The sequence below is a fragment of the Streptomyces sp. WAC07094 genome (assembly GCF_036320405.1).
In the GTDB taxonomy this organism is placed as follows: domain Bacteria; phylum Actinomycetota; class Actinomycetes; order Streptomycetales; family Streptomycetaceae; genus Streptomyces; species Streptomyces lannensis.
On record NZ_JAVMJZ010000003.1, the window covers coordinates 112,018 to 169,688 of the forward strand.

The window sequence follows — 57,671 nt, forward strand, 5'->3', positions numbered from 1 at the left end:
GGCTGCCGCCACGGCATCGGGCGCGGTCATTCGACCGCTGCTCGGACAGGAAGCCCTGCTCGGCGCACAGACTCCGGTGTTCGACGACGCCCGGCTGGTCCGCGACCCCGGGAGGGCAGCCGCCCTCGCCGCCGCGCTGGGGGACGCTGACAGCCTCGTCATGCGGGGCAACCGGTCACCGTCGCACGCAGTGTGAGCGAGGTAATGGCCCGCATGTGGAATCTGGACGAGTCGGCGCGGCCGGCGATCGTCTTCGCGGCAGCGGGCCGTCGCACGGACGCGGGCCGAGTGGGCCCGCGAGGGCCGGCGTCTGCCGCTGGAGCCGCAGGACGACCAGACGCAACAGCGGTGACGGCGACCGGGTCTGCGGCACGGCGCACCGGCACCGGCATGCGGTGGAGGAGCACCCAGGTTCTGAGCGCGCCGCCGGCGCATGCCGGTGACCGAAGGGGCCCGCCTGGCCCGGAGGTGACTCAGGACGTGCCGGGCACGGGACGTCCTTCCGGGCTCGGCGGGACCGCCTGCGACGCACCGGCCGAGGGTTCGGGCCATGCCGCGTAGCGCCGGAACCCGTACAACAGCGGTTCGATGGCGCTGAGTTCGCTGATCCGGAGCACCTCTCCGAAGACGATCTGCTGTCCGCCGACCAGTACGGTCTGCACGATTCGGCAGTCGGCCACCGTGTGCGCCGCGTCGACGAGGTGCGGTCCCCCTCCGCTCTCGGAGCGCCTCCAGGAGACGGCGCCGAAGCGATGGGGGTCGCCCGAGGCGAACAGTTCGGCGCACTCACGGCCCTGGGCGTGCAGGAGGTTGACCGCGAAGTGGCCGCTGTCCACGGCGGCCGCGAGCGTGGGACTCGCGGCACGGATGCCCACCAGCAGGGTCGGCGGATCCACGCTGACGCTGCACACGGCCGAGCAGGTCATCCCCCAGGGCTTCTGGTCCCGCCCCATGGCGGTGACCACGCCGACACCGCTGGGGAAACTGGACATGAGGGAGCGGAAGTCCGCCGGGGAACTCAGGTGACGCGGTGACTGAGCGGTTTCCAATGGAATCACTTCACCTCGGTGGGAACACGACCGGCTGTGCGATCAGTGCATCTGCGCCAGGTACTCGTACTGGCTGGGCAGACTCTGCACCAGCGCGCGCGCCTGGTCCTGGACGGTCTGGAGTTCCTTCGCGGCCAGGCTGCCGTCCATGAGGGACAGGGCCGGCGCGGGCTTCAGCGGGATGCCTCCGAGGCCGAGCAGCATGGCGTGGTAGGAGTACGCCTCGAACCCGTGGTAGCGCGGGTAGATCGTCTGCTCCGTCGGCAGCTTCGAGCGCCACTGCTCGACGCGTTCGGCGAGACCGTCGGGCAGGGGCCGGGTCTTGGCATCGCGCCAGTAGTCGTTGTCGGCCCGTGCCGCCGCGAGGTAGTGCACGACGAGGAACTCGCGGACACCGTCCATGGCATGGGCGATGGCCTTGTTGTACGAGTCGCGCAGACCGGGGTCCCAGTCGCCGTCCGGGAAGTGCTTCACCAACTGCTCGACGGCGTTCTGGATGAAGAAGATGCCGGTGGATTCGAGGGGTTCGACGAAGCCGCTCGAAAGGCCCACGGCCACACAGTTGTTGACCCACGAGTTGCGGCTGCGGCCGATCCGCATGCGGATGTGGTTCGCCTCCAGGTCCTCCGCCTCCGGACCGACGAACTCCCGCAGGGTGCGCTCGGCCTCCTCGGGCGAGATGTAGTCCCCCGCGTAGACGTATCCCGTGCCGATCCGGCCGAAGAGGGGGATGGTCCAGATCCAGCCGGCGTCCTGCGCCGTCGCCGTGGTGCAGGGGCGCATCAGGCGCTTCTCCATGTCCACGGGCACCCGCAGGGCGACCGCGCTGTCGTTCGGCAGGGTGTCCTGGTACGAGATGAACGGCTCGCCGAGCTTCTGGTTCAGCAGCAGGCCCCGGAAACCGGTGCAGTCGATGAAGAGGTCACCGGCGATCTCGCCGTGCTCCTTGGTGACGAGGTGGCGGATCCAGCCCCGCTCGTCGAGTGCGACGTCCACGACGTCGTCCTCGATCTGCCGGGCGCCCCGGTCCGTGGCGTACTTGGTGAGGAACCGGGCGAGCAGCGCGGCGTCGAAGTGATACGCGTACGGGAACTGCGTCTTCTGCTCCGAGAGCGTGGACCGCTCCGTCACGCCGGCGGGCGCTTCGACGAAGTCCTGCTCGAAGAGCGTGCCGTCCATGTGGCGCGGGGAGCGCTGCGCGTCACACATCGTGGCCATGAGGAAGACGTCGTGGTCGAAGCGCTCCCCCGGCTGCTGCTTGAGCCACCAGTCGGTGAGCGGGAACCCGTCCACGATCCGCAGCCGCTCAAAGGGGTGGTAGAAGGCGTGGCCCTGGTGTCGCCAGTTCTCGAACCGGATCCCGAGCTTGTAGGTGGCGTTGCAGGCGGGCATCCACTCGTGCTCGGAGAGTCCGAGGTACTCGAAGAAGTGGCGGACCGTGGAGAAGGTGGCCTCTCCGACGCCGATGGTCTGGATGCGCTTCGACTCGACGACGGTGACGTTGACGTTGGCGCCGAGCGCGGCTTGGAGATAGGCGGCCGACATCCAGCCGGACGTGCCGCCTCCCACCACGACGATGTTCTTGATCACAGCGTTCCTCTCCTCATTCTTCGGTCCGGGTCAAGGGGGTCAGGTGCGAGTGGTGCGGTCGGTGCCGTCCTGGCGTTCCGGGGTGTGCCGGTCGGTGGCACCCCCGGCTCGGCGGGGGCCGAGGAGGGCGACCACGGCCAGGCAGCCGATGATCATGACGGCGACCATCTGCCGGAAGCTGAGGACCGCGACGAGGGCCGATCCGACGCCGAGCGAGATGGCCTGGGGGACGGTCAGGATCAGGTTCACCACGGCCTGGGTGCGTCCCATGAGATGGCCGGGGGTGGCGGCCTGCGCGGCCGTGGCGAGCCCGATGACGGCGGCTGGGGTGCCGGCCCCGGCGAGCACCAGACCGGGCAGGACGGTCGAGGGTGCGGGAACGGTCAGCAGCGCGGCTCCCGTGCCGAAGAGGACTGCCCCCGCCCTCATCAGGCGCCGGGATCCGAGCCGTGCGATGAGGAATCCGCCGGCGACGGATCCGGCCAGGCTGCCGACTGCGAGCGTGGTCTCCAGGACGCCCATGAAGCGGGGCGGTCGGTGCAGTCCGTGTTCGAGGAGGGCGTACAACATGGGCTGGAGCAGTCCGACGGCGAGCAGGAGGGTCGTCAGGGACACGAGCAGGCGGTGGATGCCCCGGGTGGCGCGCAGGTGCCGCAGGCCCGCCAGCACGCCGGACGCCGTCTGCGCCTCCTCCTGGGGCGCTCTCCGCTCGCCCGGCAGGAGGACGAAGAGGAGTGCCGCGGCTAGCAGCAGGGCGATGTTGACCAGGGTGAAGACGCGTCCGCCGGCCCAGCCGAGCAGGCTCGCCCCGAGCAGGGGGGCCAGCAGGACGGTTCCGGAGCGCATGCTCTGGCTCAGGCCGATGGCCGCGCCGAGTTCCGCCTCGCCGGAGAGCATCCCCCGCAGCACAGCGCTCTGCGCGGGGCCGAGGACGACCGCCGCGAGGCCGTAGAGCACGGCGACGACGTGGATGATCCAGGTGCCGGACGGTCCGGTGACCAGCAGGAGGGGCAGTGACAGTGCGGCGAGCGCCAGGTTCGTCGTGACGAGCAGGGGGCCGCGGGGAAAGCGGTCGGCGGCGTATCCGCCGATCGGCAGCAGGAGCATCGGGACCGTGTAGGAGAGCAGGACCAGCCCTGCCGCGGAGCTGCTGCCCGTCAGTTCCTTGGCCCAGACGCCGAGCGCCACGAAGACGGCGTTGTCGGCGAGCGTGGACAGTGTCTGCCCGGTGATGAAGAGCCTGAAGTCCCGACGGGCGAGCAGTCCTGGCACGGCCGGCCCCTCAGACCTCGGAGAGGGCGGCGAGCACCGCGTCGTTGTCCTGTTTGCGTCCGACTGTCAGCCGGATGCCGCGACCGGGGTACGGACGCACCGCGACGCCCGCCCTCGTCAGAGCGGCGACGGCCGGTTCGACCCGTTCCGCGTCCGCCAGCCAGAGGAAGTTGGCCCGGCTGTCCGGCACGGTCCAGCCCAGGCGCAGCAGTCCCGTCCGCACGCGGTCGCGCTGGTTGACGAGGTCGGCGATGCGCTCGCGGGTCTCGTGCTCGGCACCGAGCGCGGCACGGACCGCGTCGAGCTGGAACTGGTTCATGCCGAAGGGCAGTTGGTGGCGCCGGATCCTCTCCACGAGTGCTGCGGACGCGAGGGCGTAGCCGACGCGCAGGGCGGCTAGGGCGTGGGACTTGGAGAAGGTCCGCAGGATCACCAGGTTGGGCCAGGCGGCCAGGCGGTCGCGTGCGCTCGGGCCGTCGAAGTCGGGGGCGAAGTCGATGTACGCCTCGTCGAGGAGGATCGTCACGTGCACCGGGACGCGTTCGAAGAAGGCGGTCAGGCGGGCCCAGTCCGCGAGGGTGCCGGTCGGGTTGTGCGGGTTGCACACGATGACGAGCCGGGTGCGGTCGTCGATGCTCTCGGCCAGGGCGGTCAGGTCGTTATGCCCGCCAGCGTCCATCGGGACTGTGACCGCGTTCGTGTCCGTCATCGCGCACAGCATCGGATAGAGGTCGAATCCGGGCGCGGTGGAGACCACGTTGTCGCCGGGTCGCAGCAGTGCCCGGAACAGGTCGTGCGCGACTCCGCCCGCGCCCTGGCCCACCGCGACGGAGGCCGGGGGCACGTCCTGCCACTCGGCCAGGAGTCCGGTGAGCCGCTCCGGCCGGAACTCCGGATAGCGGTTGACTTCGGTGATCGTGGCGTGGAGGGCCGCGGCGACCTCTTCGGCCGGTGCATGGGGGTTCTCGTTGTGCGCGAGGCGGTACTCCGGACGGTCGCCCATCAGTCGGCCTTCAGGACGTACAGCCAGGTGTGCGGCGTCGCCATCGGTTCCCTGCGCGCGATGCGCAGGCCCGCGCAGCGGAAGAGTTCCTCGTAGGTCTCGCGGGGGTGCAGCGGGACCCCCATCATCGCGTGGGCCAGTTCGAACCCGGCCGAGAAGATGGGCAGTTTGTCGTCGAGGCCGGTGACCGGGCGGAGCATCGTGTCCGCGAAGACGAAGCTCCGCGCGCGGGGGAAGGCTTCGCGCATCCGCGGAAAGATGTCCGCCCGGGTGCTCGGGTCCGCGAGGAGGTCGTGGAGGAGCAGGAAGCTCATGACCGCGTCCGCGTCGGCGGCGCCCCCGATGCCGCCGTTCGGCGCCAGCAGGTCCAGCGCGTCGGCGCACACGGCCTCGACCCGTCCTTCGAGTCCGGCTTCGGCGATGTTCCGCCGTGCGATGGCGGTGGCGGGTTCGCTGATGTCGATGCCGAATCCCCGCGTGCCGGGGTGCTCGGAGACGACGCGCCGCACGCGCGCCGACGTACCGCTGCCGAGGTCGGCGAGGGTCTCGAAGTCGACGCCCTCGAAGGCTTGTTGGACCTGGCGCGCGAACATCGACTGGTCGGCCTGTCCGGAACCGAGGGCGACCATCGCTTCGTCCCGGTGGACGTCCTCGTCGTAGCGGGCGGTGCCGGTGCTCAGGGCACCGGCGTGCGCGAAGACCTCGTTGTAGCCGCCCACCGCCCACGTGAAGTAGCCGCGGGACCGGGCGATGTCCCGTCCGGTCTCGGTGGGCAGGAACACGCCCTCCTCCGCCTTGAGGTAGCCGCAGCCGACGGCCGCGCGCAGGACGGCCGCACGGCGGTCGGTGTCCATGGTGGTGAGGGTGTCGACGTCGTCCTGGTACAGGGCCTCCCCCCGCTCCATGCGATCGAGCAGGCCGATCCGGTCCAGCGCGAAGACGACGTTGGCGGCGATGTAGCCGTTGTAGGCGTCCGCGGGCGAGATGGGCGTGGGCGATTGCCCGTGCCACTGGTCGGGGGTCTGTGAGGTGCTCATCGGAGGGTCCTAACTCGTGAGAGGTGCGGGCCTTCGGGACCGCGCGTCGTCGGCGGAGGTCCGTTCAGCGGGTCAGCACGTATCCGTCGTCCGGGCGGTGGTCGCGGGAGGAGCGCAGATCCACCTGGACGAAGGTGCGTTGGAGCCACCGGTCGCCGCCGTCGTAGCGGGGCCGGAAGGAGGTCCGGCCGTGCAGGCAGACACGGTTGTCGACGACGGCGAGGTCGCCGGGGAGCATGCGGAGGGTGCGGTGGACCGAGGCGAGAGCGGCGGACAGCGCGGTGAGCGCGGCCCCGGCCTGTGCCGTGCGTCCGGTGGTGGCGGCGAAGTCGACCCGGATGTCGCAGTCGAGCGGATCGCCGTGCAGCACGGGGTGGTCGGGCGCGGCCTCCTCGCCGGCACCGAAGGAGGGCGGAGCCTGCGTGGTGTACTCCGGTTGGGCCAGCCGGGCGCGGACGTCCTCGGGCAGCAGGTGCAGTGCTTCGCGGATGGACGCGGTACTCAGTCCCGCCACGCGTTCGTGGTCCGCGCGCAGGCACATCAGGAGTACGTAGTCGGGCCGGTGGCGGTGGAAGGCGTTCTCGTTGTGCATCATCAGCTCGACCGAGCCGACGTTGCCCTGGACCTGCTCCTGCCCCGGCACGGGCACGACGTCCTGGACCAGGGCGCCGCTCTTCTCGGCCCGGAAGGCCATGGGCTCACCGAGGCCGCAGGCGAAGGCCATCAACTGGGCCGCGGGGCCGCTGGTGGTCCGCTGCACCGAGTCGGCGACCATCGGGGTGGGCGGCAGCCCGCTCTCGTCGACGGGCAGTCCGCGCACGACCAGGACGCCGGTGGGGCCGGATGCCCTGCGGAACTCCCGCACGCGCACCCGGACGGACGCCGGCATCATCTCCCAGGCGGTGCGGGCGGCTGCCACCCAGGCGTCGTCGTCGATCTCGGACGACACGGATCTCAGGTCCTCGCTGACTCGGCAGATCTCCGCCGACTCGGACGCTGTGAGGTCGAGGACTCCCTCGTCGAGCGGCGTCTGGACGGTTCTGGGCACGGGTGCTCCCGGTGAGGTGGTTCGAAGTGACGGGGATCGGAGGCCGCGGCGGGCTAGCGCAGGCGCTCGGTGAGCACGGCGGCGATCTGTGCCGCGTGCCGTGGGTGGAGCATGTCGCCGTGCCGGCAGGGCACGTGGTGTCGTTCGAGGCGGCCGGTGAGTCGGGTCCGCCAGACATCGGCAGCCGTGGGCTGGGAGGTGTGGGTCGCCGTGAAGAACACGACGTCTCCGTCGAAGACGCCGGGGGTGTGGGCGCCGGCGAGTCGTACGTGGCCGACGAAGGTCCGGCCGAGTCTGCGGACCATGTCGTCGGGCAGCCCGGCCAGGGGGCCGTCCTCCGTCGCGGCCAGACGCACGAACTCGTCCATGGACATGGGAGTTTGGGGGTCTAGGTCGGTGGTCTGGCCGAGAGACACCAGGAGTTGGGCGAGACTGCCGGCCGGGGTGAGTTCGTCGTCGGCGCCCTCGTCGGCCGGATAGCCGTCGAGCAGGGCAAGCAGGGCCACTTCCTCGCCGCGCGCCTGAAGGTGGACGGCCATGGCGTGGGCGACGACGGCGCCGAACGACCAGCCGAGCAGATGGTAGGGGCCGACGGGCTGTACGGTCCGAATCCGGTCGACGTAGTCCGCGGCCATCTCCTCGACGCTGAGGGGGGTGCGCGCGTCGTCGATGAGGCTGCGGGCCTGGAGGGCGTGGACGGGGTGGCCGGGGTCGATGCCGGTGAGCAGGCTGGAGTACACCGAGCCGATGCCGGCACCGGGGTGGACGCAGAACAGCGGGGCGCCGGAGCCGGATGCACGCAGCGGGAGCAGGTCCGCCGGTGTGCCGTCCCCGACGGGGCCGGTGAGCCTGGCGACGAGCGCGGAGACGGTGGGAGCGGCGAAGAGGTCCTGGAGGGACAGCCGCAGCCCGTGGTCGCTCTCGGCCCGCGCGACGAGGCGTGCCGCGAGCAGGGAGTGGCCTCCGAGTTCGAAGAAGTCGTCGTCGACACCGACGGAGGGCACCTGCAGGAACTCGGCGAAGAGCGCGCAGAGCGCCTCTTCCTCCGGTGTCCGGGGAGCGCCGCCGGAGCCTCGGGCGCGGTCGGGTTCGGGGAGGGCCCTGCGGTCCAGTTTTCCGTTCTTGGTGAGCGGCAGCCGGTCCAGGACGACGTAGGCGGACGGCAGCATGTACGGCGGGAGCAGGCGGGTCAGCCGGGTGCGCAGGCCGGTCAGGTCGAGGTCGTCCGTGGTGGGTACGACGTATCCGGTCAGCCGGTCACCGGAGTGGACGGTGGCGGCGGCCGCTCCGATGCCGGGCTGTGCCGCCAGGACGGCCTCGATCTCGCCGAGTTCGACGCGGAAGCCGCGGACCTTGACCTGGTCGTCGGCGCGTCCGACGAAGTCGAGGAGGCCGTCGGGGCGTCGGCGGACCAGGTCTCCGGTGCGGTACATCCGTTCGCCGGGTACGCCGAAGGGGTTGGCGACGAAGCGGGTGGAAGTGGTGCCGGGCCGGCCCAGGTAGCCGCGGGCCAGCAGGCCGCCGCCGATGTGCAGTTCGCCGGTGACGCCCACCGGCACCGGATTGAGATGGTCGTCGAGGACGTACCACTGGGTGTTCCAGATCGGGCGGCCGATGGTGACCCCGCCCTCGCTGACCGTGTCGCCCGGCTCGATGCGGAACTCGGCGCAGCCGACCGTGGTCTCGGTCGGGCCGTACTCGTTGACGACCGTGACCCCGGGGTTGCGCTGCCGCCACGCGTCCAGCGCTCCGCCCAGCAACAGCTCCCCGCCCAGGACCAGTTGGCCACTGGGAGCGCACTCGTCGGGAAGCAGGGCGAACAGCCCGAGGTGGGTGGGGGTGGCTTTGACGAAGGTGGGCTTGCGTACCTCGGCGGCGATGTCGCGGGCGGCTCCGGTGAGGGCGTCCAGATCGACGAGGTGCACCTCGCCGCCCGCGGTGAGCGGGCCCCACAGTCCGGTCACGGTGAGGTCGAAGGCGATCGGCGAGTGGACGAGGGCGCTCCCCGCGAGTGCCGGGTAGGCCTCGCGGGCCCAGGCGAGGTAGAGGCTCAGGGACCGGTGTTCGACCACCACGCCCTTGGGTTCCCCGGTGGATCCGGAGGTGTGGATCACGTAGGCCGGGTCCGAGGGCCGGGCCCGCTCGGCGGGCAGGCCGGTGTCGTCCCACGGGCCGGAGTCCTGCGGGAGTTCGTCGAGCAGCAGCCAGTCGGCGTCCGGCAGTCGATCCACCAGATCGGAGGTGGTCAGGGAGACGTGCGGCGCGGCGGACCGCATCATCTGCGCAAGGCGTTCGCGCGGTTGGGCGGGATCGAGGGGGACGTAGGCGGCACCGGCCTTGAGGACCGCTAGCAGGGTGACCACCGTGGAGGCGGTGCGGGGCAGGGCGACGGCGACGTACCGTTCCGGGCCGGCACCGTGCGCCAGGAGACGGCGGGCGAGGCGGTCGGCACGGACGTCGAGGTCACGGTAGGTCAGCCGGGTGGGGCCGTCGACCACGGCGACGGCCTGCGGGGTTCGTCGGGCCCACGCCTCGAACAGTGCGGGCACGCTCTCCTCGGGAGCCGTCACCGCCGTGTCGTTCCAGCCGGCCAGCAGCTGGTGGCGTTCCGGTTCGTCGAGGAGGTCCACCGTTCCCGCTCGCTGGAGTGGATCGGACACCATGGCCTCCAGGACCCGGACGAGGCGCCGCACCATGCTCTGCGCCGTGCGACGGTCGAAGAGGTCGGCCGAGTACTCCAGCACTCCCTCCAGCCCGGCCGGTTCCCCGCCGTCGGTGGTGCGTTCGTGGAGGGCGAAGGAGAGGTCGAACTTGGCGATGCCCATCTCCAGCGGTTCTTCCCGGACGGTGAGTCCGGGCAGGTCCAGGCCGCCCTCGGTGGTGTTGTGGAAGGTCAGCATCACCTGGAACAGCGGGTGACTGTTCGTCGACCGGGACGGGTTGAGGACCTCCACCAACCGCTCGAAGGGGATGTCCTGGTTGTCGTAGGCGGCCAGGTCCATCTGCCGGACCCGTTCCAGGAGTTCACGGAAGGTGGGTGAGCCCGACAGGTCGGTGCGCAGGACGAGGGTGTTGACGAAGAAGCCGACCAGGTCCTCCAGCGCCTCGTCGGTCCGGCCCGCGATCGCCGTCCCGATGGGGATGTCGGTACCCGCCCCGAGCCGGCCGAGCAGGACGGCGATCGCGGTCTGGACGACCATGAAGACGCTGGACCGGGCGGAGCGCGCCAGATCGCTCAGCCGGGCGTGGAGTTCGGCGGGCACCCCGAGCGGAACGGTGCCGCCCCGGTGGCCGGCGACCGTCGGGCGCGGACGGTCGTAGGGCAGGTCCAGCTGTTCCGGCAGGTTCGCCAACGCCTGCATCCAGAAAGAGAGTTGCCTCGCAGCCAGGCTGTCGGGCACGGCCTCGTCCCCGAGCATCTCGCGCTGCCACAGCGCGTAGTCGGCGTACTGGACGGGCAGCGGACGCTGTTCGGGCCGTCGGCCGACGAGGCGTGCACGATAGGCGGTGCCGAGGTCGTCCAGGAGAGGGGCGACGGACCAGCCGTCGGCGGCGATGTGATGGAGGGTCAGCACCAGCACATGCTCGTCTTCGTGCTCACCCTCGTCCTCGTCCTTGGCGACGGTGAACAGGCGTGCCCGCAGGGGCGGTTCGGTGGCGATGTCGAAGCGGTGGCGGGCGGCCCGCCGGACGGCGTCGTCGAGGTCCTGGGGGGTCGTGGTGACGCGGGTCTCCAGGACGACCGGGACGTCCGCGGGGTCCAGGACGCGCTGGCGGAGCATGCCCTCGTCCCAACCGAAGACCGTCCGCAGGCTCTCGTGGCGCTCGACGACGTCACGGAGGGCGGCCTCCAGGGCGTTGCGGTCCACCCGGCCCCGCAGGCGCAGGGCCAGGGGGGTGTTGTAGGTAGCGCTGGGGCCCTCCATGGCCGTCAGGAACCACAGGCGCTGCTGGGCGAAGGACAGGGGCAGCCGGTCCGGGCGGAGGGTCGCACGCAGGGCCGGACGCGTGCTGTTCGTGTCGCCGGTGTCCAGGGCGCGGTCCAGCGCGGCGACGCTCGGGTGCTGGAAGAGGGTCCGTACGGAGACCTCGGCGCCCAGGGCCGAGCGGATCCGGCTGACCAGCCGGGTGGCGAGCAGCGAGTGGCCGCCCCGCGCGAAGAAGTCGTCGTCGATCGTGACGCGTTCCAGGCCCAGGGTGTCCGCGAAGAGGCCGCTGAGGATCTCCTCTCTCGGCGTGCGCGGAGCCCGTCCGGTGCCGTCGGAGGTGAAGTCGGGGGCGGGCAGCGCGGCGTGGTCGACCTTCCCGTTGGCGGTGACGGGAAGTCGCTCCAGTTGGACGACGGCCGCGGGGATCATGTACTCGGGCAGCCGTCGTCCTGTGAACCGGCGCAGTTGGTCGGCGGTCACGGACCCGTCCGTCGCGACGTGGGCGACGAGCCGTTTGTCGCCCGCACTGTCCCGGTGGACGGAGACGGCGACCTGGCGGACGTCCGGGTGCTCGGCAAACGCGGCCTCGATCTCACCGAGTTCGACGCGGAAGCCACGGATCTTGACCTGCCCGTCGGCGCGGCCGACGAACTCCAGCAGTCCGTCGGCCGTCCAGCGCACGAGGTCACCGGTGCGGTACATGCGCTCGCCGCGCTCCGCGAACGGGGTGGCCACGAACCGCTCAGCCGTAAGGGCGTGCCGGCCCAGGTACCCGCGGGCGAGGCCCGGACCGCCGATGTACAGCTCTCCGGCCACTCCGGCGGGAACGGGCTGCAGGAACTCGTCGAGCACCATCAGTCGGGCGTTGTCGAGGGCGTGTCCGAGCGGCACGGTGGCCGGCACCTCGTCGGCCGCGTGCATGACGTGCCAGGTCTTGATGGCCGTCGTCTCGGTCGGTCCGTACACCGCGACCACGGCGGTGCCCGGGCACGCGGCGAGCAGGGCACGGGCCGCGGCGGGTGAGACGATGTCGCCGCCCGCCCAGACCTCGCGGACGCCCCGGAACACCTCGGGTGCCTCGGAGGCGAGGATCTGGAACAGCCCGGAGGGTGCCTGGACCACGGTCGGCCGCTGCTCGGCGACGGTCGCGACCAGCGCGGCCACGTCGAGGTGTCCTGCCGGTGCCAGCACGATGCGGCCGCCGGTGACCAGGGGCGCCCAGATCTCCGTCGTGGAGGCGTCGAAGGCGCTCGGCGCATGCAGCAGGACCCGCTCGTGGCTGCCCTTCCAGAAGTGCCGGTTGGCCAGCATGTCGACGACGTTGCGGTGGGTGGTTCCCACACCCTTGGGGGTTCCGGAGGATCCCGAGGTGAACATCACGTACATCAACTGGTCGGGGTGCACGGTGACATCGGGGTCGGGGGCGGCCGGATGCTCGGAGCCCGCCTCGTCGAGGTCGATCGTCGCGCAGGAGCCGATCCCGGTGACCGGGTGGTCGCGGTGGGCGGCGTCCACGAGGAGGAGGGCTGCGGCGGTGTCCTGGAGGATGCCCTCCAGCCGGGCGAGCGGGTACCGGTCGTCCAGGGGAACGTAGGCTCCGCCGGCTTTCGCCACCGCCACGGTCGCCACGATCTGGCCGACCCCTCGGTCCATGAGGATGGCCACCGGCTCCTCGGGGGCGATCCCCCGGGCGATCAGATGATGGGCCAACTCGTTGGCACGGGCGTTCAGTTCGGCATACGTCAGGCTCGTGCCGTGGCCGGTGACGGCGATGAGTTCGGGGCTCGATGCGGCCCGCGCCTCGAAGAGGCGGTGCGCGCGGTTCTCGACCGCGGGTCCGGTGCGCGCCCCGCTCCACTGCACGAGCAGCCGGTCCCGCTCGGCCTCCTCCAGGATGTCGAGCTCCCCGAGCCGTGCGCCGGGTCGAACGGCGACGGTCTCCAGGACGCGCCGGAGCCGGTCGGCGAGGGCCCGGGCCGTGTCCTCGTCGAAGAGGTCGGCGGCGTAGATGACCGTCGCGGCGACACCGGCCGGGAGTCCGTCGGCCGAACGGCGCTCCTGGAAGGTGAGGTTGAGGTCGTACTGCGCGCGGAACTCGCCCCCGGACTCCAGTTCGCCGTCCAGCCCGGCCGACCGCACGTCGTCCTGACCGCCACTGAAGGTGATCATGGTCTGTACGAAGGGATGGCGGGCCGGCACCCGGGGCGGGTTCAGGTGCTCCACCAGGCTCTCGAACGGCGCTTCCTGATGCGAGAACGCCTGGAGATCCACCGACCGCACCCGATCCAGCAGCTCGGTGAAGGACGGATTGCCCGAGGTGTCGGTCCGTAGCACCAGTGTGTTCACGAAGAACCCGACCAGGTTCTCCAGGGCCTCGTCGTCTCGCCCGGAGGCCGGCGAGCCGAGGGGGATGTCGATGCCCGCGCCCAGGCGCGTGTACAGCGCGGCCACGGCCGCCTGGACCACCATGAACAGGCTCGCTCCGCGCTCCCCGGCCAGTCGGAGCAGGGCCGCGTGGGTCGTCGCGTCCAGCTCGAACGGGATGCGCCCGCCTCGGTAGGAGGGCACCGCGGCGCGCGGCCGGTCGTACGGGAGGGCCAGCTCCTCCGGGACGTCCGCCAGGGCCTCGCTCCAGTAGGCGAGCAGGCGGCCGAGCAGGCTGTCCCGGTCGGTGGCCGAGCCCAGCAACTCCCGTTGCCACAGGGCGTAGTCCGCGTACTGCACCGCGAGAGCCGCCCACTGGGGGTCCGCACCTCTGAGCCGGGCCGCATAGGCGGTTCCCAGGTCGCCGATCAAGGGGTCGAGCGAGGCTCCGTCGCTCGCGATGTGGTGGAGCAACAGGACCAGCACCCGCGTCCCGCCGGGCTCCGACAGCAGCCACGCGCGCACCGGGATGTCGACGGAGAGGTCGAACACCCAGCCCTCGGCCTCGCGCACGGCGGCGCGCAGCCCGGACTCGTCGGGAAACTCCCGCACGTCGAGGACCGGGCGTGCCTCGTCCACGTCCAGCACCTGCTGGCGGGGCCGCCCCTCCACCGCGGGGAAGACGGTGCGCAGGCTCTCGTGACGGGCGACGAGGTCAGCGAGCGCGTGGTCGAGCGCCCGGGCGTCGACCGGTCCGTTCAGTCGCAGCACCACGGGGGTGTTGTAGAGCGCGCTGGCTCCTTCGAACTGCTCGACGAACCAGAGGCGTTGCTGTGCGAAGGACAGCGGCACCTCCTCGGGTCGCGGGCCGGCAGTCAGTGCGGGGCGGGTCCCGGGCGAACGGTCCAGGCGGCCGGCGAGCCCGGTCACCGTCGGCGACTCGAAGACGGCCCGGATGGGCAGGTCGGCGCCGAGCGCGGACCGGATGCGGCTGACGAGGCGGGTGGCCAGCAGTGAGTGTCCGCCGAGCGCGAAGAAGTCGTCGTCCACTCCCACCGCGGGGACGCCGAGCACGTCCGCGAAGATCCCGCACAGGGCCTCTTCCGCACCGGTCCTCGGTGCGCCGCCCGAGCCGGCCGCCGTCCCGTACTCCGGGCGGGGCAGCCCTGCGGTGTCGAGCTTGCCGTTCACGGTCAGGGGCAGCGCGTCCACGACGGTGACAGCGGCCGGCACCATGTAGTCCGGCAGCCGCCGGGCGACGAACGCGCGGACGGCAGCGGGGTCGAGGGCGTGGTCCGCTGCGGGGAGTACGTAGCCGACCAGGCGCTTGTCTCCCGGGACGTCCTCGCGGACGACCACGACGGCCTGTGCGACGCCGTCGTGGGAGCGGAGCGCCGCTTCGATCTCGCCGGGCTCGATCCGGAATCCGCGGATCTTCACCTGCTGGTCGGCCCGGCCCACGAACGCCAGCTCGCCGTCCCTGGTCCAGCGGACCACGTCACCGGTCCGATAGAGACGGCCGCCGCCGTGGCCGAAGGGGTTCGCGACGAAGCGTTCCGCCGTCGTGGCCGGTCGTCCCAGATAGCCGCGCGCGAGCTGCGCACCGGCGACGTACAGCTCTCCTGCCACACCCGCGGGCACCGGGGCCAGGGAATCGTCCAGCACGTACACGCCGAGTCCCGGGAGCGGCCGTCCGATGCCGCTGCCCGTCATGCCTCCGCGCAGGGGCAGGTGCGTGCCGTGCACGGTGATCTCCGTGATCCCGTACATGTTGACCAGCACCGGGCCGTGCTCTCCCCGACGTGCGTACCACTCCCCCAGCCTGCCGGTGTCCAGTGCTTCGCCGCCGAACACCACCCACCGCAGCGCCAGGTGGGCGGCGGGAGCTTCCGCGTCGGCGCGCATCAACTGGTAGAAGGCGGAGGGCGTCTGGTTGAGGACCGTCACCCGCTCCCGGGCCAGGAGCCCGAGGAAGTCCATCGGCGAGCGCGACACCTCGAACGGCACGACCACCAGGCGTCCGCCGTGCAGCAGCGCACCCCATATCTCCCACACCGAGAAGTCGAACGCGAAGGAGTGGAACCAGGACCACACGTCCGACCCGTCGAATGCGAACAGCCTGCGAGCGGCTTCGAAGAGCCGGACCACGTTGCCGTGCGGTACCACCACGCCTTTGGGAGTGCCTGTCGATCCCGATGTGTAGATCACATACGCGGCCCGGTCTCCCCCGCGCACACCCGGCCCGAGCCGTCCGCCGTCCATCCGCGCGATCCGTGGGTCGTGCACGGACATCCAGCCCGGCTCGTCCGGCAGCTCCCCGTCGGTGAGGACGACCACCGGCCGGGCGTCCGCCAGCACCGTCCGGATGCGGTCCGCCGGATACTCCGGATCCACCGGCACGTAGGCGCCGCCGGCCTTCAGTACGGCGAGCATCGCGACCACGAGTTCGGCGGACCGGCCCATCACGACGCCGACCAGCGACTCGGGACCGACTCCGGCGTCGAGCAGGAGTCGCGCCAGCCGGTTCGACCGGCCGTCCAGTTCTCCGTAGGAGAGTGCTGTTTCGCCGTCCACCACAGCCACCGCGTCAGGGGTCCGCTCCGCCTGTGCCGCGAACAGCTCCACCAGCGACACGTCCGAGCCGGTCTGCGGGTCGGCGACGCCCCTCCGCAGCAGCTCGGCGCGTTCGGCGGGGGCGAGGATGTCGATGGAGCTCAGTCCTCTGTCCGGCTGCTCGGCAACCGTGTCGAGGACGCGGGTCAGCCGCCGGGCCAGGTCCGAGACGGTCGGTTCGTCGAACAGGTCCGTGGCGAACTCGATGGAGCAGGCGATGCCGTCAGGCTCCCCGGTGGCCGACCGCTTCTCGTCGAAGTCGAAGAGCAGGTCGAACTTCGCCACGTTCAGTTCGGCGAGTTCCAGGTGGCAGGGGAGATCGCCGAGGTGGTCGGGAACGGCCTGCATGCCGTTGAACGTGATCACGGTCTGCACGAAGGGGTGCCGCCCCGGCACCCGGGGCGGGTTCAGGTGCTCCACCAGGCTGTCGAACGGGAGCTCCTGGTGCGAGAACGCCTCCAGATCCGCCTTCCGCACCCGGTGCAGCAGTTCGCCGAAGGTCGGATCGCCCGAGGTGTCCGTGCGCAGCACCAGCGTGTTCACGAAGAACCCGACCAGGTCCTCCAGCGCCTCCTCACCGCGTCCCGCGACGACCGTGCCCAGCGGAAGGTCGTCGCCCGCGCCCAACCGCGTGTAGAGGGTCGCGACAGCGGCCTGCATCAGCATGAACATGCTGACCCGGTGTTCGGCGGCCAGGCGCAGCAGGTCCGTGTGCAGCTTCGGGCCGAGGGCGAACTCCGTCCGCGCGCCCCGGTGCGACGGAACGACGTCGCGCGGACGGTCCTGGGGCAGCGCCAGTTCGTCCGGCACGCCCGCCAACGTCTCGCGCCAGTAGCCCAGTTGGCGTTCGAGCAGGCCGTCGCCGTCGCCGGCCGCGCCGAGCAGATCCCGTTGCCACAGGGTGTAGTCCGCGTACTGGACCGGCAGGGGCGCCCAGTCCGGCGCGGCGCCCCGCGCGCGTGCCGCGTAGGCGTGGTCGAGGTCGCGCAGCAAGGGGGTGACGGACCAGCCGTCGCTGGCGATGTGGTGCAGGAGGAGAACCAGGGTGTCCGTCCCGTCGGGCCCCGAGAAGAGCCACGTCCGGACGGGGATGTCGACGGCGAGGTCGAAGACGGACGCGGACACCTCGCGGACCCGCCGGCCCAGCTCGGCCAGGTCGGCGCAGTCCCGCCGCCGGAGCAGCCGTCCGATCTCCGTCGCGTCCAGGATCCGCTGGTGGGGCTGCCCGTCGACCTCGGGGAACACGGTGCGCAGGCTCTCGTGCCGGGTCACCACGTCGTGCAGGGCACGCTCCAGCGCCGCCGCGTCCACGGAGCCGTCCAGCCGCAGGAGCACGGGCGTGTTGTAGAGCGCGCTCGGACCCTCGAACTGGTCGATAAACCACAACCGTTGCTGGGCAAAGGACAGCGGGATCATCTGGTGCCTCCGGCGGGCGAAATCTGAGGGGCGGGGGACGCGGGGGCTAGGAGCCGGTGTCGGTCTCCACGGCGCAGACCGCGATCAGGCGGTCGGTCGCCTTCTCGCGCAGGGCCATGTCCACCGCCTCGGACCCCGGACGGTCCGGGTGGAGCCATCGGCGGAGGGTGATGGTGAACACCGCGCCCGGATCCGCGTTGCCGACGTAGGCGATCCGCTGGTCGGTCACCCTGCGGCGCAGGAACTGGGCGTCGGTGCGGCCCAGCGAGTGCCACAGGCGCAGCAGCGCCGTGTCGAAGATGGAGAAGTAGGACGCGAAGTACATGAGGCCCGCGCCGTTGAGATCCCGTACGACGTCGAGCGTGTACTCGACGGTGTGGCTCCCGCCGGCCTCGGTGAAGCCAGGGGGGCCCGCCGGGTGGAAGGCGCCGGCCGCGCGGGCCGCCCCGACGAGGGCACGCGGTGAGTAGCGGTTCGGCAGGCGTGGCAGGTCGGCGTCGTCGAACCCGGTGGGCAGCACCTGGGCGAGGCCCGTGTTGCCCGTCTCCGTCCTGGCGACCCAGCGGTTGAAGTTCTGGGCGTAGAGGCAGTCCGGGTACGGGTCCTCGTACACCTCGGCGGGGTCGAGGGGGGCGTCGGGGAGGGACAGGTCCGCGGGGGCCAGCCGGTGCAGGGTGATCACCGAGCTGCCGCCGAGCCGGAAGACCCGTGAGGTGACGCGGAGTTCGTCGCCGAAGGTGAGGCCGTGCGGGTGGACGGTCCGACCGCCGCGCACGTGGAAGTAGTAGAAGGCGAGGTAGGCGGGTTTGCCCGCCGGTGTGCGCGCCGCGTGCACGTTCATCCCGCACGCGTCCGCCACGGCGTCCCAGGTCCAGTCGCCGATGCGGCCGAACAGGAGCGAACCGCCGCTGCACATCCCGGGCGTGACCACCACATGGCGTGACGGCGACAGCGTCACGGCCGTGTCCGAGGTTCTCATTCGTCCTCCGTCCCGCAGCCTGTGCGGTCACCTGGGGCCATCGCCCACGGGCGGGTGGTGCGCCAGGTCTCGGCGGCTGCGAGAAAGACGTCGTTGTCCTCCCGGGAGCCGATGGTCACGCGGACGCCCTCGCCCGGGAACACCCGGACGGCGATGCCCTGATGGGTGCACCAGCGGCCGAACGCCGGGGCGTCCTCGCCCAGCGGCAGCCACAGGAAGTTGGCCTCGCTGGCGGGAACAGACCATCCGTCGCGTCGCAGCGCGTGGTGGACCCGCCCGCGATCGGCGACGGTCGTCTCGACCCTGTCCATCAGCCGGTCCCGGAGCGCGAGGGCTTCCATCGCGGCGTGCTGGGCGACCGTGTTGACGGCGTAGGCCAGGCACGCCTTGCGTAATTTCCGCACCACCCGGGGGTCGCCGACGAGATAGCCGACCCGCAGTCCCGCCAGGCCGTAGGCCTTGGAGAAGGTCCGCAGGACCACCATGTTCGGAAAGGCGGCGCCGTAGCCGAGAGCGCTCGCCGCCTCCGGCGCACGGACGTACTCGTAGTACGCCTCGTCCATCGCCAGCAGGCAGGTGGGCGGTACGCGGGCCACGAAGCGCGCGATCTCGTCGGGTTCGGCGATCGTCCCGGTCGGGTTGTTGGGGTTGCAGACCACCACCAGTCTGGTGCGCGGGGTGATCCGGTCCGCCATGGTGCGCAGATCGTGGGTCGCGTCCAGGAGCGGAACGGCGACGGAGTTCACGCCGGCGAGTTCGGCGAGCACCGGGTAGAGCTCGAACGACGGCCACGCGTGCACGACTTCGGCTCCGGGTTCGGCGATCGCCTGGAGGAGCATCTGGAGCAGGGAGACGGATCCGGCGCCGACGACTATGCGGTCCTCGTCGATACCGTGCGCTCGGGCCAGGGCGCGGGTGAGGTCCTCGCAGCCCGGGTCGGGGTAGCGGTTGACCGTGCCGCCGGCGCGGGCGATGGCGTCGGTGATGCCGGGCAGGGGGCTGTCGGGCGACTCGTTCGCGGACAGTGGGCGGGGGCGGTGCTCCGCCGCGTACACGCCTTCGGTCGGCTGGTACGAAGGCATGGTGTCGAGCACGGCGCGCAGCCGAGGGAGGGACATGGAGCTCCAGACGAGTGGGGGGTCGCGCGGAACGGACGGCTCAGGCCCGTTCCTTCCGTTCGGCCACGAGGTGCGCCATCTCGGCGAGGGTGGTGGTGTCCAGCAGTTCGTAGTCCTGGATCCGGATGCCGAGGCGGGCGTTCAGCACCTCCGCGAGTTCGAGGGCGGCGAGCGAGTCGAGCCCGACCTCCTCGCGGGTGGCGGTCGGCAGGATGTCCTCCTCCCGCACCTGGAGGTCGTCCACCAAGATGCCCTTGAGCACTTCGTACACGGTCTGCCTTTCTGGGGGTGGCGGCCGGGGGCGCGCACTCAGTCGAGGCGGCCCTGGCGCAGGCCGAGGGCGACGTCCACGATCAGGTCCTCCTGTCCGGCCACCGCCTGACGCCTGCCGAGTTCGAAGAAGACGTCTCGGGGGTCGACGCCCTCACGCCGGGAGATGTCCAGGACGCGGGTCTTGAAGCCGGAGAAGACGCCGGCGAGTCCGCTGACGACGGCCACCGAGTCGATGGTGGGCGGCGCCGGCATCAGGTGGCGTTCGGCGATGTCCGCCGCGTCGAGCAGCCCGTACAGGTCGATGCCCGTGCGGTATCCCATGCGTTCCAGCACCGGTACGAGGACTTCCAGCTGCGTGTTGCCTGCGCCCGCGCCGAAGCCCCGGGCGCAGGCGTCGAGGGTGGTCGCGCCGGCGGCGACAGCCGCGACGGAGTTGGCGACCGCCATGCCGAGGTTGTTGTGGCCGTGGAAGGCCACCGGCACGTCGACGGCGGTTCGGATGGCGGTGATGCGTTCGGTCACGTCGTCGGGCAGGTAGTGGCCGGCCGAGTCGAAGATGCCGACCGCGCTCGCCCCGTAGCTGACGAGCTGCGCGCACTCCTTGGCCAGCCGCTCAGGGGGCGCCATGTGGCTCATGAGGAGCACGCCCTGTGCCTCGACGCCGGCTTCGAGCAGGAAGCCGAGGTGGCGTTCGGCCAGGTCGCTCTCGGTGCAGTGGGTGCCGATACGAACGACGTCCACGCCGTGCGCGATGGCCTTGCGCAGGTCCGCGGTGGTGCCCCAGCCGGGCAGCATGAACACGCCCATGCGGCTCCGGGTGAGCGCCTCGCGTACGACGGCCAGCATCTCGTCGTCGCTGAGACGGGCCTGTCCCGCCTGGAGGGAGGAGGCGCCGAGGCCGTTTCCATGTCCGACCTCCACCACCGGGACTCCGGCGGCGTCGGCGGCCTCCGCGTAGGCCCGCAGCTGCTCGGCGCCGAGTTGGTGGCGCACCGCGTGGTGGCCGTCGCGCAGGGAGGGGTCGTGGACGAGGACGTCGCCGCGGCCGTCCGCGGACGGTTCGGCCGGTGTCGATGGGTTCATGCCGTCTTCTCCTCGGCGAGGGTGAACGCCTGGGCCGCGTGCCGCTCGGCGACCTTGATCGCGGCGGAGTTGATGATGTCGAGGTTGCCCGCGTAGGCGGGGAGGCGGTCGCCGCGGGAGTTGACCTCCACGGCCACGAAGGCCCTGCCGTCGGCCACCACGCAGGCCGACACGGCGAAGCCCGCGGCGAAGGCCTGTACGTCCGCGGCTGCCTCGTCGACGGCGTCCCGCACCGAGCCGGCGTCCAGACCGTCCCCGATCAGGGTCATCGCGACGCGGAAGGTGGCCGGGGGGCGGGCCGGGCTGACGTTGAGGATCGCCTTGACGCCCTTGACGCCGGTGAAGGTCCGCACCGCCTCCTGAGTGGTGTCGACGTACTCGTCGAGGTTGAGCCGGGTGGACCGCCCGACGCTCAGCCCGGCGGCGGTGGTCACGACCTCCACGTGGTCGACCCGGTGGAGCCGGGTGATCGCGTGCAGGATCGGTACGGCCGCCTGGCCGCCGCAGCTGACCATGTTCACGTCTCCGTGCTCCGGCACGTCCGTGCCGTTGACGCTGGGCACGATCATCCGGCCGACCCTGCTCGGCGTGAGGTCGACGAGGAGGATCCGGGACCGGCCGAGCAGTTCCGCGTGTTCGGCGTGGGCCATGGCGTTGGTCGCGTCGAAGACGATGTCGAAGGGGGTCTCGGCCTCCAGGACGGACCGGACGCCGTCCGCGGAGGTGGCGATGCCGAGGTCGGCGGCCTGCCGGAGGCCGGGGGTGCGCTGGTCTCGGCCCGCGACGAGCCCGCAGTCGAGCAGGTCCGAGCGCATGATCTTGGCGGCGAGGTCGACACCGATCAGTCCGGCGCCGAGTACCGCCACGGTCGGTCGTCCCTGTCGCTTCATCGCTTCATCGACCTTCCGGGTGGGGAGGTTGTCCCGCGTCGTCGCTGTCGTCGACGTGCAGGGTGACGGTGCCGAGCCGGTCGAACTCCGCGACGAACGTGTCGCCGCTCCGCATCGGCACGGCGGCGTGCAGAGCGCCGGTCATGATCAGGTGGCCCGCTTCCAGGGTCACGCCCTGCGCGCCGAGCGTGTTGGCGAGCCAGGCGACGACCGCCACCGGGTCGCCCAGCGCGGCGGCCCCTGCACCGGTGGCCACCGGTTCGCCGTTGCGCGTGAAGACCATCCCGGTGAGCCGGTGGTCCGGGTCCGGGCCGGCGGGCTGGGGTTCGGCGAGTACGACGGCGCCGTTCGACGCGAGGTCGGCGATGGTGTCCGCGAGCCGGATGCGCCAATCCTGGATGCGGGAGTCCACGATCTCCAGTCCGGCCATGACCTCGCGGACGGCCGCCCGGGCCTCCTCGACGGTGACGCCGGGGCCGCGCAGCGGCCGTCCTAGCCGGAAGACGATCTCCGCCTCCACCTTGGGCGCGATGAACGCCGAGACCGGAAGGCGTGCGCCGGAGGCGTGCACGGTCGACGCCAGCACCGGGCCGTAGTCGGGCGTACAGGTGTCGAACATCTCCTGCATCGGTATGGAGGTGAGCCCCGCCTTGTAGCCGACGATCCGGTCGCCGTCGGTGAGCAGGAGCGCGACCAGCTCGCGCTGGACGGCGTATCCGTCCTCGGCCGCGAGGGCGGGGTGGGTGTCGGTGAAGGGCGCGATGGGCACGCCCGTGGCCCGCGCCTCGTACAGGGCGCGCGCCCTCATGGTGCTCTCGTCGGTGGCCTTGTCCACACTCGCTCCTGTCCCGAGCCGTCGGGGCACCCGAACGCCACTACCTGTGCGCCGAGTTGAGATCTGTCCGATCGCACGGGGCGTCGCCCGCCGGCCGGGGTGGGTCGGTCGGGCCTCAGGCCTTGGCCACAAAGACGCGGCTGCCGGGCATGGGCAGCCGGGTGCACCGCACGTCGGAGAAGCCGGCCCGGCGGAACGCCTCGGTCCATTCGTCCTCGGCGGGAAGCCGGACGTCCATCGAGCCGGCGTGGAGGTAGGTGAACAGCGCGCTGAAGGAGCGCTCACCCTCTCCGGAGGCGTAGGGCACCGCGTCGGTGACGACAAGACAGCCGCCGTCGGCGAGAGAGGTGCGGCAGGCGCGCAGGACGCCGTCGAGGACGTCGGGGGTGCTCGACACGTCGTGCATGACGAATCCGGCGTGGACGACATCCGCTCCGCGCACGGGTGAGGCGTCGTCGACGAGGGACTCGACGGAGCGGTGGGCGATCTCCAGGCGGTCGCCCACGCCCGCCTCCTCCGCCGCCCGCCGGGCCTCGTCGCAGGCCGCCGCGCTGAGGTCGAGCGCGAGCGCGGTGCTGTCCGGCAGGGAGCCGAGCAGATGGATGAGCAGGCCGCCGGCGCCCGCGCCGAGGTCCACGATACGGCGGGGCTTGCGGCTGACGATCTCCTCGATGACACCGGGGTAGAAGCCCTGGGAGCCGATCCACCGGGAGGAGACGGCGACACGACGGCCGTCTCGCCGGTACTGCCCGCGGGCGGTGTCGGGATCGCGCAGGATCTCGGGAGCGTGGTCGATGTAGGGGCGGTTCGCATCGAGCGACCAGGACAGATAGCCGGCCGCGTAGCGCTTGGCCGCCATGTCCGCACAGGGCGCGAACTGCCGCTCCTCCGCGCCCTCTTGGACCAGTCCGGCCGCGACGAGCGCCTTCAGGAACTCGGCGGCCGCCGGCTCGGCGAGCCGCGCCGCGGACATCACCTCGTCGAGGGTGAAGGCCTCGTCCCGGTCCAGCAGGGAGGACAGCCCGAGCCCCTCGGCGATCTCCAGGAAGGCCGCGTACGCGGCCAGGTCTGCGGCCGTGTCTCTGTGTTCGGTCCAGCTCATGTGACGCTCCCGACGGTGGAGATGAGGGGGTCATAGGGGGCACGTTCGGCCAGGACCCGTACGCGGTGGCCGGGCGCGATGCCTCCCGGCCCGTCCCGCGGCTTCCTGCGTACCCGTGTCCTTCCGCTACTCATGTTCGATCGCGCAGGTCGCACGGGCATCGGCGTTCGCCGCCGTTACGTGTCGTCCAGCGGGAGCGGTGATGCGGTGGACCGCAAACCGGTCGGGGCCGTGTGGTGCGGCGGACCGTTTCGGCCGTGCCCGGGGCATGCAGAAGGTCCGCGCCCCGCTCGTGTCACGACGAGGGAACGCGGACCGCATCGGTGCGAAGAGCGCAGGGATCAGGACACGTGCGGGACCCTCGGCCGCGGCCTCAGCGCCGGCCGGGCCGCCTTCACGGTGAAGAGCCGGTCGACGAGACGGGCGATGGTGGGGGCGTCGAACACGGCCCGCAGGTCGCATTCGGCGCCGAGTTCCGTGCGGATACGGCTCACCAGCCGGGTCGCGAGCAGAGAGTGCCCTCCCAGCTCGAAGAAGTCGTCGTCGACGCTGACCCTGGGCACACCCAGGATCTCGGCGAAGAGGGCGCAGAGGACCTTCTCGCGGTCGTTCCGCGGCTCGCGCCCACCGGAGACGGTCACGAGGGCGGGGGCCGGCAGGGCGCCGCGGTCGAGCTTGCCGTTGCCGGTCAGCGGAAGCCGGTCCAGCGGGACGACGGCGGCGGGGAGCATGTAGTCGGGCAGGGTCTCGGCCAGCGCGGCGCGCACCGCGTCGGGCGCGGGCATCGGTGCCCCGTCCTCGGGCACGACGTAGGCCACCAGGTGGGTCCGGCCGGTCTCCTCGCGCACCATGACGGTGGCCTGGCCGACGTCGGGCAGGTCCAGCAGCGCCGCCGTCACCTCGGCGGGCTCGACCCTGAATCCGCGCACCTTGACCTGGTCGTCGGCGCGGCCCACGAACTCCAGGTTCCCGTCGTGGCGCCAGCGGCCCAGATCTCCGGTCCGGTACATGCGTTCGCCCGCGGGGCCCGCCACGAAGCGTTCCGCGGTCAGGTCGGGGCGGCCCAGATAGCCTCGGGCGAGGCCGGATCCGGCGACGTAGATCTCCCCCGGCACCCCGACTGGCACCGGCTGGAGCCGGCGGTCGAGCACGTGGACCTGTGTGCCGTCCATCGGCACTCCGACCGGCACGGTGCCGGTGACCGGGTCTCCGGGCCGCATCGGGTACCACGTGGAGATGACCGTGGTCTCCGTCGCGCCGTAGGCGTTGCCGACCACGACGTCCGGTCCGGTGGCGAGGAGTCTGCGCACACCGGCCGGGGAGATCACGTCGCCGCCGGACCAGACGAGCCCCAGCCGGCCCATCGCGGTGGTCGCCTCCTCCGCCAGCACGTTGAACAGGGCCGCCGCGAACACCGCCGACGACACCCGGCCGGCGGCCGCGCCCATCGCGTCCGCGTCCAGCATGCCGGTCGGCGCCACCTCGACCCGCCCGCCGGACAGCAGCGGCAGCCACAGCTCGTACGTCGACGGATCGAACGCGTGCGGCGAGTGCATCAGCGTCGCCTCGCGGTCGCGGGGACGCCATTGCCGGTCGGCGGCGAAGGCGGCCACGTTGCGGTGGCTGACTCCCACTCCCTTGGGCGCTCCGGTGGAACCCGACGTGTACATCACGTACAGCAACTGGTCGGGGTGGACCGGGACGCCGGGGCGGTGCTCCGGCGCCTCCGCCAGGTCCCGCGGGTCGTCGGCCCTCACCACGGGAACGTCGCTCCCGGTCACCAGCGGATGGTCCAGGTGCGCACGGTCCGTCAGGAGCACCGGTGCGCGCGTGTCGTTGAGGACCCACCGCATGCGGGCCACCGGGAACGCCGTGGGCAGGGGCACGTAGTAGCCCCCGGCCTTCAGGACCGCCAGGATCGACACCACCACGGCCGCCGACCGCTCCTGCAGCATCACGACGGGCCGCTCGGGGCCCACCCCGCGCTCTCTGAGCGCATGGGCGAGCCGGTTCGCGCGGGCGTCCAGTTCGGCGTAGGTGAGGGAGTCGTCCCCGTCCACCACCGCCGGCGCGTGCGGTGTGCGGTCCGCCTGCTCCTCGAAGAGCCGCGCCACAGACGCCGAAGGGAGGCTCGTGCGCGGCCCGTTCGCGAAGAGCCGCAGCTGTTCCCGCTCGGCGTCCGACATCAGGTCGAGGCGTTCCACGGGCGCGTGCGGATCGTTCGCCGCGGCCGCCAGCAGACGCAGCAGGCGTGCCCCCAGGTCCGCCGCGGTGCTCCGGTCGTACAGGTCGGTCGCGAAGATGATGCGTCCGTCCAGGCCGTCCGGGCGCCCGCCCGGACCGACCCGCTCGGTGAACTCGAAGTTCAGGTCGAACTGGGCCGGCGCGAACCCCATCGGGTGGCGGTCCGTCTGGAGACCCGGGAACTCGGGGTCGGCGCGGTCGGCGTTCTGCACGGTCAGCACCACCTGGCAGAGCGGATGCCTGGCCAGCGAGCGGGTCGGGGCGAGGTCCTCGACCAGCCGCTCGAACGGCGCGTCCTGGTGCTCGAACGCGGCGAGGCCGGTCTCCCTGACGCGTCCGAGCAGCTCCGCGAAGGTCGGGTCGCCGGAGACATCGGTGCGCAGGACCAGCGTGTTGACGAAGAACCCGACGAGGTCGTCCAGGGACTCGTCGGTACGACCCGCGATCGGGCTGCCGATGGGGATGTCGTCGCCCCCGCCGAGCCTGGAGACGAGGACCGCCAGTCCGGCCTGCAGCAGCATGAACAGGGTCACTCCGTGCTCGGCCGCCACCTTCGTCAGCCGGGCGTACAGCTCGGGCGGGACCGACACGTCTGCCACCGCGCCCCGGTGGGTCGCCAGCGCCGGCCGCGGGCGGTCCGAAGGCAGGGTCAACTCGTCGGGGAGGTCCGCCAGCTGCTGGGTCCAGTAGGAGAGTTGCCGACTCAGCACACTGTCCGGATCGTCCGCCTCGCCGAGCAGGTCCCGTTGCCAGAGCACGTAGTCCACGTACCGCACGGGCAGGGGCGTCCACGCGGGCTCCCGGCCCGCGGACCGGTGCCCGTAGGCGAGCGACAGGTCGCGCCACAGCGGCTTCAGGGACCAGCCGTCGAAGGCGATGTGGTGCATCAGCAGGACGAGGACGTGGTCGGCGGGGCCCACCCTGAGCAGGGTCATCCGCACGGGCAGGTCCACGGTCAGGTCGAAGACGTACGACGCGGCCCGCAGGACGGCCTCCTCCACCTCCTCCGGGGCGACGTCAACGATGTCCGGCCGCGGATCCGCCGTCTCCGCGTCGAGGACGTGCTGCCGTGGCAGCCCGTCGACGGTCCGGTACAGCGTGCGCAGGCTCTCGTGCCGGGCGACGACGTCGCCGAGCGCTGCCGACAGGGCCGCGATGTCCAGTTCGCCCTTGAGCCGCAGTGCCACGGGCACGTTGTACGTCGTGTTCGGGCCCTCCAGCTCGCCCAGGAACCACAGCCGCTGCTGGGCGTAGGACAGCGGCATGTCCTGCGAGTGGTCACGCGCCATCACCTCCGGACGTGCGACGCCCGCCCGCGCGAGCCAGGCGGCGATGCCAGCGGCCGTCTGCCTGTCGAACACGGTCCGTATGGGCACCTCCACGCCCAGGGCGCTGCGGATCCGGCTGACCAGACGCGTGGCCAGCAACGAGTGGCCTCCCAGGTCGAAGAACCCGTCGTCCACGCCGACCTCGGGCACCCCCAGGATGTCCGCGAACATGGCGCACAGGATCTCCTCGTGCGGGGTCCGCGCCGTCCGTCCCCGGCCCGTGGACGCGTCGAACCGGGGTGCGGGGAGCGCCGCCCGGTCGAGCTTGCCGTTCCTGGTGAGCGGCAGTCGGTCCAGCGCCACGAACGCGACGGGCACCATGTACGCCGGCAGTCGCTCGCCGGCGAAGTCCCGCAGAGTCGACGGCAGGGTGCTCGCGGCCGAGGCCTTGCGCGGATCGGACGTCCATGCCGACAGCGGGGTGGTGGCACTGTCCGTGCGGGTGGGCAGGTGCGCGCCGACGGGCGCCGCGGTGGCCGTCCGGTCCGCGCGTACGAAGGTGACGTCGACGGCGTCGGGAGTGCCGGACCAGGCGACACCCACCCAGTAGCCCAGCCTGCCTCCGAGGTCGTGGAACGCTTCGAGGTCGTCGGGCGTGCCGGTGCCGTCCCGCGTGTCGTCGTCGAGGGTGTGACCGCTCCGGATCGCCTCGGCGAGCGCCACCTCCCGCAGCACACGGGTGTTGGGGACGTCGGTGACCCGCAGTGCGGGCGGTGCCGCGGCGGTGAGCCGGTCCTCAAGGGCGGGGAGGGTGCCGAGCTCCGACCAGTCCACCCGCGGCACGTCGGCGATCGGCAGGAGGTTCCCTCCCCGTTTGTGCAGCGCCACGTCGTACCGGTATCTGGTCAGCTCGTTGTGGTGGGCGCCCCGCTTGACACGCAGATCCACACCGGCGAGATCTGACTCCCGCCGGGCGAGTGCGTGGAAGAAGTCGGGATCGACGAGCAGTTCCTTCTCCGTCATCAGGGCGTGCTCGACCTGACGCCTCAGTGCGGGCACGTCGCTCGTGTCCTGCGCCCGGCCCACGTGGACGGCGGTGGTCAGCGCGCGCAGCAGGCGCGGGTTGCGGACGTCGCCCACGAACACCGCTCCTCCCGGAGCCAGCGTTCCCACCGCCCAGCGCAGGACCTGGTGGAGGTAGTCGGCGCTGGGGAAGTACTGCACGACGGAGTTGAGGATCACCGCGTCGAAGTAGCCCTCGGGGATTCCCCCGGTCTCGTGCGCTGCCTGGGTCCGCAGTTCGACCTTGGACGCGAGCGCCGGATCCCCTGCCACCCAGTGCCGTACCTCCTCGACCACGGACTCGGAGATGTCCGTACCCCAGTAGGCCTCGCAGTGCGGAGCGATGCGCGACAGGAGGAGTCCTGTGCCGACGCCTATCTCCAGGACGCGGCGGGGGCGCAGTTCGAGGACGCGCGCCACGGTGGCGTCACGCCATTCGCGAATCTCGGGGAGGGGGATGGGGCGTCCGTCATAGGTGCTGTTCCAGCCCGTGAAGTTGTCGCCGACGGGCGCTTGGGCGGCATCGCTGTACACCGAGTCGTACAGCAGCCGCCAGTCGTGCACGTGGTCCTGTTCGGCCTGCTCGTCCAGGTGGCCCGGAGCGGATTCCGGGACGACGTAGGCGACCAGCCGTTTGTCGCCGGGGCGGTCCTCGCGGGCCACGACGACGGCCCGTGCCACGCCCGGGTGGCCGTGGAGGACTGCTTCGATCTCCCCGGGTTCGATGCGGAACCCGCGGATCTTCACCTGTTGGTCGGCCCGGCCCAGGTACTCCAGCAGCCCGTCCGCGGTCCACCGGACGACATCGCCCGTCCGGTACAGGCGCCCGCCCCCGGATCCGTACGGATCGGCGACGAACCGCTGCGCCGTCAGCGCCGGCCGCCCGAGGTAGCCCCGCGCCAACTGACCACCGGACACGTAGAGTTCACCGACGACTCCCGGCGGCACCGGCCGCAGCGCCCCGTCGAGCACGTAGGTGCGCAGCCCCGGCAAACCGCGGCCGATCAGGCTCGCGCCGTCGGCGCCGCGCCCACCGAACCCAGTCTCGTCCAGCGCATGGCAGCTGCCGTGGACGGTGAACTCCGTGGGTCCGTACATGTTCACCATCGCCGGGCCGGTCCCGCGGTGCCGGGCGTGCCACGGCTCCAGCCGGCTCTCGTCCAGCGCCTCCCCGCCGAACACGATCCAGCGCAGCGCCAGCCGTGCCCCCAGCTCCGGGTCCTCGGCCTCCGCCTGCATCAGCTGGTAGAACGCCGAGGGCGTCTGGCTGAGCACGGTGACCTCTTCGCGTGCCAGCAGCGCGAAGAACTCCCGGGGCGACCGTGACACCTCCAGCGGCACCACCACCAGCCGTGCGCCGGACAGCAGGGCTCCCCAGAACTCCCAGACGGAGAAGTCGAACGCGAAGGAGTGGAACCACGTCCAAGCATCCCCGGGTCGGGGCTGCAACCAATCGGACACGGCCGCGAACAACCGGCCCACGTTCGCCTGCGGGACGACGACACCCTTCGGCTTGCCGGTCGACCCTGACGTGTAGATGACGTAGGCCGCATGCTCGGCCCGCAACGGCGACAACCGCTCCGCGTCGGTGACGGCTCGGCCGTCCGGGCCCGCCGTCGCGTCCCGTGCTCCCGCTTCCGCGTCCGCTTCCACCGGCAGGATCCACTCCGGCACGGAGCCGTCAACGCCGTCCGGGTCGGACAGTGCGAAGCGGTCCCTCGCCTCTCTGTCCGCCAGGACCGTGACCGGCCGAGCGTCCGCCAGGATGTCCCGGACGCGTTCGTCGGGATACCCGGGGTCCACCGCGACATAGGCTCCGCCCGCCTTCAGCACCGCCAGCAGGGCGACCACGAGGTCGACGGACCGCTCCATCATCACCGCGACGAGCGACTCGGGCCGGACGCCGGAACGGATCAGCAACCGTGCCAGCCGATTTGCGCGGGCGTCCAGTTCCGCGTACGAGACCGTGACGTCTCCGCAGACCACCGCCACGGCGTCCGGCGTGCGCGCCACCTGTGCCGCGAAGAGGTCGGGCAGCGTCGCGTTGCTCTCCTGTTCGCCGCTGCCGCTCCACTTCCCCAGCACGAGGTCCCGTTCGGCCGCCGTCAGGACGTCCACGAGACCGAGTGACCGGTCGGGATCGTCGACGGCGGCGTCCAGCAGGAGAATCCACCGTTCGACCAGCGCCCGCACGCTGTCCGGGTCGAACAGGTCGGTGGCGAACTCGACGCTGCCGGTGACACCGGCGTGCCCGTCCGCTCCCTGCCCCTCGTCGACGAGGTCGAAGTGCAGGTCGAACCGCGTCACGGTGCTCGGGGCGTCTGCCACGTCCATCCGCAGGCCGGCGGCCACATGGCGGCGATCCGCCACGGGCTCCAGGGACATCATGATCTGGAACAGCGGACGGTGAGCGAGGGATCCGGCGGGTCCGACCAGGTCCGCGAGGTACTCGAACGGCACGTCCTGGTGCGCACGGGCGGCCAGCGTCGTGTCCCGTACACGCTGCACGAGCCCGGACAGCGACGGGTCGCCGGAGGTGTCGGTCCGCACCACCAGCGCGTTGCCGCGCCCTCCGGCCGACAGGTCCGGTGCGTGGACGGATCCCGGCGTCGGTTGACCCATCACTATGTCGTCGCCCGCCCCCATACGGGACAGCAGGGCCGCAAGCCCGGCATGCAGCACCATGAGCAGGCTCGCGTCGGAGGCCTCCGCCAACTCCGCCAGCCGGGCGTGCGACCGCGCGCCGATACGCACGGGTATCCGGTCGGCGCGGTACGAGGGCTCAGCCGGGCGTGGCCGGTCGGCCGGAAGGCTCAGCTGCTCGGGCACTCCGTTCAACTGGGTCTTCCAGTAAGCGAGATGATCCGCCGTCCCGTGTTCGCCCTCGGGTTCCCCGTAGGACTGCCGGGGTTCCGTCTCGTCGATCGCGGACCAGTCGGGGGACGAGCCGGCGGTGCGCGCCTCGTAGGCGTGGGCGAGGTCCCGCCACAGCAGCCTCAGGGAGCGTTCGTCCGCCAGTGTGCGGTGGGCCACGAGTACGAGCATGTGCTGCTCCGGACCCGCGGCGAACAGGTGCGCGCGCACGGGCGGGCCGATGGCGAGGTCGATGGGTTCGGCCAGGGCGTCCCGTATCGCCGAGTCGAAATCTCCAAGCGCTTCGTTCGTCCGAAGAACGGGCGGATCCGCCCAGCCCTTCTCGTGTCGTTCGACCGCTTCGGCGAAGGCCTGATCGAGCGCTGCCACATCCAAGGGGCCTGCGCAGCGAAGGGCCAATGACACGTTCTGAGCGCGGCGTGCTCCGTCGTGGCCCGCCCTTACGTCGTGCTTGGAATCAGACATGAGTACCTCTCCAGATCCTTGCTCCGGGCCCGGCGGCAGTGTCACGAGGCTCGACGTCGTAGGGGCTGCGCGGACGGTCCGACCGTGCCGGCGGCGGGTGGAGCAGGCCTGCCGGCCGAGCCGAGACGGGCGCCCTGCGGCCTCTGGGGCAGCACCACAGGGAAGCGCAACTCTGGGTTCGGTGCCCTGCTTCCTCTGGTTCCTCCGGGACAGAATCCGTCCCGAGGTCCGTGGGCGACATCGGTGATCGCCACAGTTACGCGCTACGCCGCCGGGCTGTCGCGGTACCCGGCCCGGTGCACCAGGTCGGGGGCCTCAAGGCCCCGGCTCCCGCAGCCTGCGGGCGAGCATGTCGCCGATCACTGCCGCGTGCCGCGTGCTCATCATGTCCCCGTGCTCGCAGTCGACTTCGAGGCGCTCCAACTCACCGGTCAGGTAGGGTCGCCAAGCCTCCGCCGCTTCTGGCTCATGGCTCAATCGTGCGGTGAAGAACACGGCGTCCCCCCGGTAGACCTTCGGGGTGTGTGCGCCCGCCAGTGCCACGTGGTGGGCCAGCGTCCTCGCGAGGTCGCGGACGGACTCCTCTTCGAGACCCGCCAGCGGCCCGTCACCGAGGTCGGTGACGGGCGCCGAACCGCTCTTCGCCGACGCCTCGTTGCGCACAGACGGCCTCGAGTACCCCAGGGAGACGAGGAGTTGGGCCACCTCGTCCCCGGGGCCGATCTCCTCGCGCGTGTCTCCGAGGGGCGGGTAGCCGTCCAACAGAGCCAGCAGTGTGACCTGTTGACCGAGGTTCTGAAGGCGCACCGCCATGGAGTGGGCGACGACCGCCCCGAACGACCAGCCGAGGAGTCGGTAGGGGCCGGTGGGCAGCACGGCGCGGACCAGGTCGACGTATGCGGCGGCCATCTCCTCGACACTCTTCACCGCACTGTCCCCGGTCCCGAAGACGGGGGCCTGGAGCGCGTAGACGGGCTGCTGGGCCCTCAGCGGATCCAGGAGCGCGGTGTACACCCGCCCGATGCCCGCACCCGGATGCACGCAGAAGAGGGGGGTGTGTGCGCCCTCGGATCGGAGGGGTATCAGCAGGGCCGTTCGCGAGGACTCCGTGGCGGTCAGGTGATGCGTCAGGGCAGCGACGTTCGCGTTCTGGAAGAGAGCTCGGACCGACAGCTCGATGCCCAGTGCGGACCGGATACGGCTGACCAGTCTTGTGGCCAGCAAGGAGTGTCCGCCGAGGTGGAAGAAGTCGTCGTCGATGCTGACCTTCTCCAGCGCCAGCGTCTCGGCGAAGAGGCGGCACATGGCCTCCTCCGTGGGCGTGCGCGGGGCGCGACCGCCCTTCGCGAAAGAGGGTTCGGGGTCGGGCAGCGACGTGCGGTCGACCTTCCCGTTGGCGGTGAGCGGCATTCTGTCCAACGGGATCACCACGGACGGGACCATGTACTCGGGCAGGTGGCGAGCGGCGTACGCGCGCAGTTCGTCGGCGTCCGGCCGCGGGGCGCCGGTCACGTAGGCGACGAGGTGTCTGTCGCCGGAGGCTGCGGTGTGCACGACGACCACGGCATGGCTCACCGCGCGGTGCTCGGCCAGGACGGATTCGATCTCACCCGGTTCCACGCGGAATCCGCGGAGCTTCACCTGGTCGTCCGCCCGGCCGGCGAACTCCAGGACGCCGTCGGGCTTGCGGCGGGCCCGGTCGCCGGTCCGGTACATGCGGGCGCCGGGTCCGCCGAACGGGCAGGCGACGAAACGGTCGGCCGTCGATGCCGGGCGGCCCAGGTAGCCACGGGCCAGGCCGGGCCCGGCGATGTACAACTCGCCGGTCACACCAGCCGGGAGAGGCTGGAGGTGCTCGTCCAGAACCAGGACCGTGGCGTTGTCCAGCGGTCGTCCGAGGGGGACGACGGCGGGGACCTCGTCCGCGTCCGTCATGACGTGCCACGTCTTCATGGCCGTCGTCTCGGTGGGGCCGTAGACGGCGACGACGTCCGTCTGTGGGCAGGCTCGCAGCAGGCGGCGCGTGGCGGCCGGGGAGACGACGTCACCGCCGGTCCACACCTCGCGCACGCCCCGGAGGCTCTTCGGGTCCTCGGACACGAGGAGTTGGAACAGCCCGGAGGGAGCCTGGACGACCGTGGGCCGCAGGGCGGCGACCGTGGAGACGAAGGTCGCGACGTCGAGGGGGCCCGGCGGGTGGACGACGATCGCGCCGCCCGTCACCAGGGGACCCCAGAATTCCGTCGTCGAGGCGTCGAACGCACTCGGCGAGTGGAGGAGCACTCTCTCGTGGCTGCCCTTCCAGAACCTTCCGTTGCCGAGCAGGTCCACGACATTGCGATGGGTGATGCCGACGCCCTTGGGCGTGCCGCTGGAACCCGAGGTGTACATCACGTGGACGAGCTGATCGGGGTGGACGGCGACCACCGGATTCCGGTCGCTCCCGCCGAACGCGGCCAATTCATCCCCGATGTCACCGGTGTCGACGGCTTCGCACCGGCCGGTCCCGGTGACGGGGTGACCCCGGTGAGTGGGGTCGACGAGGAGCAGTGACGCCTGCGCGTCCTCGATCACGGTCTCCAGGCGGGAGAGCGGCGAGCGGCCGTCCAACGGCACGAGTGTGGCGCCCAGCTTGGCGATGGCCAGCGTCGCGACGACCTGCCGGATGCCCCGGTCCATCAGGACCGCCACCGTGTCCTCGGAGGCGATCCCTCTGGCGATCAGCCGGTGGGCCAGCCGGTTCGCTCGGGTGTTGAGCCCCGCATAGGTGAGGGTCTCCTCGCCGGTGGTCACGGCGACGGCGTCAGGCCTCGCTTCCACCTGGTCTTCGAAGAGTCGGTGCACCCCCTGCTCGGTCAGCGGGTCCGACGCCGGACCCTTGCCGTCCGCCAGCAGGTGCTCCCGTTCGTCGGGCTCGAGGAAGTCGATCGCGCCGAGGGACAGGCCGGGCCGGGCCGCGACGGCCGAGAGGACACGGAGGAGCCGGCGTGCGAGCGTGTCCACGGTCTGCTCTTCGAAGAGGTCCGCCGCGAACTCGATCAATCCACTGATGCCCTGCACGTCACCGTCGGCGGACCGCCTCTCGGTGAAGCCGAACAAGAGATCGAACTTGGCGACGTTCAGGTCGACTTCCTCCAGACGGCAGGCCAGATCTCCGATACGGATCGGTTCCGACGCCCGGGTGTTGAGGGTGACCACGGTTTGCACCAGGGGATGACGTGCTGCCAGGCGGGTGGGATTCAGGTGCTCGACGATGCTTTCGAAAGGTGCTTCCTGGTGCGCGTACGCCTCAAGGTCGACCGCCCGCACCCGCTTGAGCAGTTCCACGAACGACGGATCGCCGGACGTGTCCGCGCGCAGCACCAGTGTGTTGACGAAGAATCCCACGAGGTCGTCGAGTGCCTCCTCGCCCCGGCCCGCCACCGGCGTTCCCAGCGGAATGTCGTGCCCCGCGCCCAGTCGCGTGTACAGCACCGCCACGGCGGCCTGGACGACCATGAACAGGCTCACCCGGCACTCGGCGGCCAACCGGACCAGTTGCGCGTGCACTTCGCGGTCCACGTCGAAGTGCACGGAGCCACCGCGCCGCGAGGGCACCGCGGGCCGTGGGCGGTCGTACGGCAGGGCCAGCTCCTCCGGCAGTCCCTCCAGGACGCCGCGCCAATGGCTCAACTGCCGTCCCAGCTCACCGGTCGGGTCCTCGGCGGAGCCCAGCACCGTCCGCTGCCAGACCGCGTAGTCGGCGTACTGAACCGGCAGCGGTGCCCAGTCGGGCGCCGCCTGCCTCGTGCGTGCCGCATAGGCGGTCGAGAGATCTCCGAACAGGGGGCCCAACGACCATCCGTCGGCGGCGATGTGATGCAGCAACAGCACCAGGACGCAGACTCCGCCCGGTTCGCGGAGCAGCCAGGTCCGTATCGGGATGTCCGACGCCAGGTCGAAGGCATGGGCGGCGGTCTCCCGGACGGCCGCTCTCAGCTCCGCCTCGTCGCCGCACTCCCGCACCTCAAGGGCGAGCGAGACCTCGTCGATGTCCAGCACCCGCTGGACGGGACCCCCGTGCGACTCGGGAAGGACCGTTCGCAGGCTCTCGTGCCGGACCACCACATCGCGCAGCGCGGCTTCCAGAGCGGCCACGTCCGGCGCGCTCTCGAAGCGAAGCGGCAACGGCATGTTGTAGAGCGCGCCGACGCCTTCGAACTGCGCGATGAACCACAGGCGTTGCTGAGCGAACGACAACGGGATCAATCTCTTCCTCCGGCTCAAGACCATCGACCGCGACCGGCTCCGACGAACGCGGGAATCGGAGGCGCCGCCGGGCGGCCGGGGAGGCAGGGGCCTCCCCGAGGAGAGACCGCTGGGCCCCCGAGGCCGCCCCGGGCAACTCCGTCCTCCGCGCCGCTCGCGGCACTACTCCATGTTCATCCCGCGCTCCGCGGCCCACGCGGCGATGTGGGCACGAGACCGAAGCCCGTGGCTGGTACGGATGTTGCGGATGTGCGTCTCCACGGTCCGTACCGACACATGCAGCCGCGCCGCGATCTGACGATTGGTCAGGCCATCCATGACGAGCGCGACCACTTCCCGCTCCCTCGCGCTCAGCAGGAGGTCGGCGGCGGACGGAGCGGACGTACCCTGCCTGCGCGGGTCCACGGTGATCTCCACGATCGGGTTCCGCCTGGACTCCTTGCCCGCGCGGAGAGCGGCCGCCGCACGGCCGGCCGGCAGCGCCTGGAGGGCGTCCGCGTAGGCCGCCTGCACCCGGGTGCGCCACCACGCTCCGCCCCACAGGCGTTCCTGCCCGATCTCCGTGACCGCGCCGATCAGCCGGAGCCCCACCTCGTGATGGGAGGTGCGTGCAGCCACCAGGGCGAGCCCTTCCAGCGCGCCCGCGAATTCCCGGGACTGGTCGGCGCTCTCCTCCATGACCTCGGTGAAGAACCCCTCCGCGACGGACAGGTCTCCCTTCTCCAGCGCGAGCATGCCGGCGGTGATCAGCGCGGGGCGCAGCACCCGCGGCGACCTGGCGGCGCGCAGGACGGGCAATGCCTCACCCAACCCCCGCTCGGCGTCACCGAGCGCGCCCTCCCTGAGATCCGCACGGGCCAGTCCGCTCCGGCACTGCGCCACGACAACGATGTCTTCGGGGCGGCGGGCGAGGCCGAGGGCTTCCTGGAGATCCTCTGACGCGCTGTCGACCTCGTCGACGAGTTCATAGAAGGTTCCGCGCAGGAGCAACAGTCTGCACAGCAAGGGGTCGTTGGCCAGGCTCCGTTCCCGTTCGATCGCCTGGGTGACGTGGTGGAGAGCCGTGACGAAGTCACCTTGCCCCGCTGCCCCCATGGCGGCGCCCTCCAGCACGATGCCGCGGTAGAGGGAGGAATCGGATGTACGGCCCACGGCGTCCGTAATCAGGTCTATGACATCAAACGATGAATAGGCACCGTCCTGCTCGGACAACACCGCTGTGGCCAGCGCGCCGGCCAGCAGGGCGTGGCGATCGTCGTCGTGGTGCAGTCGCCCCAGCAGGTGGGCGATGTTCTCGCCTTCCGTCGCGATGCGGCGCAGTGTCGCCGGCGGCACGTAGGTCTTCTCGTGGAGCGGAGCACATAACCCCGTGAGCCAGGAGAGCAGTAGGCCGTACGTCTCCGCCTCCTCCCCCTCGGCCGCGAGCTGTTCGTGCCCGTGCCGGCGTACGGGCTCCAGCATCCGGAACCAGGCGGCGCCCCCCTGCCCGGCGCAAGGCATGATGAGCGACTTCGCCTCCAGGGCGATGAGGAGTTCCGCCGTCTCGGCCGCGCTGTCCCGGCTCGGGCGGAAGACCGCCGCCGCGGCACCGGCCCCGAATCCTCCGGGCAGCACCGACAGACGCCGGTACAACAGCCGCTCCTCCTGGCTCAGCAGGTCATAGCTCCATTGGAGCGAGGCGCGCAGACTCTGGTGACGGCTGTCCGCCAGACGCCACCCGCTGGTGAGCAACCCCAGGACGTCGTCGAGCCGTTCGACGACCTCGGCGAGCGGAAACACCCGGACCAGCCTGGCCGCCATCTCGATCGCCAGTGGCAGGCCTTCGAGCCGTCGGCATATCTCACCTATGAACGGCGCGTTGTCCTGGGTGAGCTGGAAGTCCGAGGCGATGGTGCGCGCCCGGTCCAGGAAGAGCAGGACGGCATGCGAGCGCAGGCATTCGGTGAGGGGGGTGCCCCTGTCCGGCCGGGGCATCGTCAGTCCGCCCAGCGAGAAGACCGTTTCGCCCGGCAGCCGCAGGGGCTCACGGCTGGTCACCAGGACCCGCAGATGAGGTCGGGCCGGGAGCAGTCTGCTGAGCTGGTCGCCGCAGTCGTCGAGCAGGTGCTCGCATCCGTCCAGGACCAACAGGCGCTCGGCGTCGTACTGTTGGGCACCCGTGCTGCCGCCGGTGACGCCCGCCCCGCCCACCGCCTCGGCCAGGTGCCGCCGCAGTTCCGCCACGTCCGTCACCTGTTCGAGTGTGACCATGGCCGACGCACACCGTCTGGCGCGTTGCGCCCGGCTCGCGAGTTCCAGTGCCATACGGGTCTTCCCGACTCCGCCCGGTCCCGTGAGCGTCAGCACGCGTGCGTTCTGCAGCAGGCGCCCGGCTTCGATCATCTCGTCGGTGCGGCCCACGAAGCTGCTCAGGTGCATCAGCGGCGAGCCGATCGGCACCGCGTCGTGAGTGACCCGCTGCCGACGCCGGTAGGAGCGCTGACGGCAGGCATTCGAGCAGTAGCGGGAACGAGGGGTCACTCCGTCGGACGAAGGCGCACACCGAATGGGCATTTCACACATCTCGCATACGACTACAGTATGTGACGACACCATGTACCTGCCTTTCGCACTTCTCCGCGCTTGGACGGCCTCGCATGATCCGGACGCGGTGTGCCCGTACCGTGACTTCGCCCTGCTCACCGCAGCCTTCAGCGTCAATCCGTCCACCATTGGCACCCCGTATGACCAGCGGCAGAACAAACTCCTTGGACCACGGTGCCGCCAGGACGCGATCCAGTCGCCGTCACCGGATCAGCCGGTCGGATCGTGGACCGGCGCGGCGCCGAGCCGGCGCACTCCCGGGCCGGTCATCAGGGTGGTGACCAGAGTGACGATCGTGAGGATGCCGAACATCTGGTCGTTGACGAGTCCGGAGTCATGTCCGATGCCCAGGACGACCAGTTCCGTCAGCCCGCGCGCGTTCATCAGGAGACCGAGCGTCGCCGAGTCCCGGCGGTCCATCCCGGACAACAGGCCGGCCAGGGTGACACCGAGCACCTTCGTGACCACCGCGACGGCCAGCAGCAGAAGCAGGGTGCCGAGCGTTCCCCAGGAGAGGGGCAGGTCGCCGAGGTCCACGGAGAGACCGAACCCGACGAAGAAGCAGGGCAGCAGAAGTCGGGACATGACACCGAGGGGGCGATTCACGTTCGACTCGGACGGCAGGTCCGGCGGCCAGGCGAGGCCGAACAGGAAGGCGCCGATCAACTGGTGGATGCCGAGGAGCGCGGTGATGCCCGAGGAGGCTGCGATGCCGACGACCGCGATGGTGAGGACCAGCAGGGTTCCCGGCCGCACGTGCCGGCGCAACACCTTGGCCAGCAACAGCCGTATGGGCCACAGAATGACGACCGCCACCCCGGTGCTGAGCAGCAGGGACCGCCAGAGGCTGACCATGCCGTGTCCCTGCGCCAGCAGCAGGATGACGGTCAGCAGCACCCAGCACAGGGCGTCTCCGAAGGCCGCGGCGAAGAGGCTGAGCCGTCCGACGCGCCCGCCCTCCATGCGCAGGTCCATGAGGATGCGGGCCAGCACGGGGAAAGCGGTGATGCTGAGGGCGCAGCCGAGGAACAACGGGAAGGTCAGGCTGTCGCCCGCGGTGCCCGCGAAGCGGGCGGTCAGCGGGAGCCCGACGGCCAGGCCGGCCACGAACGGCACCAGGAGCGAGGTGAGGGCGATGAGCACCCCCTCACGGCCCGTCTGGTCCCGGTTGCTGCGTACCGCCTCCTGTCCGGTGCTGAACATGAAGAAGATCAGACCGAGTTGAGCCAGGGCGTTGATGCCGCCGATGACATTCGGCGGGAAGAGCCACTCGACGGTGCCGGGCACCAGGCGCTCCAGGAGCGTCGGGCCGAGAGCCACTCCCATGACGATCTCGCCGATCACCTGTGGCTGGCCCAGCACCACGGCGAGCCGTCCCGCCAGGTGTGCCGCTCCCACGACCACCGCGATGGCGAGCAGGAGTGCGGCCGCACCGTGGTTGTCCAACGTCAGGGCGCTGTCGGTGGCGGGATGTCGCCCACCGACGCCCTGGACGAGGAGAAGGACGCCGACCAGCAGGGGCACGGCGACCAGCAGTCCGTAGCCGATCGTTCGACGCCCAACTGGCCACCGTTCGGAGCCGGTTGACGTCGACAGCGCCGTGTCCGTCTCATGTGCGCGTTGCACCACATCCACCTCTGATTCAGGGTCGGCCATCCGGCACACCGCTCTGCGGCACCGGAATGTGGGGGAGGTCGATCCAGACACTGCCTTGTGGCTTCGCCACGGGCCGGGCTCAGGCCGGAGCAGGGCCGAGAGTGAGACCGGGAGGGATGCGCCCCGGGACCTGTGGCCCGTTGGCAGGTCGATGGTTGTTCAGGTGGGCAGCAGCCGCGCGAACGGCCCAACGGAGCGCTCTGCGGGCTGCCGCTGCGCCTGCGCCTCCGCCTGACGAGCCCTGCAGTTCCGGCCCCAGCCGATCGCGTACATCGGGGCTGCTCCTCTCGCTGAACCTGCTCCGCTCGCGTAGTGGCGTTTTCAACATATGGACGTTCGCCCGCGATCACCAGCCCATTCCCTGATCAGTCTCTGTTCAATGAGTGCTCATCACCGGTGGTCAGTTGAGGTCGCGGTCCACGGGTGTGCACACCCCGCACATCAGGACAGGACCAGGCATCTCCAGCCGAGTCGGCAGAGCGCGCGTCGCGCCCTGCCGCCTCATCGCCCTGGCGGCGTGGTACCCAGGGACGCGCGGTGCCGGCGAGCCCCTTCATCTCGCCGCACCGCCCGATGAGAGCCGGTCGTGCCACAGCCAGTCCGACACTTCCTCGATTCCTTTGGTCAGGTGTCTTCTGTAGGTACTGAAAGGCAATCCGAGCCGCGCGGCGGAGGCTTCCTGGTTGGGTGTGTCGACGAAATATGTGGCATACAGGGCGTCGAAATGCTTGCGGTTTCTCGGGTTCCTGGAAAGTGTCGTCACCGCCTCACTCAAGATCCTCTTCAGCTCGGCCCCGCTCGCTGCGACCTGTGCGGTGCACAGTTGATTTCTCTCCAGACTGTCCTCACGTTCCAGGTTCTTCAGCGCGTCTCGGACCGCCGCACGGAAGTCGGCCCGTGACATCCCGGCGCTCCGCCGTCCCCCTTGGTCGCCCCGCGACGATTTGCCACTCAATTTTCCGAAGATGCTGCGATCGGCCCAGTCTCCGAGAGGTTCTTCGGTCCAGTCATGCCCATGGATCGCGAGTGGTGCGCCGTCCAGATTCGGGAATTCCTCGATCAACGGATGCCCGATCGACGCTATCCGCCGCGACCAGACCCGCGGGTTCCGAATCGCTATGAACGACCAGATCATCCGCTCGGAGCGGATCCACTCGACGATCGTGCGGACCTGCATCGTGTCCACCACTCCGGGCGGAGCGACACGGGATCCCAGATCGACCTGGAAACGGGAAACGAGGATCTGGCCGTCGTCTCGCATTCCGCCACGCCTGTCGACATAGTCATATATCGCGGCGACGACGGGATCATTCGCCACGGCGTCCGGATCGGATTCCTCCAGGTGCAGCAACCCGTAAAAGGCGACCAGTTCGCCACTGTCGACCGCTCGGTAGACGTGGAAGTCCGACGGCTGCCGATCGAGCCAGTAGGCAACCGCAGCGGCCGATTCCGGCCCTTCACGTTGCGCCACAAGTCCAACTATTCTGTCACGATCCTCGGGTTCGTAATCGGTCTCCAGGAACCGGCTCGCCTCCTGACAGACAGGGGCACTTGCCCTGGTTCTCGTCTCACGGCACGAATGGACGAGGTTTCTGGCCGCATCCATGGCGCCCGGATCGTCCGCTGCTCTGACCTTCATCAACAGATAGCTGTGGATCTTCTGGTGCAACAAGGTGAATCTGTCGGGGTCCCGCCACCTCAGGTCCTCGGACACGACCTCTCGGATGAGGCTGTGCACACGAATACCCTTTTCACCCGCCTCCACATAGGGAAGCCTGCGCAGCCAGGAGAACACCTCGTCGACTTCACCGTCGATCACATAACACAGCAGTTCTTCGTTGGCGCTTTCAGCAATGGCGCATACTTCGAGTGCCTGCCGGTGGAGGCGCGAAGGAAGATCTCCTACAACCTTGTCGAGCACGGCACCATTGAAGGCGGCGTCCGGCTTCACGGGACCGCTGCCGAATTTCCTCCGCCGGGTCATCTCCGCTGCGAGCACCAGGGCGAGCGGGTGACCGGAGGCGAGATCGAGCAGCCCGCGGATCTCGGCGTGATGAAAGCCGTTCTCCTTGATCAGGGTACGGGCTTCACCGTCGGCCATCTCCTTGAGTTCGATGACCTTGAGCGTGCCGCTGAGTTCCGGATCGGTCCGCCAGTTCACGTCCGGCGGCACGCGGCTCGCGACAACCACCAAGGCGTTGCCGAGTCTCGCCGGCCGGAGCACGAAGCGCAGCCAGCTCTCCCATTGCTGCGCGCGATCGAAACTGTCTATGAGAAGGATGGCGTCCTCGACGGCCAGTGCCTCCAGGACCTCCGCCTGAAAATCGGAGAAATCGAACATCTCTATCGCAAGGTCGATCTCCGTCACCTTTCCCCGTCGAACCATGGCATCACCTGCCAGCTTCCGGAGAAGAGTGGACTTCCCAATGCCGCCCATCCCGTGCAGATAGACAACGGTTAAGTCGTCACTGTTCCGGGTCGCACACTTCAGGAGAAAGTCCTGTTCCGCTATTCTCCCCACAAAAACGCCGTTGCGGGCATCTGCATGGTGAATCACCTGTTACCTCCGAGGGTGAAGCAGAAACCACTGACCGAGCGGGGGAGGCCACGCTCCGACGGGAACCGCATGATCGTTTGGGCGAGCTTAGCGCAGCACGCGATTGCCTCTCGGTGGTGTCAACGAGGCGGCGTACCCCTCTCCACCTCGTCGATCAGGTCACCGAGCGGGTCCGCCTCGGCGTCCGCCGCGATCCGTCGCAGCAACTCGCTCAGCGGGACGTCCTCCAGGAACCGGGTGATCGGGACGTCGATGCCGAACCGGTCGCCCATCCGTATCAGCAGATCCACCGCGTGCAGGGAGTCGCCGCCGGCGAGGATGTACGACTGATGGAGTGCCTCGGGACCGCTGAGACCGAGCGTGTCGATGACCAGAGCGGACAGGGCGTGCTCCAGCGAAACGTCCTTCTCCTGCCCCTGCCTCTCGCCGTCCTGCGCCCCGTCGTTGCCCGTCCCGTCCGCCGCGTCCGCTGTCCGTCCCGGCAGTCTCAGCGCGCCCATGGCTTCGCCGGTGAAGACATGGGCCGTCCGGGGCCTGGTGGCGCGGTGGGGCGGTGGGGCCTCTTCCAGGACCACGTGGACGTTCGTACCGCCGATCCCCAGCGAGGTCACGCCTGCGCGCAGTGGTACGCCGTCCGCGGGGACCTGCCATTCGGATGTCCGCAGCACCAGACGGAACGGAGAGCGCGCCAGATCCGGGTGAGGACGGGTCACGCCGGGGCTCGGCACGAGCAGCCGGTTCTCCAGCATGAGAACCGTCTTGGCCAACTGCGCGATGCCCGCCGCCGCGTCCAGGTGTCCGATGTTCGCCTTCACGGAGCCCAACGCGATCCCACCTCTTTCGGCCGCGTGGAACGCCGCCGCGGCTGCGGCGATCTCCACCTGGTCGCCCAGTTCGGTGCCCGTGCCGTGCGCCTCCAGGTACTGCGCCTGCGCCGGTTCCAGGCCCGCCGCGGCCCACGCTTCGGTGATGGCCCTCGTCTGGCCCTGCACCCCGGGCGCCGTGAAACCGACCTTGCCCGCGCCGTCGTTGGTCACGGCCGAGGCACGGATCACGGCACGGACCGGGTCTCCGTCCGCCAGGGCGTCCTCCAACCGGCGCAGCACGACGAGCCCGACGCCATTGCCGGGAACGGTGCCCGAGGCCCCTTCGTCGAACGGTCGGCAACGCCCGTCCGCCGCGTAGATGCCGCCCTTCTGACAGTGGTAGCCGCGCGGCTCCACGGCGTCCACGGCCACCCCGCCCGCCAACGCGGTGTCGCACTCCCCCAGCATCAGGGCCTGCACCGCCAGGTGAACGGCGGTGAGCGAGGTGGAACAGGCGGTCTGCACCCCGATGCTGGGACCGTCCAGACCCAGCCGGTACGAGATCCAGGGGGCCAGGAACTCCCGATCGGTGAGGATGCGCGTCTGCAAGTCCCCGACAGGATCGCCGGCTTGGTGCGCCGAGCGGGCCGCGAACATGTGCTCGGTGATGCTGCCGCCGGCGAACACACCGGTCCGGGCCGGTGGTGCGTACGGGTCGAGACCCGCGTCCAGCAGAGCGGACCACGCGGTCTGCAGCAACAGCCGGTGCTGCGGATCCAGTACGGCGGCGTCCGTCCGGCTGAAGCGGAAGAGGGCATGGTCGAAGCGGTCGGCATCGGCGAGCCAGCCCTTGGTGGGTACGTACTCCGCGCGCCGGACCTCCTCCTGCGGCACTCCCGCCGCCAGCAGCTCGTCCGCTGTGAAATCGCGCAAGGAGCACACGCCGTCCCGCAGGTTCTCCCAGTACCGGTCGAGATCGGGAGCGCCCGGGAACCGTCCACTGAGACCGATGACGGCGACGGCGCCCTCCACGGAGTACTGGGTCATCACACGCTGCCTTTCGGTTCGTCGGGCGATCGGGCGTCGCGCAGCCCGGCGGTCCGGGCACGACGGCGCAGGCCGCGCTGTCGCGCCTCGGCGACGGAGTCCGCGTCGTCGTTCGGCGGGCCGGTCCCGGACCGTCCGGCCAGTCCGTCCAGGTGGGCGGCGAGTGCGGCGACCGTCGGAAACCTGAACAGGTCCACGAGGGCCAGGCCCTCGGTGTCGCCGTCGGCCGGTTCCGCCCGCAGGGCGCTCAGCACGGCCAGTGTCCTGAGCGAGTTGCCGCCGAGGTCGAAGAAGTTGTCGTGCGTCCCGATCCGGTCGTGTCCCAGCACCCGGGACCACACCCCGGCCAGCCGGTGCTCGGTGGCGGTGACCGGCCGGGCAGCGGGTTCGTCGTGTGTGAGCCGGGCGACCGAGGGGTCGGGCAGTCTCGCCCGGTCGATCTTCCCGGAGCGGTTGAACGGCAGGGCGTCGGTGTACACGAAGTGCTCCGGCACCATGTAGCCGGGCAGTCGCTCCGCGAGATGGGAGCGCAGTTCGCCGACTCGGGGGTGGGAGCCGGCGGTTCGGACGACGTGGGCGACCAGCCGACGGTCGTCGGGACCGCCGACGGCCGCGACGGCCGCCATCACCACCTCGGGGTGGGTCGCCAACGCGCTCTCGATCTCGGCGAGTTCGACACGGAAGCCGCGCACCTTCACTTGGGCGTCGACGCGCCCGAGGTAGTACAGCTCCCCGTCGGGGCCGTATCTGCCCAGGTCCCCGGTGCGGTACATGCGCGATCCCGGCGGGCCGTACGGATTCGCGACGAAGCGTTCCGCCGTCATGGCCGGCCCGTTGACATACCCACGGGTCAGGTTGGCGCCGGCGATATGGATCTCGCCGGTCGCCCCTCGTGGCGCCGGTCGAAGCCGGTCGTCCAGTACGACGACCGACGCGCCGCCCACCGGCCGTCCGAGGACGACGGGTTCACCCGGTACCAGTGCGGCCGTGGTGGAGTACACCGTCGTCTCCGTCGGACCGTACACATTGAGGACCCTCCGCCCTGGGGCGGCCCAGCGGGAGACCAGTTCGGCGGGGCACGGCTCCCCGCCCACCGCGAGGGTGCGCAGCCGGGGCAGTCGGTCGCCGGGGCCGGGTACCGAGAGGGCCGCGGTCGGTGGCAGTACGACGTAGGTGATGCGGGACCGCCGCAGCCGCTCCAGCAGGTCCTCGCCGAGCCGTTCGTCGGCTGTCGCGATGTGCAGTTCTGCGCCGGCCGTCCAGGTGAAGAAGAGGTCAGAGACAGCCGGGTCGAAGCCGAAGTTCATGTACTGCAGCACCCGGTCGTCGGCGCCGATCCCGAAGTCCCCGCGCACCGACTGGGCGAGGTTCGTCAGAGCGCGGTGCTCGACCGCGATGCCCTTGGGCGTGCCGGTGGAACCTGAGGTGTAGATGACGTAGGCGAGTTGGGAGGGTGCCGGAGGCGTGGGCTCGAAGGAGGCCGTGGGGCCTAATGTGTCGGTCCGCAGGACCGGTACGCCCAGTTCGGCGGCGAGGTACTCGGTCTCGGGGGCAGCGAGCACCACGCGCATCGCCGAGTTCTCGGCCATGTGGGCGAGCCTGGACGGTGGATTGCCGGGGTCCAGGGGAACGTACGCGCCGCCCGCTCGGAGCACCGCGAGTGCGGCCGTGCACATCTCGGCGGACCGGGGCAGTAGCAGGCCCACGGTCACTTCGGGACCGACCCCGAGCGACCGAAGGCGTGACGCCAGTCCGTCGGCGCGGTCGAGGAGTTGCCGGTAGGTGAGGGTCGTCGTCCGGTCGGTGACGGCCACTGCATCGGGCCGTTCCGCGGTTCGCGCGGCGACCAGTTCCGTGACCGCCGGGCCGTCTATCGCCTCGGCGGTTCGGTTCGCGGCCTCCAGGAGCAGTTCCTGTTCGTCGGCGCTCACGACGCGCTCGGCCGCCAAGGGTGTGTCCGGGGCGTCGAGCAGGCGCTCCAGCAGGGCGCGAAAGTCGGTGCTCCACCGCCGTACGGTGGCCGCGTCCAGCAGGTCGGCCGAGTACGAGAAGTGCGCCGTCACCTCCTCGCCCGTCCGTTCGGCGGTCATCGCCAGATCGAAACCTGCCGTGGGCGCGGGCAGGGGAATCCGGCGTACGTCGGCGCCCGCGATCTCGAAGGTCGGCGGGGCTTCCTCGTAGGCGAAGGCCACGTGGACGAAGGGCTTCTGAGCGGTCCTGCCGGGAGCCGAGGCGTCGACCACGTCGACGTAGGGTGCGTCCCTGTGAGACTGTCCCGCGAGCATGCGGGTCCGGGTCCGCCGCATCAGGTCGGCGAAGGTCGGAGAGCCCGTCAGGTCCGCACGAACGGCGAGCAGAGTGGTGAACGGGCCCACGATGTCTTGGAGTTCACTTCGTTCGCGCCCGGCTGAGGGTACTCCCACGATCAGATCGTCCGTCGCGCAGAGACGGCCGAGGAATGCGCTGAACGCGGCGAACAGCGTCATGAACGGCGTGCAGCGGTGTCGATATGAAACTTCGTCAAGTCGTTTGCACAGAGCAGAGTTCAGGACGATGGCCGCCGTGCCTCCGTCGGCGGTACGGCGTGTCGGTGGCGTCCGGTCGGTGGGTAGCCGGACAGCCGGTTCGGCTCCGCGCAGCTCGTCCGTCCAGAACGCCACGGCCTCGGTGTAGCCGCCCGAGTCACGCCACTCGCGGTCCCAGAGCGCGAAGTCGCCGTAGTGAACCGCCGGTTCGGCCGGTTCCCACGGCGCACCGGCACCGAATGCGGTGTAGGCCGCGGAGAGTTCGCCCAGGAGCAGCTGCCAAGACCGTCCGTCGCACACGAGTTGGTGGGCGACGAGGAGGACCTGGGTGCTGCCGTCCGCCACGCGGTACACGATCGCGCGCAGCAGCGGGCCTGATGCGGGGTCGAAAGGGCGTGCCGCCTCGGTGAGCATCCGGTCGTGCACCTCGCCGACGGACACGTGGTGCTCCACGACGTCGGCGTGCACGGCGTCGGCCGGCACGACCCGTTGCACCGGACCGGCGTCCGACGGGCCGACGACCGTGCGCAGCGCCTCGTGGCGGCCGACGACCGTGTGAACGGCGCGGCGGAACGCCTCGGTCTCGAACGGACCGCGCACGGCGAAGGCGACGGGTACGTTGGCCCGGCCGGAGTACAGGCCGGAGCGGGCCGTCGCCATCAGCCCTTCCTGAGCCGGTGAGACGGGGAACTCTTGGGTCATGTCCAACTCCCGGAAGGGTGGCGACCTGAACGGGTTGTCGGCGGTGTCGAAGGTGGTGTCTACGCCGGCGGTGTCGTCCTCCGGACGCGTGTGAGGGGCAGTCGTCCGGGCACGTGCCCCGTCGTGGCCTCCTCGTCGGCGCCCACCGGCCGGGCCAGGCTCGCGAGGGCGGCCGGGGTGCGGGCCTCGAAGACGTCCACGGGTGTGAACAGCAGGCCCGCCTCACGGCCCAGGCCGACGAGTCGGATCGCCATCACGCTGTCGCCCCCGGACTCGAAGAAGTCGTCGTCGACGGATACCTGTTTACGCTTCACCAGCCGCGCGAACAGGTCTCTCAGCACGGCCTCTCGCGGTGTCGGAGGACCGGCGTCCGGGCGGGCGGGGCCGGCCGTCGGAACGGGCAGCGCTCCCCTGTCGATCTTGCCGTTCCAGGTCAGCGGCAGCGTGGCCAGCTCGACGTAGGTGACCGGCACCATCCCCGGCAGGAGACGCGATGCCGCATGTGCGCGCAGTTCCTTGGGGTCCACCCGGTGACCGGGACGGGGGACGACGTACGCGACCAGTCGGCGCTCACCGGGGGTGTCCTCCCGGAGCACCACCACCGCATGGCGGAGCAGGGGATGTTCCGAGAGCACCGCCTCGATCTCGCCGGGTTCGACGCGCAGGCCGTTCAGTTTCAGCTGGTCGTCGGCGCGGCCCAGGAAGTCCAGACCGCCGTCGGGCCGGACACGGGCCAGGTCGCCGGTGCGGTACATGCGGGTGCCGGGTCCGCCGTACGGATCCGCCAGGAAGCGTTCGGCGGTCAGGGCCGGTTTGCCCTGGTAGCCCCGGGCCAGTCCGTCCCCCGCCACGTACAGCTCGCCCTGCACGCCGACGGGCAGCGCGCGCAGCACGGGATCCAGGACGTACGCGCGTGTTCCGGGAAACGGTCCGCCGATCGACGGCAGCGCGTCTTCGTCGGTGAGGCGGGTGTCCGTCGCGATGACGGTGGTCTCCGTGGGGCCGTACAGATTGAGGACCGTACGCCCGGCGGCGAGCCATCGGGAGACCAGGGCGGCGCCGCACGCCTCGCCGCTGAGGCCGACGGTGCGCAGATCGGGGCACTGGTCGGGAGACACGCCCTCGAACAGGGCAGGGGGCACGAACACATCGGTGATCCGCTTCTCCCCGATGAGCCTGCCCAGTTCCTCTCCGGCCCATGGACCGGGTGGCGCCGCGACCAGGGTGGCGCCGGAGCGGAAGACCATCGCGGTCTCGGCGACGGACATGTCGAAGGCCGGTGAGGCGATCTGGAGCACGCGGCTGCCCGGCGCGAGGCGGTACAGCCCGGCGAGGTGCCCTGCGAGGCCCGCGAGGCCCGCGTGCGGGACGACGACGCCCTTGGGACGACCGGTGGTGCCGGAGGTGTAGAGCAGGTACGCCGCCTGCTGTGGCGCCGGGACGCGCGGCGGTGCCGGCGCGGCGGCGAAGGCGCTCTCGTCCAGTTCCAGCACGGGCAGTCCGGTGGGAGCGTAGGGCGTCGGCGCGTCGGGCTCGGTCACCAGGAGCACCGGATGCGCGTCGTCGAGCATGTGGCGCAGGCGATGCACCGGTCCGGCCGGATCGAGCGGCAGATGGGCCGCGCCCGTGTGCTGGACGGCGAGCGCGGCGGTGGCGGCCGCGGCTCCACGGCCGAACGCCACGGCGACGGTCGTGCCGGGACCCGCGCCTCGCGCCACGAGCGCACCGGCCAAGTGTGCGACTCGGTCGGTGAGTTGGGCGTAGGTCAGCGTCTCGCCGTCGGAGTCGAGCGCCGGTGCGTCGGGAGTTCGCTCGGCCTGTCGACGCAGCAGTTCCGGCAGGCTCGCGCACTCCGCGCCGTCTCCGACTCCGCTCAGCAGGTGCTGTCGTCGGCCCGCCGTCAGCAGGTCGTACGACGCGACCGGTGTCTCCGGCTGGCTGACCAACGTGGGCAGCAGTGCGGTGAACCCGTCCGCCCAATGCCGGACATCCGCCGGGTCGTAGACGTCGGTACGCACTTCGAAGAAGCCGCGGAAACCGTCGTCGGAGTCCTGGACGATGGCGACCAGATCGTGTTCACCACCGGTGTGCACGCGTTCAGGCAGGGTGAACTCGCGCAGCCGCCGCGCACTCTCCTGCTGCGGGGTGTAGATGAACAGCCAGCGGAACAGAGGGGACTTGCCGGCGGTGCGTGCGGGCGAGGTGCGCTCCACGATGCTGCCGACGGGTACGACGGCGTGGGCCAGCAGATCGGGGAGTTCGCCGGCGAAGCGGTCGATCAGGGTGGCCAGGCTGTCGGCCGGGCCCACCCGCCAGCGAGTGGGCGCGAGATTCATGACATAGCCGATGACCTGTTGCACCCCTTTGGCCGACCGGTTGGCGACGGGGGTGCCCAGCACCAGGTCGGAGGCGCCGGTGAGGCGGGCGGTGAACGCGGCGACCACCGCCATCAGGACCGTGTACACGGTCGTGCCGCGGCTGTGGGCCAACTGCCGTACCGCTCGCGCCGTCTCGGCGTCCATGGCGAAGGGGACTTGGGCGATCCCGAACTCCTCAGTCGCGGCGCGGGCTCCGGGGACGAGCAGGGGTGCGGGTGGGTCGGCCAGGTAGCTCTCCCAGAAGCCGAGCCGCGCGTCGAGGACACCGGCCGCCTTCAACTCGCGCTGCCACGAGGCGAAGTCGGCGTACTGGACCGCCGAGCGCCGCAGCGGGGCGCCGCCCGCCGTCACCGCTCGGTAGGCGTCGGCGAACTGGGTGTGCAGGACGTCGAACGACCACCAGTCGGTGATCATGTGGTGCAGGGAGAGCAGCAGAACGGCACGCTCGTCGTCGACGGTGACGAACAGGCCCCGGATGAGGCGTTCTCCGCCCGCGATGTCGAAGGTACGGTCGCGGAAGGAGGTGAAGACCTCTTCCTGGGTCCGGCCGCAGGCGCGCAGGTCCAGTCGTTCCAGCGGGAAGGGACCCGTGGGCGGGAAGTCCATCCGCAGGCTGCCCGGATCCGTGGTGTCGCCCGAGACGCGGACCCGCAGGACGTCGTTGTTGTCCTGCACCATGGTGAGGGCGGCGGAGAGCTGTTCCGGTTCGACCGGTGCGTCGAAGTGGTAGGCGATGCAGAGATGGAGTGCCGCGGTACGGGGATGCAGCATCTCGAAGACCCAGAGGTCTTCCTGTGCGGGGCTGAGCGGCACCGGTCCGTCGCCGTCACGGAGCGGGACCACGGCCGGCACCTGGTCCACCCGGCCGGCCTCCACCAGCCGGCGCATGAGCCGGATCCGCTGTTCTGCGTCCAGGGCCGAGAACCGGTCGAGCACCGAAGAGGACACGGGTGTGGTCATGCCAGGTCCTTCCGTAGGGCGGCGAGTCTGTGCAGGCCGGCGAGGACACGGTCCTGACCGAGTCCGAAATCCACGAAGCAGGCGACTTCGTCGCAGCCGAGGTCTCGCAGTTCGGACAGTCTGGCCGCGCAGGTGTCCGGCGAGCCGATCAGGCTGCCCCAGGAGAGGTAGCGGTGGAAGGCGAAGTCGGTGAGCTGGTCGACCTGCCGTTCGTCGAGCGGGGTGGGTGCTCCCTCGTCCCTGTTGCTCTGCATCTGCCGCATGTGGGACGAGAGATAGGCCTTGAGCGGAGCCTCGGCCGTGTGCCGCGCCTCGGCGTCGTCGGTGCCCACGTAGGTGTGGGCCATGAGCGTCACGGTGCCGTGGTCGCCGTGTGGCCCCTCCGCGGACGGGGACTCCGCGGTGCGGTAGGCGGCCCGGTAGCGGGCGATCCGCTCGACGAGGTCCGGCCTGTTCTGTCCGACGGTGGCACCAAGCACCCCTGTCCGCAGCCGCCCGGCCGTCTCCCACGTGGCGAGGGAGCCGGAGGCGCTGAGCCAGAGCGGAAGCTCCGCCTGCACGGGAACGGGCTGGGGCCGTACGGCGACCATGCGGCCGGTGCCGTCGGCGAACTCCCCGCTCTCGCCGCTCCACAGACGGCGGAGCAGCGGGATGTCCCGCAGCGCGCGCTCACGGCGGTCGTCGTAGTGATCGGGGGCGAGGACGAAGTCGGCGGAGTGCCATCCGGTGGCGACCGAGAATCCGGCACGCCCGTGGGACAGGTTGTCGACCACCGACCAGTCCTCCACGACCCGCAGGGGGTGGTGCAGCGGGAGCACCACGCTGCCGCCCCGCAGCGCGATCCGCTCGGTGACCATGGCGAGGGCGGCGCTGAGGAGAGCCGGGTTGGGAAAGACCTGACCGACCTGCTGGAAGTGCCGCTCCGGCGTCCATACGGCGGCGAACCCGAGTTCCTCGGCCGCGCGGGTGACGGCCACGATGTCCTCGTACTTGGTCGCGTGTTCGGTCTCCTGCGCCACCGGGTCCGCGCCGAAGAACATGATGCTGCACTCCACGGTCTTCCCTCACTCGCTGCGGAGTTGCCTCACCGCGGGCCGGCCACCTGACCGCTGCGGGTGGCTAACCGCCCATCGCCTCGATCAGACTCTTGGGCCTCATGTCGGTCCAGTTCTCCTCGATGTAGGCCAGGCACGCGGAACGGCTGTCGCGTCCATGGACCACGTCCCAGCCGTCGGGCACGTCGATGAAGTGGGGCCAGAGCGAGTGCTGTCCCTCGTGGTTGACCAGCACGAGGAATTCGCCGTCAGGGTCATCGAAGGGGTTCATGGCCACGATTGTCCTGAGCCGGAACCCGGCGCACATCGGCGATGACCACAGTTACGGCGGTCGGTGTCGCGCTTTTCACGCACCGTCCGGCAGGCGTCGGCGGCATGAGCGGCGCGCGCGGCCGCACTGGTGATGTGTCGGTATTCGAGAGCTGCAGTGATCCGGCCCCGGGACGGGAAGCCGTGGTTGTCGGTAAGAAGCCGGACTGAGCGCCACCAACCGGGAGACGCCGGCCGTCGACCGCTCCGATGGCCAGGACCTCGGCCTGCTGTTGGCGTCGGCTCGCCGTCCGAGGAGCGACTCAAGGCGTTGCCGAACAGGACCGCCACTGTCCACGGTGAGCCAGACGCTCGATCTCCCGGGGAAGATCCCCTTCACCGAGCTCGAGTGCGGTCATGACCGGAAGTGTCGCAGCACCTCTCTCGGTGCCGACGCCAGCCATCGGCCGGAGGGCACACCAGTACGACCGTCCCGCCGGGGGGGCTGTTGTCAGTGGCCGCGGCTATTGTGCGGCGCAACCGACCGCATCCCCCTCATCCGGGAGGAATCATGGCCTCACGCCTCAACCCGTACCTGATGTTCGCCGGCGACGCCCGGCAGGCCCTTCAGTTCTACAAGGAGGTCTTCGGCGGCACCCTGGTGCTCAACACCTACGGTGAAGCCGGCCAGCCCGACACCTCCATGACCGACAAGATCATGCACGGCATGCTCGAGACCCCCAGCAACTACACCCTCATGGGCGCCGACACCCCGGCCGGCGAGCACAAGCCGGGTAACGCCTACTCGGTGAGCCTGAGCGGCGACGACGACGCGGAGCTGCGCAGCTACTGGGAGAAGCTGTCCGACGGCGCCACCGTCGCCGTCCCCCTCGACAAGCAGATGTGGGGCGACGTCTTCGGTATGTGTACGGACCGCTACGGCATCACCTGGATGGTCAACATCACCCAACCACAAGGCTGACAACGGCGCACCACCCATCGCCGGCCGGGCGCCCAGGCGGCGCCCGGCCCCCACCATCCACCCCGGACACGCTGTGGACGAACGTCTGAGCCGGACGGGAACTCCATGCACTCAGGCGCGTGTGTCGCGGCTCCGGACCTTCGCGTCGGCGATGGATCTGGCTCTGCGACCCCGTCGGCGCTTTCGGGATCGGTCTGCGAGATCGCCTCCGACGAGGACGACCAGCCCGAAGCAAGCCGAACTGATCCCATTCAAAGGCGCCTCGTCGGTAAGCCTGCTGGTGAGCCAGACCAGAAGCGTGGCTGCGGCCCATGCCGCCAAGAACGGCCCGCTCGCAGCCCAGCTGATCCACCTCTTACGCACGACGGCAGCCCATCCGCCACCTGTGGAGTGCCTGTCCACAGGCCCTGTAACGAGATCAGCCCTACAACTGCGGCCCCTGGTACGAGCTGAACATGCCCCCGCCCTCGCTCACTTCCGGCGCCGGCCCGCACACCAGACGGCAGGCGCCGAGAACGGACCGACGACGAAGCCTTCGTCGCCTACGGCCTTGACGACGAAGCCGTCCGCTCTGCGCGCCTGGGCCGTGCAGTGGACCGGTGACCTCGCGGCCCGGCTGCTCGAGGAGTCCGACGAACCGGACATCTACTGATCGCACCGAGCTCCGATACGGCTATGCGCCCCAGCGGCGCTGCGACCTGTACCCAGGATGCGGTGCGCCGGGCCCGCCATGGGACAGGCCGTGCCCGCGATCCGGTCCAGGCACAGCACGGCGAGGTCGTCGGTATGCCGGTCCGCGTTCGGCGTGCGGGTGCGGGTGATGCGCTCGTCAAGAGAGTGCCGGGACCGGCCGCGTGAAGCGTGTCGCTGATGCGCAGCAGACCCTCCACCTCCGCCCAAGGTACCCAAACATACCTCCCTGACCTGGGATGATTGAGGTTTGGGTACCTCGGCGGTATCCTGCTGGCCATGGCAGCACTCAACGTGGAATATTCCGAGGCGGAGCTCGAAGACCTCAGGGCGATCGCGCGGGAGCTCGGCGTGCCGATGAAGCAGTTCGTCAGGCAATCCACCGCCGACGCGATCCATCATCATCGGGCCCTGCGAGAAGGTGCAGAAGTCTTCCAGAGCGTCTTCCGCGATAACGCTCTGGCCGACGCCATCGCTGCCGCAGGCATCGATGACGGCCAGGCGCCCGGCACGACAGGCAGGGCCGCCTGAACCCATGCCACCTGCCATTCACATCGATGTGCGCTGGCTTCTGCAACAGCACGAAGCCGCCCTTCCCGAGCAGCCGCACATCAGCGACTTCTCAGCACTCGTCGCAGCCGTGGCACGGCACCGTGTCGAGCCTCCCCGCCTCGGGGTTGAGCCGGATGCGTCCTGGCGGGCGGCCGCGTTGTTGCACACACTGCTGTTGCTACGGCCACTGCCCTCACTCAACGTCCGTTACGCGTGCGCCGTGACGATCGCCTACATGTACGCCAGCGGCGAGGGCTTCCATTCCCCCTACGGTGACCTCGTGGAACTCTGCAAGGACCTCATGGCCGGCAAGGCCGACGTGTTCGGCGCAGCCGACATGATCCGCAGCTGGCGCACCTGACGGCCCACCTCCGGTCGCAAGGCCGCATCACAGGCCGTGTCCACCCTGCCCTTTCTGTTGCGCACGCGGAGGACTCGGGCGCGGGCGCCTGCGGCACGGCATGCGTGAACGGCACGGCGCAGGCCAGCGGCGTCTGGCCCGAACCCCACCGTGCAGTCTCCTGCCCGGTCGGGCCGGGAACGCACAATGGGGGGCATCCCCAAAGGAGCTTTGCCTGCCTGGGGCGAGGCCACTGGCCGGGGCACCGCTGACACGCCGGCGGCTTGCCCCGCCCGGTCACTGGGTGGTGAGCATGCCTTCGCGGAGTCGGGCCAGCAGGCGGGTGATCAGGCGGGAGACGTGCATCTGGGAGACGCCCAGGCGTTCGCCGATCTCGGCCTGGGTGAGCTCTTCGACGAACCGCCAGTGGATGATCCGGCGGTCGCGTTCGCCGAGTGCGGCGATCATCGGCGCGAGGGCGTGGAAGTCCTCGACCAGTTCCAGGGCCGCGTCCTCGTCACCGATGAAGTCGGCCAACGCGGACTCCCCGTCCTCGCTGTTGCCGATCGCCGCGTCCAGGGAGGCGGAGGCGTAGCCGTTGGAGGCCAGCTGGGCCTCGACGACCTCGTCCTCGGGCAGGCTCATCAGCTCGGACAGTTCCCTCGTGGTGGGGGTTCGGCCCAGCCGGCTGTGCAGTTCCTCCTTCGCGCGCGCCAGTTGCACGCGGGCTTCCTGCAGTCGGCGGGGCACATGCACGGCCCAGGACGTGTCGCGGAAGAACCGCTTGATCTCCCCCACGATGTACGGGACCGCGAACGAGGTGAACTCGACCTCACGGGACAGCTCGAACCGATCGATCGCCTTGATCAGCCCGATCGTGCCGACCTGGACGATGTCCTCCATCTCCTCCGGCCCCCGACTGCGGAACCGCCCGGCCGCAAAACGGACCAAGGATATGTTCATCTCGATCAGAGTGTTGCGGGCATAGCTGTACTGAGGTGTCCCCTCCTCCAGCACCGCCAACTGCTCGAAGAACAGCCTCGACAACTCCCGGGCGTCCCTGGGTGCGACCTTGGACGGGTCCGCGATCTGCGGCACCTCCACCATCTGCTCGACTGCCTGCACGGTCGTCTCGACTGTCTGCACGGTCGTCGTCGCCACGACGCGCCCCTCCCGGTCGTTCGGTTCCCATCCCGCCGGCCTTGTCCTCCGGCAAGCAGGCGCGTACCCGACGTCCGACCGGTTATTCCTGAAAACTTTTTCCTGCTTCCCACGGCGACCGCACTCGCAGATGTCGGCACAGCTCGCACCCGTGCCGGCGAGCGGCCAGGCGAGGTAGTGAAGTAGATCGCGTACGGCGGCGCCGGTGTCGCCCACGAGTACGACGTCGACCGGTACCCGGCGCACGATGTGGGTGGCGTCGGTGTCCACCTCCATGACGGTGCGGTCGCTGGGATACCGGTGCCGGTAGGGGAAGTCTCTACCGAGCAGCAGGAGGGTGTCGGCGTCGTGGAGAGCCGCAGCCGCCGGGTTGCCGATCAGACCAGCCCGGCCGGCCGGCCGGGAAGCGATCAGTGCGGTCCTCGAAGCCCTCCTTCGCTCGGGGCGCGTCAAAGCCTGCGAGGTACCCACCGCTCCCTGCACAACAGGATCCAACCAGCCCTGGACCCCGTCACCGCCGGCCTGTCCACGCCCTGAAGCTCTGGCCAGGTCGACGGCCACGTGGCCAGAGCCAAGCTGATCAAGCGCATGGACTACGGGCGGGCCAACCTTGATCTGCTCCGCAAACGCATCCTCCTCAGGACGTGATCGCCGAGCCTCGCCATATTCCTGCAGCCGGCGTTCAGGTCGGCTCCTGGTCCGGCTGCGGATAGCCGACCTGGGAGATGTCCTGGGCCAGGTCGGTCAAGCCGATCTCAGGGTTCAGCAATGACACGAGCTCCTGACTCAGCGGCCGCAAGGCATACACCTGGCTCACGGCCTCCAGGTCCACGGGGACGTCGTAGTAGTCCTCGGCGAAGCGCGGGAATGCTTCCGGCGAACGGTCGACCAGAAGCGCGAACAGGCCCATCGCTCCATCAGGATCGACAGCGCGGTCGGGGAAGTCGATCGTCCCGTGGTGCCACCGATCGTCCGTCGCTCCCCGCCACATGCAGGCCGTCACGACAGGGACGTCGTCCTCGTCGGTGAACGCTGCCTCCTCGACGAAAGGCTTGAAGAGCTCGGGGACCTCGTCGATCACTCCCGGCCAGGGCTCGCCGTCGTTGCCGTACGGGCTCATCGGCGATTCGTGGTCGAAGCCACGTATATAAGTCCCGGCAGTCGAGAACACGATGGAGTACTCGTTCCCCGACCCGTTGCGCATCGAGGCCATCTCCTCGCCATCCGCCCAATCGGCGTTCATGGAGTAGTACCGATCTTCCCAGTCCGGGCTGAGGATCGCATCGAGCATCGCCAATGAACGGCACAGGTCCCGCAGGTCGGCGATGGCAGGGAGCTGGCGAGCTACGTCATAGACAGTCACGTGCCCATCCAACCTGACACCAGTGACAGCCAGGCTGCCGCTCCTGGGGAGACAGTACGCAGTAGGCGTGCACCTCGCCGCACCCCCACCGGCCTCAACCTCGCGGCCGGCTCTGCTGCGTCGCCTCGACGCGAGTTGCCGGCCTCGGCCGGAGGCTCAGAGCGAGAGCTCCGCCAACACTGGGTTGACCGCTAGCCTCGGATGCTCGACGCTGAGCTGCGTCAGCACGGCCTCTCGAAACGCAAACCAGGCGTTCTTGAGATCGGCCCGTTCGCAGACCGTCTCACCCATTGCGTAGGTGCA

The 57,671-nt window shown here is 70.5% G+C and carries 30 protein-coding genes and 1 pseudogene (1 of these 31 running past the window's edge); 3 read left to right on the forward strand and 28 right to left on the reverse strand.

What is annotated here, in order from left to right:
* Positions 1–473: 473 nt before the first annotated feature.
* The 24 genes from RCR19_RS40040 to RCR19_RS40155 all read right to left on the reverse strand — a co-directional run bounded on the left by RCR19_RS40040 (position 474) and on the right by RCR19_RS40155 (position 52,302).
* Entirely contained in the window at positions 474–992 is a 519-nt protein-coding gene (locus RCR19_RS40040; RefSeq protein ID WP_331270017.1) for a flavin reductase family protein, read from the reverse strand.
* A gap of 99 nt (positions 993–1,091) precedes the next feature.
* Complete coding sequence (locus RCR19_RS40045; RefSeq protein ID WP_331270018.1) at positions 1,092–2,639, reverse strand: tryptophan halogenase family protein; 1,548 nt, start codon at positions 2,637–2,639, stop codon at positions 1,092–1,094.
* A 39-nt stretch (positions 2,640–2,678) separates the two neighbouring features.
* Positions 2,679–3,911: an MFS transporter gene (locus tag RCR19_RS40050; RefSeq protein WP_331270019.1), complete on the reverse strand. Its 1,233-nt coding sequence runs from the start codon at positions 3,909–3,911 to the stop codon at positions 2,679–2,681.
* Positions 3,912–3,921: 10 nt separating this feature from the next.
* Positions 3,922–4,914 (reverse strand): aminotransferase class I/II-fold pyridoxal phosphate-dependent enzyme, encoded by a 993-nt coding sequence (locus RCR19_RS40055; RefSeq protein WP_331270020.1) that lies wholly within the window; start codon positions 4,912–4,914, stop codon positions 3,922–3,924.
* Positions 4,914–5,951 (reverse strand): class I SAM-dependent methyltransferase, encoded by a 1,038-nt coding sequence (locus tag RCR19_RS40060; protein ID WP_331270021.1) that lies wholly within the window; start codon positions 5,949–5,951, stop codon positions 4,914–4,916. The genes RCR19_RS40055 and RCR19_RS40060 overlap by 1 nt, the downstream gene beginning before the upstream one ends.
* Before the next feature lie 64 nt (positions 5,952–6,015).
* Positions 6,016–6,999 carry a TauD/TfdA family dioxygenase gene (locus RCR19_RS40065; protein ID WP_331270022.1) on the reverse strand — a complete coding sequence of 328 codons (984 nt, stop codon included), beginning with the start codon at positions 6,997–6,999 and terminating at the stop codon, positions 6,016–6,018.
* A 53-nt stretch (positions 7,000–7,052) separates the two neighbouring features.
* Positions 7,053–17,321 (reverse strand): amino acid adenylation domain-containing protein, encoded by a 10,269-nt coding sequence (locus RCR19_RS40070; protein WP_331270023.1) that lies wholly within the window; start codon positions 17,319–17,321, stop codon positions 7,053–7,055.
* Between the two features lie 46 nt (positions 17,322–17,367).
* Positions 17,368–18,300, reverse strand: a complete 933-nt coding sequence (locus tag RCR19_RS40075) for an LnmK family bifunctional acyltransferase/decarboxylase (RefSeq protein ID WP_331270024.1) — start codon at positions 18,298–18,300, stop codon at positions 17,368–17,370.
* Positions 18,297–19,418 carry a histidinol-phosphate transaminase gene (locus RCR19_RS40080; RefSeq protein WP_331270025.1) on the reverse strand — a complete coding sequence of 374 codons (1,122 nt, stop codon included), beginning with the start codon at positions 19,416–19,418 and terminating at the stop codon, positions 18,297–18,299. The genes RCR19_RS40075 and RCR19_RS40080 overlap by 4 nt, the downstream gene beginning before the upstream one ends.
* Before the next feature lie 40 nt (positions 19,419–19,458).
* Complete coding sequence (locus RCR19_RS40085; protein ID WP_220295281.1) at positions 19,459–19,689, reverse strand: acyl carrier protein; 231 nt, start codon at positions 19,687–19,689, stop codon at positions 19,459–19,461.
* A gap of 38 nt (positions 19,690–19,727) precedes the next feature.
* Positions 19,728–20,774 carry a 4-hydroxy-2-oxovalerate aldolase gene (dmpG, locus tag RCR19_RS40090; protein ID WP_331270026.1) on the reverse strand — a complete coding sequence of 349 codons (1,047 nt, stop codon included), beginning with the start codon at positions 20,772–20,774 and terminating at the stop codon, positions 19,728–19,730.
* Entirely contained in the window at positions 20,771–21,640 is an 870-nt protein-coding gene (locus RCR19_RS40095; RefSeq protein WP_331270027.1) for an acetaldehyde dehydrogenase (acetylating), read from the reverse strand. Before RCR19_RS40095 ends, dmpG begins: the two co-directional genes overlap by 4 nt.
* A 28-nt stretch (positions 21,641–21,668) precedes the next feature.
* Positions 21,669–22,499 carry a fumarylacetoacetate hydrolase family protein gene (locus RCR19_RS40100; protein ID WP_331270028.1) on the reverse strand — a complete coding sequence of 277 codons (831 nt, stop codon included), beginning with the start codon at positions 22,497–22,499 and terminating at the stop codon, positions 21,669–21,671.
* A 115-nt stretch (positions 22,500–22,614) separates the two neighbouring features.
* Positions 22,615–23,601: a class I SAM-dependent methyltransferase gene (locus tag RCR19_RS40105; protein ID WP_331270029.1), complete on the reverse strand. Its 987-nt coding sequence runs from the start codon at positions 23,599–23,601 to the stop codon at positions 22,615–22,617.
* 341 nt (positions 23,602–23,942) lie between these two features.
* Positions 23,943–31,514: an amino acid adenylation domain-containing protein gene (locus RCR19_RS40110; RefSeq protein ID WP_331270030.1), complete on the reverse strand. Its 7,572-nt coding sequence runs from the start codon at positions 31,512–31,514 to the stop codon at positions 23,943–23,945.
* 315 nt (positions 31,515–31,829) lie between these two features.
* On the reverse strand, positions 31,830–35,753 hold the full coding sequence (locus tag RCR19_RS40115; protein WP_331270031.1) for an amino acid adenylation domain-containing protein: 3,924 nt from the start codon (positions 35,751–35,753) through the stop codon (positions 31,830–31,832).
* A 171-nt stretch (positions 35,754–35,924) separates the two neighbouring features.
* A complete protein-coding gene (locus RCR19_RS40120; protein ID WP_331270032.1) occupies positions 35,925–38,282 on the reverse strand; it encodes a LuxR C-terminal-related transcriptional regulator in 2,358 nt (785 codons plus the stop codon).
* A 273-nt stretch (positions 38,283–38,555) separates the two neighbouring features.
* Positions 38,556–39,971, reverse strand: coding sequence for a cation:proton antiporter (locus tag RCR19_RS40125; protein WP_331270033.1), 1,416 nt, complete (start codon positions 39,969–39,971; stop codon positions 38,556–38,558).
* Between the two features lie 583 nt (positions 39,972–40,554).
* Complete coding sequence (locus RCR19_RS40130) at positions 40,555–42,369, reverse strand: hypothetical protein (RefSeq protein ID WP_331270034.1); 1,815 nt, start codon at positions 42,367–42,369, stop codon at positions 40,555–40,557.
* A 308-nt stretch (positions 42,370–42,677) separates the two neighbouring features.
* Positions 42,678–44,411: a beta-ketoacyl synthase N-terminal-like domain-containing protein gene (locus RCR19_RS40135; RefSeq protein ID WP_331270035.1), complete on the reverse strand. Its 1,734-nt coding sequence runs from the start codon at positions 44,409–44,411 to the stop codon at positions 42,678–42,680.
* On the reverse strand, positions 44,411–47,638 hold the full coding sequence (locus RCR19_RS40140) for an amino acid adenylation domain-containing protein (RefSeq protein ID WP_331270036.1): 3,228 nt from the start codon (positions 47,636–47,638) through the stop codon (positions 44,411–44,413). The genes RCR19_RS40135 and RCR19_RS40140 overlap by 1 nt, the downstream gene beginning before the upstream one ends.
* A 59-nt stretch (positions 47,639–47,697) precedes the next feature.
* Positions 47,698–50,976, reverse strand: a complete 3,279-nt coding sequence (locus RCR19_RS40145) for an amino acid adenylation domain-containing protein (protein WP_331270037.1) — start codon at positions 50,974–50,976, stop codon at positions 47,698–47,700.
* Positions 50,973–52,031 carry a MupA/Atu3671 family FMN-dependent luciferase-like monooxygenase gene (locus RCR19_RS40150; RefSeq protein WP_331270038.1) on the reverse strand — a complete coding sequence of 353 codons (1,059 nt, stop codon included), beginning with the start codon at positions 52,029–52,031 and terminating at the stop codon, positions 50,973–50,975. The genes RCR19_RS40145 and RCR19_RS40150 overlap by 4 nt, the downstream gene beginning before the upstream one ends.
* Before the next feature lie 64 nt (positions 52,032–52,095).
* Positions 52,096–52,302, reverse strand: a complete 207-nt coding sequence (locus RCR19_RS40155) for an MbtH family protein (RefSeq protein WP_286328989.1) — start codon at positions 52,300–52,302, stop codon at positions 52,096–52,098.
* 549 nt (positions 52,303–52,851) lie between these two features.
* Between RCR19_RS40155 and RCR19_RS40160 the strand changes: the two genes are divergently transcribed.
* The 3 genes from RCR19_RS40160 to RCR19_RS40170 all read left to right on the forward strand — a co-directional run bounded on the left by RCR19_RS40160 (position 52,852) and on the right by RCR19_RS40170 (position 54,865).
* The gene (locus RCR19_RS40160) at positions 52,852–53,262 is read left to right on the forward strand and encodes a VOC family protein (RefSeq protein WP_331270039.1); all 411 of its coding nucleotides are present in this window, start codon (positions 52,852–52,854) and stop codon (positions 53,260–53,262) included.
* Positions 53,263–54,231: 969 nt separating this feature from the next.
* Positions 54,232–54,483 carry a hypothetical protein gene (locus tag RCR19_RS40165; RefSeq protein WP_331270040.1) on the forward strand — a complete coding sequence of 84 codons (252 nt, stop codon included), beginning with the start codon at positions 54,232–54,234 and terminating at the stop codon, positions 54,481–54,483.
* A 4-nt stretch (positions 54,484–54,487) separates the two neighbouring features.
* A complete protein-coding gene (locus RCR19_RS40170) occupies positions 54,488–54,865 on the forward strand; it encodes a toxin Doc (RefSeq protein ID WP_331270041.1) in 378 nt (125 codons plus the stop codon).
* Positions 54,866–55,141: 276 nt separating this feature from the next.
* Here the strand turns inward: RCR19_RS40170 and RCR19_RS40175 are convergent, their stop codons facing one another.
* From RCR19_RS40175 to RCR19_RS40190, 4 genes and pseudogenes are all read right to left on the reverse strand, one after another.
* Positions 55,142–55,951: an RNA polymerase sigma factor SigF gene (locus RCR19_RS40175; RefSeq protein WP_331270332.1), complete on the reverse strand. Its 810-nt coding sequence runs from the start codon at positions 55,949–55,951 to the stop codon at positions 55,142–55,144.
* Positions 55,952–56,200: 249 nt separating this feature from the next.
* A pseudogene (locus RCR19_RS40180) lies at positions 56,201–56,488 on the reverse strand (hypothetical protein); the annotation flags it as partial.
* 199 nt (positions 56,489–56,687) lie between these two features.
* On the reverse strand, positions 56,688–57,368 hold the full coding sequence (locus tag RCR19_RS40185; RefSeq protein WP_331270042.1) for a hypothetical protein: 681 nt from the start codon (positions 57,366–57,368) through the stop codon (positions 56,688–56,690).
* A gap of 156 nt (positions 57,369–57,524) precedes the next feature.
* Positions 57,525–57,671: the final stretch of a hypothetical protein gene (locus RCR19_RS40190; protein WP_331270043.1), read on the reverse strand. It continues 309 nt past the right edge of the window; the window shows 147 of its 456 coding nt (coding positions 310–456); its start codon lies off the right edge, out of view; its stop codon occupies positions 57,525–57,527.

Excerpts from the sequence above, each read along its gene's own strand:
- RCR19_RS40155 (WP_286328989.1), bottom strand. The coding sequence starts at position 52,302 with ATGAACCCCTTCGATGACCCTGACGGCGAATTCCTCGTGCTGGTCAAC.
- RCR19_RS40060 (WP_331270021.1), bottom strand. The coding sequence starts at position 5,951 with ATGAGCACCTCACAGACCCCCGACCAGTGGCACGGGCAATCGCCCACG.
- RCR19_RS40110 (WP_331270030.1), bottom strand. The coding sequence starts at position 31,514 with ATGTCTGATTCCAAGCACGACGTAAGGGCGGGCCACGACGGAGCACGC.
- RCR19_RS40145 (WP_331270037.1), bottom strand. The coding sequence starts at position 50,976 with ATGACCACACCCGTGTCCTCTTCGGTGCTCGACCGGTTCTCGGCCCTG.
- RCR19_RS40040 (WP_331270017.1), bottom strand. The coding sequence starts at position 992 with ATGTCCAGTTTCCCCAGCGGTGTCGGCGTGGTCACCGCCATGGGGCGG.
- RCR19_RS40170 (WP_331270041.1), top strand. The coding sequence starts at position 54,488 with ATGCCACCTGCCATTCACATCGATGTGCGCTGGCTTCTGCAACAGCAC.
- RCR19_RS40070 (WP_331270023.1), bottom strand. The coding sequence starts at position 17,321 with ATGATCCCGCTGTCCTTTGCCCAGCAACGGTTGTGGTTTATCGACCAG.
- RCR19_RS40080 (WP_331270025.1), bottom strand. The coding sequence starts at position 19,418 with ATGTCCCTCCCTCGGCTGCGCGCCGTGCTCGACACCATGCCTTCGTAC.
- RCR19_RS40055 (WP_331270020.1), bottom strand. The coding sequence starts at position 4,914 with ATGGGCGACCGTCCGGAGTACCGCCTCGCGCACAACGAGAACCCCCAT.
- RCR19_RS40075 (WP_331270024.1), bottom strand. The coding sequence starts at position 18,300 with ATGAGAACCTCGGACACGGCCGTGACGCTGTCGCCGTCACGCCATGTG.
- RCR19_RS40175 (WP_331270332.1), bottom strand. The coding sequence starts at position 55,951 with ATGGTGGAGGTGCCGCAGATCGCGGACCCGTCCAAGGTCGCACCCAGG.
- RCR19_RS40165 (WP_331270040.1), top strand. The coding sequence starts at position 54,232 with ATGGCAGCACTCAACGTGGAATATTCCGAGGCGGAGCTCGAAGACCTC.
- RCR19_RS40160 (WP_331270039.1), top strand. The coding sequence starts at position 52,852 with ATGGCCTCACGCCTCAACCCGTACCTGATGTTCGCCGGCGACGCCCGG.
- RCR19_RS40140 (WP_331270036.1), bottom strand. The coding sequence starts at position 47,638 with ATGACCCAAGAGTTCCCCGTCTCACCGGCTCAGGAAGGGCTGATGGCG.
- RCR19_RS40105 (WP_331270029.1), bottom strand. The coding sequence starts at position 23,601 with ATGAGCTGGACCGAACACAGAGACACGGCCGCAGACCTGGCCGCGTAC.
- dmpG (WP_331270026.1), bottom strand. The coding sequence starts at position 20,774 with ATGAACCCATCGACACCGGCCGAACCGTCCGCGGACGGCCGCGGCGAC.
- RCR19_RS40135 (WP_331270035.1), bottom strand. The coding sequence starts at position 44,411 with ATGACCCAGTACTCCGTGGAGGGCGCCGTCGCCGTCATCGGTCTCAGT.